A 57,671-nucleotide genomic window follows, 5' to 3' on the forward strand; every position below is an offset into this window, starting at 1 on the left:
GAGCACGACCAGGCGGGAGGGGAGGTCCGTGCCGCGGATCAGGTCGGTGCTGGTCCGGGTGTACGCGCTGTCGCGCAGGCCCGGGACGTCGGGGACACCCCCGCACGCGTACCCGCGCGCCCCCGCTCCCCCGGGAACACACGTCCGGTCACCCCAACGGCGTACCGTCCCCCGTCCAGGCACCCCCCGGCGCCCCGGGTGGCGCGGTGACGAATCCGCAGGCGGCCGCCGCCGTTGCACCCGGATAGGTGAAATCCGCCCTTCGGCAACCGAACGTCTGAACTTTAGTGCGGGGATGTCCGCATTTGTCGACGGAACGGTAACAGCGGTTAGCCCGCCCCCGGGCAGCGGGAATTGACCCGACATGAACCACAACACCCCCCTCAGCCCCCGCCCCCTCGACCACCCCTCCCGCAAGCGGCCCGCGGTACTGACCGCACGTCAGCTGCGCGAGCACGGCATCACCCCCGGCACGCTCTCGGAGCGCTGCGGCCCGGACGGCCCGTGGCAGGAGGTGCTGCCCAAGGTCTACGTACTGCACCCGGGACCGCCCACCAGCGAGGAACGGCTGCAGGCGGCGCTCCTGTACGCGGACGGCGACGCCATGGTGACCGGCCTGGCGGCCCTCGCCCTGCACCGCTTCTCCTCGGTGCCGCCGCTGCTCGGACTGGAGCGGATCGACCTGCTGGTGGCCCGTCAGCGCAAGGTGCGCGCCGCGGGGGACGTGGGTTTCGTGCGGACGCAGACCCCGCCGCGCCCGCACCTGGTGGGCGGTATCCCGTGCGCCCCGGTGCAGCGGGCGCTGGCCGACGCGGTGGCCGAGCTCGAGGACGCGGAGACGGTGCGTCTGGTGCTGACCGAGGCGGTGCGCGGCGGGCACTGCGAGGCCACCTCCGTCGTCCGGGAACTGAGCCGGGCGCGGCTGCTGTCGCGGCCGCACGTCGTCGAGGCCGTGGACGCGCTGCTGGCCGAGGGCAGGGCGATCGCCGAGAGCCGGCTGTACGACATGGTGCGCTGCTTCGGCCTGCCGGACCCGGTGTGGAACGTGGACCTGCGGCTGCCCGGCGGCCCGCACCTGGGAGGCGTGGACGCGTACTGGCCGGAGCACGCGGTCGCCGTCGAGATCGACGCGCGCGCCCCGCGCCAGGACGAGGACGCCCTGTGGTCGGAGTACGCCCGCAAGCGCGAGCACTTGGAGCGGCTCGGCATCACGGTGGTGCACATCACGCCGAAGAAGCTGCGCGAGGCGCTGGAGCAGCAGGCGGCCGTCGTCCGTACCGCGCTGATGGCCTCGGTGGACCGCAACCCGGCCTCGTACGTGGTGGTGCTCCCCCGCTGAGGCCGGCCGGGGACCGGACTCGGCGGGGAGTGGGGACGGGAGGCGGTGGGGACCTCCCGGGAACGGCCGTGGAGAGCGACGGTCTCACCGATGCGGGGCGGTGGGCGTCCGTTCCGGCCACGGAAGGCGGTCCGCCGGCGGGGGCCACGGGGGTGGGTACAAGCCGGCGGCCGGGACGAGGCGGGGGAACGCACGGCGACGGGCATCCTGCCGGCCCGTCAGGGCACGTTCGGCACGGGGGATACGGGGGGTACGGGGGCGAAATACGTCGCGACGACCGGCAGGGAGCGGGACATGGCCGGCTCCTCCGGTGGGCGCCGGGAGCGGGGCGGGCGCAGTGACCGATGCGACCGGTGTGACCGGTGGTGCAACACAAGCGGAACGGCCGACGCCGGTCCCCTGACATCGGCCGGCAGTCCGCGCACCGGTCATCCGGGGCCGGTCCTTCCGCAGTGAACTGCTCACCGGATGTTCACCCGTTCCCCCGCATGACGGGGCGGAACCAGGGCCGTACCGCGGGCGCGCGGACGGCGACTTGGGCGGGTTGGGACCTTGTGCGGCATTCGCAGTCGTCGCCACGTTGACGCATTCGCGTCATGGCAGACCTGCGCCATCTCCGGCACTCCCCAACAACCCGGCACATGGACCACTGTGTCCGTCAACTGGCGCCCAAATCTTGAACAAGGATGCCCATGTCTCTTGAACACATACGCGGGAAGAGACGCGTCCGCATCGCGCTCGCCGCGGGCCTCGTCGCCGCGTTGACCGCGACCGGAATATCTGCCTCCACCGCTTTCGCCGACCCGGCGCACGACCCCGCGGACGCGGCGGTCAAGACCGCCGGCGACAAGCTCGGATCCGCCGACGCGGAACTGCTCGCCAAGGCCAAGGCCGCAGGCGACAAGAACGTCACGATGATGATCGCCACCAAGACGGGCTCCACCGAGCAGATCTCGGACGAGATCGACGCCCTCAAGGGCGCCTCGGTGGACCGGACGTACGACAAGCTCGGCTACGTCCGCGCCACCGTCCCGACGGGCAAGGCCGACGCCGCCATCGCGGCGGCCCAGGAGCTCTCCTCGGTACAGGCCGTCGACCTGAAGCAGGAGATCAAGCTCGACGACCCGACCCCGTCGGGCGACGCCGCCACGGCCTCCGCGAAGAAGTCCGCGGCCGTCACCTACCCGGGTCCGGACGCCAACACCCCGGCGGTCAACCCGTACCAGCCCGCATGGGAGACCGGCGCGGCCGACTTCGTCCGCAAGAACCCCGAGGCCGACGGCCGCGGCGTCACCATCGGCATCCTCGACTCGGGCGTCGACCTCGGCCACCCGGCGCTGCAGAAGACCACCACCGGCGAGCGCAAGATCGTCGACTGGGTCACGGCGACCGACCCGATCCTGGACAACGATGCCACCTGGCGCCGGATGACCAACGGCCCGGCCGTCACCGTGGGCACCAGGACCTGGACCGCCCTCAACCCCTCGCAGCAGGTCACGGTCTTCCGCGAGTCGGCCACCGTCGGCGGCGACATGGCCGGCGACCTCAACCGGGACGGCGACACCACCGACCTGTGGGGCGTGCTCTACGACCCGGCGGCCGGCACCGTCCGGGTGGACCTCAACGACAACGGCAACTTCGGTGACGACACCCCGATGAAGCCGTACAAGGACGGCTTCCAGGTCGGGTACTTCGGCACCGACAACCCCGCCACGGCCATCTCCGAGCGGATCCCGTTCGTGGTGGAGATCCGCAAGGACGTCCCGACGGACCCGTACGGCGGCGACTGGATCGGCAAGAAGGCCGACTTCGTCAACATCGGCGTCATCCAGTCCGAGCACGGCACGCACGTCGCCGGCATCACCTCCGCCAACGGCCTGTTCGGCGGCAAGATGATCGGCGCGGCGCCGGGCGCGAAGCTCGTCTCCTCGCGCGCCTGCTCCTGGGACGGCGGCTGCACCAACATCGCGCTGACCGAGGGCATGATCGACCTGGTGGTCAACCGCGGTGTGGACATCGTCAACATGTCCATCGGCGGCCTGCCCGCGCTGAACGACGGCAACAACGTGCGCGCGCAGCTGTACACCCGCCTGATCGACGACTACGGCGTCCAGCTGGTCATCTCGGCCGGCAACAGCGGCCCCGGCCTCAACACCATCGGCGACCCCGGCCTGGCCGACAAGGTCATCAGCGTCGGCGCGACGATCTCCAAGGAGACCTGGGCGGCCAACTACGGCTCGCAGGTCACCAAGGACTACGACATGATGCCGTTCTCCTCGCGCGGCCCGCGTGAGGACGGCGGCATCGCGCCGGTCATCTCGGCCCCCGGTGCCTCCATCAACGCCATCCCGACCTGGGAGCCCGGCGCCCCCGTCGCCGAGGCCGGCTACAGCCTGCCGCCCGGCTACGGCATGCTCCAGGGCACCTCGATGGCCTCCCCGCAGGCCGCCGGCGCCTCCGCGCTGCTGCTGTCCGCGGCCAAGGACGCCGGCATCGACCTGACTCCGCTGAAGCTGCGCACCGCGCTGATCAGCACCGCGAAGAAGATCAAGGACGTCCAGGCCTTCGCCCAGGGCGCCGGCCTGCTGGACGTGGACCGCGCCTGGCACCTGATCAAGACCGGTGCCGACGCCAACACCTACACGGTCAAGGCCCCGGTCTCCACCGCCCTGTCGCAGTTCCTGGCGACCCCGGGCTACGGCACCGGCGTCTACGACCGCGAGACCGGCCTGAAGGCGAACCAGAGCAAGACGTACGACGTCACGCTCACCCGCACCTCCGGCCCGGACCGCGTGATCCGCCACGACCTGCACTGGCTGAACGACGACAGCACCTGGCGGTTCCCCGGTGACGACACCGTCGACCTGCCGCTGAACAAGCCGGTCACCGTGCAGATCACCGCCAAGCCGCACACCGCCGGCGCGCACAGCGCGATCCTCGAGGTCGACGACCCGTCGACGCGCGGTGTCGACCAGCAGATCCTCAACACGGTCGTGGTCGCCACGCCGCAGGCCAAGCCGGGCTACGCGTTCACCGCGTCCGACACGGTCCAGCGCAACAGCACCACGTCGTACTTCGTGACCGTGCCCGAGGGCGCCAAGTCGCTCGAGGTCAGGATGAGCGGTCTCGCGGCGGGCAGCCAGACCCGCTTCATCGCCATCAACCCGTGGGGCGTCCCGGTGGACGACACCTCCACGCCGTCCTGCTACCCGAACTACAACAACCCGGCCAACACCTGCCGCCCGGACCTGCGTTCCTACGCGAAGCCGCTGCCGGGCGTCTGGGAGTTCGAGGTCGAGGCACGGCGCACCTCGCCGCTGCTGGACAACCCGTACACCCTGACCGCGACCGCGCTCGGCGTCTCCTTCGACCCCGAGGTCCAGACCGTCGCCGAGGCCACCGTCGGCACCCCGGCCCCGGTCTCGTGGAAGGTCACCAACGGCTTCGCCGCCGTGCAGGGCAAGCTGAAGGGCGGCGCGCTCGGCTCGGCCGAGGCGACCCGTCCGTCCATCAGCGAGGGCCAGGTCATCGACACGCAGGTCGTCGTGCCCGCGGGCGCCACCCGTCTCGACGTGGCGATCGGCAGCACCTCGGACACCGGCGCCGACCTGGACCTCTACGTCTACCGCAACGGCGTCGAGGTCGGCCGCTCCGCGGACGGCGACTCCGAGGAGGCCGTCAGCATCGCCAACCCGGCGGCCGGCACCTACACCATCGAGGTGGACGGCTTCGCCGTCCCGTCCGGCACCACCGCGTACGACTACCGTGACGTCTTCTACTCGGCGTCGCTCGGCTCGGTCGTCGTCGACGAGGCGGCGAGCGTGCCGCTGGCCAACGGCGCCTCGGCGAACGTCACCGCGAACGTGCTGGTGGCCGCCCCCGCTCCGGCGGGACGCCAGTTCTTCGGCGAGGTCCAGCTGCTCAACGCCAACGGCACCGCCGCGGGCACCGGCAGCGTCATCATCGGCAAGGTGAACGCGGGCTAGTCCGCGACCTTGCGCACGATCCGGGGCGGGTGCTGGAACGAGCACCCGCCCCGGCCTTTTTCCCGGGCCGTACCGGCCTAGGCTGGGCAGGGTGAGCGCACCCCACGAGCTGACGATGCTGGAACAGGCCGCCGCGGTACGCCGCCGGGAGATCTCACCCGTCGAGCTGACGACGCATCACCTGGAGCGGATCGAGCGGATCGACCCCGCGCTCGGGGCGTACCTGACCGTCACCCCGGAACGGGCCCTTCAGGACGCGCGGCGCGCCGAGCGGCTGCTGCTCGCCGGCGGGGACCTGCCACCCCTGCTCGGGGTCCCGGTCCCGGTGAAGGACCTCACCCCGGTGGCAGGCATCCGCTTCACCTCGGGCTCCCCCGTCTTCGCCGACCGCGTCGCCGAACAGGACGCCCACGTGGTGACCCTGCTCCGGGACGCGGGCACCGTGATGACCGGCAAGACCAACACACCCGAGTTCGGACTGCCCGCCTACACCGAGGGCCGCGTCGGACCCCCCGCGCGCACCCCGTACGACCTCACCCGCGGCGCGGGCGGCAGCAGCGGCGGCGCCGCGGCCGCCGTCGCCGCGGGCCTCGCGGCGGCCGCGCACGCCGGCGACGGCGGCGGCTCCATCCGGATACCCGCGAGCTGCTGCGGTGTGGTCGGCCTCAAGCCGAGCCGCGGCCGCGTGAGCCCCGCGCCCGGCGGCGACATCAGCGGACTCGCCGTGGGCGGCCCGATCGCGCGCACGGTGCGCGACGCCGCCGCGCTCCTGGACGTGCTCTCCGCGCCGGCCCCCGGCGACCCCTTCCCGCTGCCGCGGCCCGAGCGGACGTTCCTGCGGTGGTGCGACCACGAACCGCGCCGGCTGCGCATCGCCCGCTGGGCCCGCCCGGACGTCGCCGGAGCCACCGTCGACCCGGAGGTGCTCGCCGCGTACGAGCGGACCTCGGCCCTGCTGGAAAGCCTCGGGCACGAGGTCGTCGACGTGCCCCAGCCGCTGGCCCCCGGCGACCGGGACGCGTTCACCCCCGTCTGGGCGGTCATGGCGGCCCTCACGCCCGTCCCGCCGCGGCGCGAGCACGAACTGCTGCCGCTCACCGCGTGGTTGCGCGCCCAGGCACTGGACGTCGGCGGCCTCGACTACGCGCGCGCCCTCGGCACGATGCAGGCCGCGGGCCGCAAACTGGCCCGCGCGGTCCAGCCCTACGACGCCGTCCTCACCCCGACCCTCGCCCAGCTCCCCGCACCCGTCGGCGCCCTGCGCGACGACGCCGACCCCGCGGCCGACTTCGCCGCGCAACTGGCCTTCACCCCGTTCACCGCGCCCTGGAACATCGCCGGGCTGCCGTCGGTGTCGCTGCCGCTGGGGTGGAGTGCGGGGGGACTGCCGATCGGCATGATGCTTGGCGCGCCTCACGGTGCGGAGGGGCCGCTTCTCGCCCTCGCGGGGCAGCTTGAGGCTGCGGCCCCCTGGCCCGTTTCTCCCCCGCCCACCCTCCCGTGAGCCCTGTGAAGTCAGGTCGCCCCGACGCCAGTTGTTGGGGGGCCGGGTGCGGGCCCTCCGGGGCTGCCATTCTGGACAGCACATTTAGGTGCCTCAGGCACCCGCCTTGAGCACCCCGGGTTGTGCACCCAAATATGCTCCACAGTCCAGAACGCCACCCCTACAGCCCCGCCCCCTCCGCTTCGTATCGCGCCTGATCCCCGGTGGGTGGGCGAAGAGGCGGTCCGGGGTTGCCGCACGTGCCCTCTGAACCCCCACCGGCCGTAAGTCGCCCCAACCGGCCCGGGAGGGGGTGTGGCGGGGTGCGCCCGGAAGCGACGAGCGGCGACTGCGGCGCCAATAGGTAGGGCTGACCCGCGAGCGCTGTGGGGGTCCCCCCGGCCGAAGGCTGGGGGAGTACCCCGGCGCGGCACCGACCCCAACGACGAACAGAGCGGGGCCCGCACTTACCGTGCCGGGCTGGGGGCACCCCCGGCCGAAGGTTGGGGGAGGGCGGGAGGGCGGGGAAAAAACCCAGGCGGCCAGCGCAGCGAACCCGCACGCATTGGGTATGGCTGAGGCTGTCGCCCTGTTTCGACCACCCCCGGGAGCGCACCCCGATGACCGATGCCGCCGAGCGGGACAGACTTGCCGTGCTGCACGGCGTAGCCCCCACGTACCGCCCCTCGGCCGACCGGGAGGTGCGGGTGCCGGACGACACCGTCGTCCAGGTGCTGGCCGCGCTCGGGGTGGACGCCTCGACGCCCGCGGCGGTGCGGGACGCGCTGGCGGAGCACGAGCAGCGGGCGGGGCAGCGGCTGCTGCCGCGGAACGTGGTGCTGCGGGCCGGCCGCCCGGCGGGGCTGACGCTGCCGGAGGGCACGGCCCTGCGGGTGGAGAGCGAGGACGGCGTCGAGAGCGCGTGGGACGGCCGGGCGCCGCTGCCGGTCGGCCGGCACGCGCTGCGGGCGCGGACGCCGGACGGGCGGACCGCCTCCGCACAGCTGGTCGTGGCGCCGGAGCGGCTGCCGGGGCCGCCCGAGCGGGTGTTCGGCTTCATGGCGCAGCTGTACTCCGTGCTGTCGTCGCGTTCGTGGGGCATGGGCGACCTCGGTGACCTGGCGGACCTCGCGGCGTGGACGGGGCGGGCGCTGCACGCGGGTTTCCTCCAGGTCAATCCGCTGCACGTGGCGGTGCCGGGGCGGCCGACCGATCCGTCGCCGTACCGGCCGTCCTCGCGCCGCTTCCCGGACCCGGTGTACCTGCGGGTGGAGGAGATCCCGGAGTACGCCCATCTCGACGCCGGGGACCGGGAGCGCGCGGCGGACCTGCTGCGCCGGGCGGCGGTGCTGCGCGACTCGGTGCTGCTCAAGGACGCCCTCATCGACCGGGACGCGGTGTGGGAGCTCAAGCGCGAGGCGCTGGCGCTGGTCCGCAAGGTGCCGCTGTCGCCGGGCCGCCGGGCCGCGTACGGGGACTTCCTGGCCGAGCAGGGGCAGGCGCTGGACGACCACGCGACGTGGTCGATGCTGGCCGAACTGCACGGTCCCGACTGGCGTTCCTGGCCGGCCGGGCTGCGGGACCCGCGGTCGGGGCAGGTCGCCCGGCAGCGCGGGCAGCGGCTGGACCAGGTCGACTTCCACTGCTGGCTGGCCTGGCTGACGGACAGTCAACTGGGCGCGGCGCAGCGGGCCGCGCGCGAGGCCGGGATGGCCGTGGGTGTCGTGCACGACCTCGCGGTGGGGGTGCACCCCTCCGGGTCCGACGCCTGGGCGCTGCAGGACGCCCTCGCCCGCGGCATGTCGGTGGGCGCCCCGCCGGACGCCTTCAACGCCCGCGGCCAGGACTGGGGGCTGCCGCCGTGGCGCCCGGACGCGCTCGCGGCCACCGGGTACGCGCCGTACCGCGATCTGCTGCGCGGCGTGCTGCGGCACGCGGGCGGGCTTCGCATCGACCATGTGATGGGGCTGTTCCGGCTGTGGTGGGTCCCGGAGGGCAGGCCCCCGACGGAGGGCGCGTACGTGCGCTACGACGCCGGGGCCATGCTCGGCATCCTCGCCCTGGAGGCGCACCGCGCGGGCGCGGTCGTCATAGGGGAGGACCTCGGCACGGTGGAGCCCGGCGTACGGGAGGAGCTCGCGGACCGGGGCATCCTCGGCACGTCGGTGCTCTGGTTCGAGCGGGACTGGGAGGGGGCGGCCGCCGCGGGCGGGCACGGGCACGCCCGGCCGCTGCCGCCGCGCGAATGGCGGGCGGACGTGCTGGCCACCGTGACCACGCACGACCTGCCGACCACGGCCGCGCGGCTGACCGGCGAGCACGTCGGGCTGCGGCACCGGCTGGGGCTGCTGACACGGTCGTTGGAGGAGGAGCAGGCCGCCGACGCGGTGGACGTGGCGGAGTGGCTGGCGCTGCTCGGCCGGCTCGGGCTGCTGCCGGAGGGCACGCGGGACGAGGAGTCCGTGGTCAAGGCCGTGCACCGCTTCCTGGCCGCGACGCCGGCGCGGATGGTCGGGGTGTGGCTGCCCGACGGCGTCGGCGACCGCCGCCCGCAGAATCTGCCCGGCACCTGGGACGAGTACCCCAACTGGCGGCTGCCGATCGCCGACGCGGAGGGCCGCCCCCTCACCCTGGAGCAGCTGGCCGCCTCGCCGCGGCTGCACGCCCTCGCCCACGAGGTGCGCACGGCGATGGGGGCGACGGATGTCCCGTAGCCCCCGCGAAGACCACCCCGGGCGCGCGGGCCACGGGAGCGTTCGCTACTTTGAGAGCGTGGACAAGCTCAACAAGAACGCCCTGCGCGCCGGTGCCGTCTCGGCCACCACGGCGCTGATGCTGCTCGTGTCGTCCCCCGCGTTCGCCAACAGCGTGGACGACGGCTCCGACCCGGGGCCGGGGCTGAGCGTGATCGAGACGCTGGGGCTGTTCCTCGGCATCCCGGTCGTGGCCTTCCTCGTCATCGCGGGCCTGGTGACCGTGACCGACAAGTCGCGCAAGCCGCAGGCCTGACGGGCTCCTCCCCCCGACCGCTCGGGCCGGGCCGCGGTTCCGCCGCGGCCCGTTCCGGCGTTCCCGCGTACCGGCCCGGGCGTGCGGGACTCCCCCGTACGGCGCAGCGTGCCCGCCGTGTGGGCGGGTGTGCGTCGGGGCCCGGGGAGCGACGTCCCCGGGCCCCGGTGCGGTCACGCCGCCGCGGCGTCCGCGGCCTGTGCCTTCAGGGCGCGTTCCACACCGGCACGGCACTCGGTGACCATGCGGCGCAGCGCGGGCGCCGGATCGGCGGCCGCGAGCCACGCGTCGGTGGCGTCCAGCGTGGCCTGCGAGACCTGGATCGCCGGGTACAGGCCGACGATGATCTGCTGGCCCATCTCGTGCGAGCGCGAGTCGAAGATGCCCGCGATCGCCGCGAAGTACCGCTGCGTGTACGGCTCCAGCAGCTCGCGCTGGTCCGGCACGGAGAAGCCGCCGATGACCGCTTCCTGAACGGCGTTGGTCAGCGTCTCGGCCTCGACGACCGCGGCCCATGCCTCGGCCTTGGCCTCGGCGGTCGGCCGGGCGGCGCGGGCGGTCGCCGCGTGGCGCTCGCCGGCGGCGGTGGCGTCCCGCTGGAGCTCCGCGGCGATGGCGGCCTCGTCGGCGCGGCCGGTGGCGACCAGCCGCTGGAGCAGGCTCCAGCGCAGCTCGGTGTCGACCGCCAGGCCCTCGACGACCTCGGAGCCGTCGAGCAGCGCGCCCAGCAGGTCCAGCTGGTCCTTGGTGCGCGCGGTGCCCGCGAAGGCGCGGGCCCAGGCGAGCTGGTGGTCGCTGCCCGGGGCGGCCGCGCGCAGGTGCTCCAGCGTGGCCTCCGTCCAGCGGGCGAGCCCGGTCTCACGCCACTCGGGGGCGGCGTACAGCTCCAGTGCCGTCGTCACCTGCCGGTGCAGCGACTGCACGACGCCGATGTCGGACTCCTTGCCCATGCCGGAGAGCACCAGCTCCAGGTAGTCCCGGGTGGCGAGTTCGCCGTCACGGGTCATGTCCCAGGCGGAGGCCCACACCAGGGCGCGCGGCAGCGACTCGGTGAAGTCGCCGAGGTGGTCGCGCACGGTGGCCAGCGAGACCTCGTCGAGCCGCACCTTGGCGTAGGACAGGTCGTCGTCGTTGAGCAGGACGACCGCCGGGCGCCCGGTGCCGACCAGCTCGGGCACCGCCGTCCGCTCGCCGTCGATGTCCAGCTCGACGCGCTGGACGCGCACCAGCTTGCCGTCGCGCAGGTCGTACGCGCCGACCGCGATGCGGTGCGGCCGCAGGATCGACTCGCCCTTGGCGCCGGCCGGCAGCGCGGGGGCCTCCTGACGCACGGCGAAGGAGGTGATGGTGCCGTCGGCCGCGGTCTCGATCTCCGGGCGGAGGATGTTGATGCCGGCCGTCTCCAGCCACTTCTTCGACCAGGTCTTCAGGTCGCGGCCGGAGGTCTCCTCCAGCGCGCTCAGCAGGTCGGTCAGGCGGGTGTTCTTCCAGGCGTGGCGCTTGAAGTACGCCTGGACGCCGCGGAAGAACTCGTCCGTGCCGACGTACGCCACCAGCTGCTTCAGGACGGAGGCGCCCTTGGCGTAGGTGATGCCGTCGAAGTTGACCTGGACGTCCTGGAGGTCGTTGATCTCCGCCATGATCGGGTGGGTGGACGGCAGCTGGTCCTGCCGGTACGCCCAGGTCTTCATGGAGTTGGCGAAGGTGGTCCAGGAGTGCGGCCACTTGCTGCCGGGCGCGTAGGCCTGGCAGGCGATGGAGGTGTAGGTGGCGAACGACTCGTTCAGCCACAGGTCGTTCCACCACTCCATGGTGACCAGGTCGCCGAACCACATGTGGGCGAGCTCGTGGAGGATGGTCTCGGCGCGCACCTCGTAGGCCGCGTCCGTCACCTTGGAACGGAAGACGTACTGGTCGCGGATGGTGACCGCGCCCGCGTTCTCCATGGCGCCGGCGTTGAACTCCGGCACGAAGAGCTGGTCGTACTTGCTGAAGGGGTACGGGAAGTCGAACTTCTCCTCGAACCAGTCGAAGCCCTGCCGGGTGACCGCGAAGATCGCGTCCGCGTCGAGGAACTCGGTCAGCGACGGACGGCAGTACAGGCCGAGCGGCACGGTGCGGCCGCCCTCGCCCTCCCAGGTGCTGTGCACGGCGTAGTAGGGGCCGGCGATCAGCGCGGTGATGTAGGTGGAGATCCGCGGGGTCGGCTCGAAGCGCCACACGTTGTCGACCGGCTCGGGGGTCGCGGAGTTGGAGATGACCGTCCAGCCCGCCGGGGCCTTCACCGTGAAGGCGAAGGTCGCCTTGAGGTCGGGCTGCTCGAAGTTGGCGAAGACGCGGCGGGCGTCGGGCACCTCGAACTGGGTGTAGAGGTAGGCCTGCTTGTCGACCGGGTCGACGAAGCGGTGCAGGCCCTCGCCGGTGTTGGTGTACGCCGCGTCCGCGACGACCCGCAGCTCGTTGGGACCGGCCTCCAGCGACGGCAGCGCGATGCGGCTGTCCGCGAAGACCTCGGCCGGGTCGAGCGCGGTGCCGTTGAGGACCACCTCGCGGACGGCCGGCGCGACCAGGTCGATGAAGGTCGAGGCACCCGCCTCGGCGGACTCGAAGCGCACCGTGGTCACCGACCGGAAGGTGCCGCCCTCCTGGGCGCCGCTCAGGTCGAGCTCGATGTCGTATGCGTCCACGGTCAGCAGGCGCGCTCGCTGGCGCGCCTCCTCACGTGTGAGGTTCGTGCCAGGCACGTTTCCGTCTCCTTCGTCGGTTTTTCGGCCATCCTCGCACGCGAGGGGGGCCGGGCGGCCAGGGGTTTTCCCTCGACCGGCGGACGGTTCCCCCTATGGGCGGCGGCTACCGGCGGTACGCGCCGTACGCCACCGCGACGGGAGGGGAAGGAGGGGTTCCCGAACGCGTTGACACGCCCTCCGTGCGGGTGATGGGCTGTCGCGCACATGACCCGGGGCAGAAGAACCGCCGCAGCGAGAACGGCCGCGATCGTCGCCGCCGTGGTCGGCGGCGTGCTGGGCGTGTCGCCCGGCGCCGTGGCCGCGCCGCCCGCCACCCCCTCCCCTCCCACCGCCCTGCCGGACGCGCCGGCCGCCACGGCCAGGACCGCCGCCCTCCCCGCGGTCCACCCCAGGCCCCAGGTGATGCGCGAACGCGGCGGCCTCACCACCGTGCCGGACACGGTGACCCTGCTCGCCGGGCCGGGCGCCGATCCCTACGCGCTGGACGTGCTCCGCGGGATCCTGCGCGACGCCGGGGTACGGGACCTGCGCGACAGCACGGACGTCCCGCGCGGCGGCCTGACGGTGTACGCCGACGGCGAGGGCGCGGAAACGGCGCTCCGCGCGCTGGGCGCCGCGCCCGTGGGCGACCTGCCCCCGGGGGGCTACCGGCTGGCCGTCGGCCATGTCCTCGGTCACGGCACCGTGGCGCTGGCCGGCACGGGCGAGGACGGGCTGTTCCACGCGGCGCAGACGCTGCGTCAGCTCATGACGCCGCAGGGCCTGCCCGGCGTCGTCGTGCGCGACTGGCCGGTGGCCGCGGCACGCGGCATGGCCGAGAGCTTCTACGGCGAACCGTGGACGGCCGAACAGCGCCTGTCGCAGGTCGACTTCCTGGGCCGCACCAAGCAGAACCGCTATCTCTACGCACCCGGCGACGACCCCTACCGCCAGGAGTTGTGGCGCGATCCCTACCCGGCCGCGCGCCGGGCGGACTTCCGCGCCCTGGCGGAGCGAGCCCAGGCCAACCACGTCACCCTGATCTGGGCCGTGGCCCCCGGCCAGGCGCTGTGCTTCTCCTCGCAGGAGGACCGCAAGGCGCTGCTGCGCAAGATCGACGCGATGTGGGCGCTGGGCGTGCGCGGCTTCCAGCTCCAGTTCCAGGACGTCAGCTACAGCGAGTGGCACTGCCGGGCGGACGCCGCGCTCTACGGGGACGGCCCGTGGGCCGCCGCCCGCGCCCAGGCGGAGGTCGCGGACGCCGTCGCGCGCCATCTGGAACGCCGCCGGGGCGAGGGCGGCATCCCGCTCTCGCTGCTGCCCACGGAGTACTACCAGGACGGTGCCACCGACTTCCGCGACGAGCTCGCGCGGACGCTGGACGGCACCGTGCAGGTGGCCTGGACCGGCGTCGGCGTCGTACCGGGGACGATCACGGGCGCGCAGGTCGCCGGCGCGCAGGACGCCCTCCGCCACCCGCTGCTGACGATGGACAACTACCCGGTCAACGACTGGGCGGACGACCGCATCTTCCTCGGCCCCTACACCGGGCGCGAGCCGGCCGTCGCGGCCGTCACGGCCGGAGTGCTGGCGACCGCCATGCGGCAGCCGGCGGCGTCCCGGATCGCCCTGTTCACGGCCGCGGACTACGCCTGGAACCCGCACGCCTACGACCGCGCCTCGTCCTGGAAGGCCGCCGTCGACGACCTCGCGGGCACCGACCCGGCCACCCGGGACGCGCTGCGCGCGCTGGCGGGCAACGAGGCCTCCTCCGCCCTGGACGACAACGAGTCGGCCTATCTGCGGCCGCTGCTCAAGGAGTTCCTGGACGCGTACGGGAACGGCAGCGCCCAGCGGCTGGCGAAGGCGGCGGGCCGGCTGCGCGCGGCCTTCACCACGATGAGCGGCGCCCCGCAGCGGCTCGACACCCTCGCCGACGGCTCCTTCGGCGGCGAAGTGCAGCCCTGGCTGGATCAGTTGGCGCGCTACGGCGCCGCCGGGGAGCACGCGGTGGACATACTGGTGTCGCTGCGCGCGGGCGACGGCACCGGCGCGTGGAAGGACCGGCTGGCACTGGAGTCGGCCCGGCGGCACATCGCGCGGAGCGCCGCGACCGTGGGCGACGGGGTGCTCGACCCGTTCCTGGCCAAGACCCTGGCCACGGCCGACGCCTGGACCGGGATGCGCGCCGAGGACGGCACCGCCACCGCGACCCTCGGCTCGGCGCGCGCCACGGAACCGTCCCTCATGACCGACGGCAAGGACTCCACCGCCTGGGCCAGCGACGCCCCGCCGCAGGAGGGCGACACCTTCGGGGTCGACCTGGGCGGCACCCACGAGATCCGCGAGGTGCGGATCGCCATGGGGTCCGCGCAGCCCGGACCGGAGCAGGACGACTACCTGGGCCGGGCGGTGCTGGAGTACTCGGCGGGCGACGCCGCCGGCTGGCGGCCCGTCACCGAGGTCGCCGGCGAGCGCACCGTGACCGCGACCCTGCCGGAGGGCACCCGGGCCCGCTATGTGCGGCTGCGGGCCACCGCCGCGCAGGAGAACGCCGTCACCGTACGGGAGTTCACCGTGACCACCCGGGACGGGCACGAGCCCGCCGTCCCCGCGGGCGACCCGGCGGCCGGCGCGGCCGCCGACGGCGACGCGACCACGGCCTACCGCGTACCGGCGGACGGGCTGACCCTGGAGTACGGCGCGGCCCGCCCTCTGGAGGCGCTGACCGTGCTCACCGGGCCCGAGGGCGGCACCGGCGGCACCGTCGAGGCGCGCCTGCCCGGTCAGGGCTGGCGCCGGCTGGGCGCGCTCGGCAGCGGCTGGACCGAACTCCCCGCGCACGGGCTGCGGGTGGACGCGGTGCGGGTCACCCCGGCGCCGGGAACGCCGCCGCCGGTCGTCCACGAGATCGTGCCCTGGTACGCGGACCGGCCGGCCGCCCGGATGACCCTGGACCGTACCGAGGCGGACGTCGAGGCCGGCGGCGCGCCGGCGACGGTCACCGCCGAACTGACCGACGCCTCCCCGGGGGCGGCCCGGGTGACCCTGACGGCCAAGGCCCCGCCGGGGATCCGGGCGACGGCCCCCGGTGGCATAGAACTGCCGCGCGGCGGGCGGGTCGTGGTGCCGGTGCGGCTGTCGCTGCCCGAGGACGGCGTGCCGGGCGTCTACGAGGTGCCGCTGGAGTTCCGCGCCGAGGGCCGCACGGTCCGGCAGACCGTCACCGTGCACGCCTACCCGCGCACCGGCGGCCCGGACGTCGCGCAGGGCGGCACCGCCACCTCCTCCGGCGACGAGACCCCTGACTTCCCCGCCTCCGCGCTCACCGACGGCGACCCCGCCACCCGCTGGTCCTCGCCCGCCCAAGACGACGCGTGGGTGCAGGTCGAGCTGGGCCGGGCCGCCTGGATCGGCCGGGTGACGCTGCGCTGGCAGGACGCGTACGCCTCCCGCTACACGATCCTGACCTCGGCCGACGGGCAGAACTGGCACACGGCGGCGGTCGTCGACGACGGCCGCGGCGGCACCGAGTCGGTGCGTCTGGACGCGCCCGGCGACACGCGTTTCCTCCGTGTGCAGGGCGTGGAGCGCGGCACGAAGTTCGGCTATTCGCTGTACTCGCTGCAGGCCTTCGCCGTCACCGGCTGAGCCCGTCTTCGCGGGCACGTCCCGGCCCACCTCTTGCCCCCTCGCTCCCGCGCCTGCCACTATTCACTCAGTACATGTATGGAGTGAATAGAGCGAGGGGAGGAGCCGTTGAGCACCGGCAACACGCTGCTGGGGCTGCTCGCCGCAGGGCCCGGCCACGGGTACGACCTGAAGCGGCGGCACGACGAACGCTTCCCGCAGGCCCGCCCGCTCGCCTACGGCCAGGTCTACTCGACCCTGCAGCGCCTCGTCCGCGACGGCCTCGCCGAGATCGACGCCACCGAGAGCGAGGGCGGCCCCGAGCGCACCACCTACCGGCTCACCGAGCGGGGCACCGGCGCGCTGCTCGGCTGGCTCGCCGAACCCGTGCCACCCGCCCCGGTCACCGCGGCCAACGAGATCTTCGCCAAGGTCACGGCGATCATCGCCTCCGGCCACGGCGACCCCGCGGACTTCCTGCGCACCCAGCGCGCCGCCCACCTCGCCCGGATGCGCGAACTCACCGCGGTGAAGACCGCACCCGGCGCCCCCCTGTCGGCCGTGCTCTCCGCCGACTACGCCCTCACCCATCTCGACGCCGACCTGCGCTGGATGGACAACGCCGCGCAGCGCCTCGGCGGCCTGGCCGAGGAGGTCGCCTCCGCATGACCCCACCCCTGATCGAGGCCCGCGGCCTGGTCAAGCGCTACGGCGCCACGGACGCCCTCCGCGGGGCGTCACTGCGCCTGCACCCCGGCGAGATCCTGGCCGTCAGCGGCCCGAGCGGCAGCGGCAAGTCCACGCTGCTGCACTGCCTGTCGGGCATCGTCCGGCCGGACGGGGGCGAGGTGCGGTACGGCGACGAGCGTCTCGACCAGGCGGGCGAGACCCGCCGCACGACGCTGCGCCGCACCGACTTCGGCATCGTCTTCCAGTTCCGGCAGCTCGTCGGCGAGCTGACCGCGCTCGACAACGTCGCGCTGCCGCTGCTGCTGGCGGGCACCTCCCGCGCCGCCGCCCACGACCGTGCCCGCGAGTGGCTGGAGCGCTTCGGCGCCGGCGACAGGGCCGGCCTGCGCCCTGGAGAGCTGTCCGGCGGCCAGGCCCAGCGCGTCGCCCTGGCCCGCGCCATGGTCACCGGCCCCAGGGCCGTCTTCGCCGACGAGCCGACCGGCGCCCTGGACTCCCTCGCCGGGGAGCAGGTCATGACCGCCCTCGTGGGGGCCGCCCGCGAGACGGGCACTGCCGTGCTGCTCGTCACCCACGACGCCCAGGTCGCCGCGTACGCCGACCGCGAGGCCACCGTGCGCGACGGCGCCGTGGAGGGCGAACCCGCGCAGGTGCGGCGGTGACCGCGCTGCGGGCCGACGCCCGGCTGGCCTGGTCGCTGCTGCGCGGCGCCCCGCGCGGCGAGTGGTGGCGGCTCGGACTGACCGCGGCGGGCACGGCGCTCGGCACGGTCTTCGCACTGGCGGCCGTGGTCGTCGCCGTGATCGGCACCCGTTTCGGCGGCGGAGCGCATTGGTACACCCGCCGGCTGTTCAACGACCCCACCGCACGGAACGCGCTGGCCGCCGGGCTGGTGCTGCTGCTCGTCCCGCTGCTGGCGTTCCTCGGGCAGTGCACCCGGATCGGCGCCCTGCGCCTGGAGCGGCGGCTCGCCGCGCTCCGGCTGGCCGGGGCGACCGCACGCCAGGTGCGCCGGATCCAGGCGCTGGAGACCGGTGCGGCCTGCGGGGCCGGCGCCCTCGCCGGGCTGGCGGCCTTCCTGGTGTTGCGGGCGGTGCTCGCCGCCGTGCGGCCCGTCGCCGTCGCCTGGCCCGTCGATGTGCCCGTCCCGTGGTTCGCGGGCGTCGCCGTGGTGCTCGGCATGCCGCTGCTGGCGACACTGGAGGCCCGGTTCACACTGCGCCGCGCGGCGGCCGATCCGCTCGGGTCCGCCCCGGGGAGCCGGCGTCCGTACCCGCGGCAGGGGCGGGGGCGGCTGGTGCTGTGGGCGCTGGCGCCCGCGGCGCTCGTCGTGGGCACCGGCCTGCACCTGGCGAACCTGTTCGTGCTCGACAGCCGGGCGGTGACGCCCGCGGTCACCGCCTCGGTCGCCGTGGCCGCCGTCGTGCTCTGCCTGGTCGGCGCGGTCCACGGCAGCGCCGGACTCGCCCTGCTGGCCGGGCGCCTCGCGGCCCGCTCCGGGCGTCCGGAACTGCTGATCGCGGGGGAACGCCTCCAGGCTGATCCCTGGGCGGGCGCACGGGCGCGCGGGGCGGTACTGGCGGCCGTGCTCGCGGGAGTCGGTTTCATGGGCGTACGGCGCCTGCTGATCGAGGACCTGACCGCGCCGCGCCGGTTCCCGCACAGCGCGATGGGCCTGGAGTACTACACCGACGGGCTCCGCCTGGCCGGCGCCGGTATCGCGATCGCCTTCGCGGTGGCCGTGGGCGCCCTGGCGGTCGGGGCGGCCGAATCGGTGCTCACCCGGCGCCGCACGCTGGCGGCGCTGGCCGCCTGCGGGGTACCCCGGGGCGTCCTGAACCGGGCGGCACTGCTGGAGACCGCGCTGCCGCTGGTGCCGGCCGCCGTGCTGGCCGCGGGATGCGGGCTGACGGCCGTCGGAGGCTGGTGGAAGGCGCTGGGACTCGACCGTTCGTACGCGTTCCCGCTGCTGGAACCCCTGCTCGTCGCCGTCGCGCTGCCAGCTGCCGCGCTGCTCGCCGCCGCCGGCTCGCTCCCCCTGCTGCGGCGCGCCGCGCACCCCGCGCAACTGCGCCACGAGTAGCGCCGGGGCCGCAGGACGGGGTTTCGCACCGCCACGGGCGGCCCGGAACGCCCGTCCTGCGGCCCCGCGCCGGGCAACACAAAGGCCCGGTCTCAGGCGGATATGCCGTCGATCCGGGCCAAGGCGTCGTCCGCGCCGAATGGCTGCAGGTATGGCAGCCAGCGCGGGTCCCTATGCCCCGTCCCGATGATCCGCCAGGCGAGGCCGGACGGCGGGGCGGGCTGATGGCGCATGCGCCAGCCGAGCTCGGCGACATGCCGGTCGGCCTTGAGATGGTTGCACCGGCGGCAGGCAGCGACCACGTTCTCCCACGTGTGCTGGCCTCCGCGGCTGCGCGGGATCACGTGGTCGACGCTGGTTGCGACGCCTCCGCAGTACGCGCACCGGCCGCCGTCCCGGGCGAAGAGCGCCCGCCGGGTCAGGGGCACGGGGCCGCGAAAGGGGACTCGGACGAACTTGGTGAGCTTGACAACACTGGGTGCGGGGACAGAACAGGTCGCGCTGTGCAGATAAGCGCCGGATTCCTCGAGGCACACGGCCTTCTTGTTCAGCACGAGGATCAGTGCGCGGCGGAGCGGTACGACGCCGAGCGGCTCGTACGACGCATTGAGGACCAGGACATGCGGCACGGGTGCCTCCTTTTACGCCGGCGGCGCGTGGCTCGCGCCGGGACGATCTGCCCACAGTCTCTCCGGAAGCCTGGCCGCGGCGCCACCATGACCGGGTAACGGACCGAGGGTGTTTTCGACCACACCCCTTTACATGCCCTGAATCGGCGCACGTCGCTCTCGAACGAGGCAACGAGACACATCGTTTACCCCGTTAGTGTGGGAAGCCTGCCCAACCGGAGGTTCCCGCCTGTGTCCACACCGCTCGCCACCGCCTCGACCATCGACGACGCCCAGAAATCCGCCAACGGCGCGGCCGACTACATCGGCGAGAACTGGGCGGACTGGCTGGGCGCCGGGCTGCGGATCGTCCTGATCCTGGTCATCGCGCTGGTACTGCGCGTGATCGTGCGCCGGATGCTCACCAAGCTGATCGAGCGCATGAACCGCGGCGCGGAGACCGCCGCGTCCGGCGCCCTGAGCGGGCTGCTGGTCAACGCCGAGCGGCGGCGGCAGCGCAGCGAGGCGATCGGCTCGGTGCTGCGCAGCGTGGCCTCGTTCGTGATCATGGGAACGGCCGCGCTGACCGTGCTGTCCGTGCTCCAGATCAATCTGGCGCCGCTGCTGGCCAGTGCCGGTGTGGCGGGTGTGGCCATCGGTTTCGGCGCGCGCAATCTGGTGACGGACTTCCTCTCCGGGGTCTTCATGATCCTGGAGGACCAGTACGGCGTCGGCGACGTCATCGACGCGGGCGTGGCCGGCGGCACGGTGATCGAGGTCGGTCTGCGGGTGACGAAGCTGCGCGGCGACAACGGCGAGATCTGGTACATCCGCAACGGCGAGGTCAAGCGCATCGGCAACCTCAGCCAGGGCTGGGCGACGGCGACCGTGGACGTGCGGATCGGCTACCACGAGGACCTGGACCGGGCGCGGGCGCTGATCCTGCGGGCGGCCGAGGAGATGGCCAAGACCCAGCCGTGGGACGAGGTGCTCTGGGAGCCGGTCGAGGTGCTGGGACTGGAGTCGGTCACCGCGTACTCCATGGTCCTTCAGGCGCAGGCCAGGACGATGCCGGGCAAGGCGCTGTCGGCGGCGCGCGAACTGCGCTGGCGCATCAAGCGGACCTTCGACGAGGCCGGGATCGCGATCGTCGGCGGGCTCCCGGCGGCGGCGGACGACGAGGAGGCGGTGGACCCGGCCGCCGGTATCGCCGCGCCCTCGGCCCTGGCCAACCCCTCGTCGCCGCAGGCGCTCGCGGCGCAGCCGCTGCCGACCACCAAGTGAGCTGACCGGGGCCGGCGCACGCGCCGGGACCGCGAGGGGCGCCGGGCATCCGCCCGGCGCCCCCTTTTCATGCCTTGGCGCCCCTGATAACACTTTGACGCCGTCTTTGATCCACCCTTGACGCTCCCGCCGCCCGGCGCCTACCTTGCCATTCACCAACAGGAAAGTTTCCTAACTACCAATCCGCCCCACCCCTCACACGAGCCCCGACAGGCCGCCGACACGAGGAAGGACGAGCCCGTGGTCGGTACTCCCGGAACCCCCGGCACCCCCGGCACCCCTGGCACACCGGGTACGCCGCGCGTCCTGCGCGCCATGAACGACCGCGCCGCGCTCGACCTGCTCCTCGAACACGGGACCCTGTCCCGCACCCGCATCGGCAAGCTCACCGGCCTGTCGAAGCCGACCGCCTCGCAACTGCTGGCCCGGCTGGAGTCCGCCGGGCTCGTGGTCGCCACCGGCACCACCGCCGGCCGGCCGGGCCCCAACGCCCAGCTGTACTCGGTCAATCCCGCCGCCGCGCATGTCGCCGGACTCGACGTGACCGCCGAGCACATCCGTGCCGCGATCGCCGACATCACCGGCACCGTCACCGGCGAGTTCGAACTGCCGACCCCGGGGCGCAGCCGGCGCTCCCACGGCGCCGTCGAACAAGTCGCGCAGGCCGTCGACGGCGCGGTGAAGGCCGCCGGACTGCACCTGACCGACCTGCACCGGATCGTGGTCGGCACCCCGGGCGCCTTCGACCCGAGCACCGGGCGGCTGCGCTACGCCAGCCACCTCCCGGGCTGGCACTCCCCCACCCTGCTGGAGGAAATGGCCGCGGCCCTGCCCGTACCCCTGGAGTACGACAACGACGTGAACCTCGCCGCCGTCGCCGAGCAGCGGCTCGGCGCGGCCCACGGGCACGACGACTTCGTCCTGCTGTGGAACGAGGAGGGCATCGGCGCCGCCATCGTCATCGGGGGCCGGCTGCACCGCGGCCGCACCGGTGGCGCGGGCGAGGTCGGCTTCATGCCGGTGCCCGGCACGCCCCTGGTCCGGCACGTGGCCAAGGCCAACGCCGGCGGCTTCCAGGAACTGGCCGGCTGCAACGCCGTGTTGCGGATCGCCCGCGAACTGGGGCTGGCCGTGCCCCGGGGCACCCAGGCCGGAGCCGCCTCGGCGCTGCTGGCCTCGGCGGCCGCGGACACGGTCACCGGGAACGACGGCGGCCCGCAGGCGGACCTGCTGCGGCACTTCGCCACCGGGCTCGCCATCGGTCTCGCCTCGCTGGTGACCGTGCTCGACCCCGAACTGATCGTCCTGGCCGGCGGAGTGATCGCCGCCGGCGGGGAACCCCTGCGCGCACGCGTCCAGGCGGAACTGGCCGAACTGGCCGTGCCCCGGCCCCGGCTGGTGCTCGGCGGGGTCCCTGAGCGCCCCGTTCTGATCGGGGCACTGCAAAGCGCCCTCGCCACCACCCGCGACGAGGTGTTCGACACCTCCCGCTGAACCCCGCTCAATCCGCTCAATCCGCTCAACCGAACCACCCACCCACCATCCGCTCACGCAGCGGGGGACACCCGTCGCCGGCACCACCGGACGGGCTCCTCCGCAGGCATCGCACACCCTCGAACCGCCCCCGAAGTCCCCGGAGGAAGCGAAGTGTCCGGTTCCACCAAGACGGCCGCCGCCGCCATCGCCGCCGCCGCCGCGATATCCCTGCTGACGAGCGCGTGTACGGGCTCCAGCAACAACACGGCGAGCGACGACCCCAACAAGGACGTCACCATCACCTTCTGGCACGGCTGGTCCGCGCCCAGCGAGGTGAAGGCCATCAGCGCCAACGTCGCGGCCTTCGAGAAGGCGCACCCCAACATCCACGTCAAGGTGCAGGGCAACATCACCGACGACAAGATCAACCAGGCGCTGCGGGCCGGCGGCCCCAACGCCCCCGACGTCGTCTCGTCCTTCACCACCGACAACGTCGGCAAGTTCTGCTCGTCCAACGCCTTCGCCGATCTGGACCCCTTCCTGAAGAAGTCCGGCATCGACACCGCGGCGACCTTCCCCAAGCCGATGCTGGAGTACACCCAGTTCGAGGGGAAGCGCTGCACGCTGCCGCTGCTCGGCGACGCCTACGGCCTCTACTACAACAAGGACGCCTTCAAGGCCGCCGGGATCTCCGCCCCGCCCAAGACGCTGTCGGAGTTCAAGGCCGACGCGGTCAAGCTCACCAAGGCCAAGGGCGACTCCTACTCCCAGCTCGGCTTCATGCCCAACTTCCACGGCTACGAGTCGACCACCACGCACCTGGCCGCGCAGTGGGGCGCGAAGTACTTCGACGCCGACGGCAAGTCCACCGTCGCCAAGGACCCCGGCTTCGCCGCCATGTTCACCTGGCAGCAGGACATGGTGAAGGCGCTCGGCGGCTTCAAGAAGCTGGAGAAGTACCGGTCGACCTTCGGTGACGAGTGGGGCGCCAAGAACCCCTTCCACACCGGCCAGGTGGCCATGGCCATCGACGGCGAGTGGCGGGCCGGCATGGCCAAGGAGGCCGGGGCCAAGTTCGACATCGGGGTCGCCCCCTTCCCCGTGCCGGACGACCAGGCCGACACCTACGGCAAGGGCTACCTCTCGGGCACGATCATCGGCGTCGCCAACACCAGCGCCAAGAAGAACGCCGCCTGGGAACTGGTGAAGTTCATGGCCACCGACACCGACGCGGTCGTCAACTTCTCCAACGCCATCCACAACGTGCCCTCCACGCTCGCCGCGCTGAAGTCCCCGAAGCTGGACGCCGATCCCCTCTTCCGCACCTTCGTGGACATCGCGCAGAACCCCAACAGCACCACCACCCCCGCCAGCGTCAACGGCGGCACCTACCAGCTGACGCTGCAGGACTTCGGCTACGCCTACGAGTCCGGCAAGCAGTCCGACCTGACCGCCGGCCTCAAGGGTGTCGACACGCAGGTCGACAAGGACATCGCGCAGGCCCAGTGATGAGCGCGAGCGTCCACCCCCTGCTGAGGGCGAAGCGCCGCCGCGAGGCGCTTCGCACCCTCGCCTTCCTCTCCCCGTGGCTGATCGGCTTCAGCGTCTTCTTCGCCTACCCGCTGATCTCGACCGTCTACTTCTCCTTCATGAAGTACGACGGCTTCGCCCCGCCGACCTGGAACGGCGTCAAGAACTGGTCGTACGTCTTCAACGACTACCCCTTCTTCTGGCCCGCGCTGCGCAACACCCTGTGGCTGGTCGTGGTCATGGTCAGCCTGCGGGTCGTCTTCGGCCTGGGCATCGGCCTGCTGATCACCAAGATCAAGACGGGTGCCGGGCTCTTCCGCACCGCCTTCTACCTGCCCTACCTGGCCCCGCCGGTCGCCGCGACGATGGCCTTCGCCTTCCTGCTCAACCCCGGCACCGGACCGGTGAACCACCTGCTGGGCAGCGTCGGGCTGCCGCAACCCGGCTGGTTCAACGACCCGGCCTGGTCCAAACCCGCTCTGACGCTGCTGGCGCTGTGGGGCATCGGCGACCTCATGGTGATCTTCATGGCCGCGCTGCTCGACGTCCCCAAGGAGCAGTACGAGGCCGCCGAGCTCGACGGCGCCGGAGCCTGGACCCGGTTCCGCTACGTCACCCTGCCGAACATCTCGCCCATCGTGATGTTCGCCGTGGTGACCGGGGTCATCCAGACCATGCAGTACTACACACAGCCCCTGGTCGCCGGAAAGGTCGCCAGCGGCATCATCGGCGGCTCCGGCCAGCAGTTCGAGCCGGGCTACCCGGAGAAGTCCACGCTGACGCTGCCGCAACTGGTCTACAACCTCGGCTTCCAGCGCTTCGACACCGGCGCGGCCTGCGTGATCGCCCTGGTGCTGTTCGCCCTCGCCATGGCCTTCACGGCACTCCTGATGCGCCGCCGCAGCGGCTTCCTGTCGGCGGAGGACTGATACCGATGACCCACGCGACACTCGCCCCGCCCGCCGCCGGCCCGGTGACCGGCCCGTCCGCCTCGTCCCGGCGGGCCGCGACCCGCCGGGCGGCACTGCACTGGATCGCCGTCCACGCCCTCGGCATCGCCGCCGCCCTCTTCTTCGTCCTCCCGTTCGTCTTCGTCTTCCTGACCGCGGTGATGAGCGACAACCAGGCCCTGACCCGGGACCTGTGGCCCAGGACCTGGGAATGGGGCAACTTCGGCACCGTCTGGGACACCCCCGGCTTCCTCACCTGGTGGCGCAACACCCTGCTGTACGCCGGCCTCGGCACCGTGCTGACCGTCGTCTCCAGCACGCCGGTCGCCTACGCGCTGGCCAAGTTCCGCTTCCGCGGGCGGAATCTGTCGATGATGCTCGTGATCTCCACGATGATGCTGCCCCCGCAGGTCGTCATCGTCCCCATGTACCTGTTCTGGGCCAAGCAGCTGCACCTGTCGGGCACCCTGTGGCCGCTGATCATCCCGATGGCCTTCGGCGACGCGTTCACCATCTTCCTGCTGCGGCAGTTCCTGCTCACCATCCCCAAGGAGTACACGGACGCGGCGAGGGTCGACGGCTGCGGCGAGCTGCGCACGATGCTGCGCGTCGTCCTGCCCATGGCGAAGCCCGCCATCGCCGCCGTGGCGCTGTTCCAGTTCTTCTACTGCTGGAACGACTACTTCGGACCACAGATCTACGCGAGCGAGAACCCCGCCGCCTGGACGCTGAGTTACGGCCTGGAATCCTTCAAGGGCGCCCATCACACCAACTGGAACCTGACGATGGCCGCCACGGTGCTGGTCATGGCACCGGTGATCGTCGTCTTCTTCTTCGCTCAAAAGGCCTTCATCGAGGGCGTGACATTGACAGGAGTCAAGGGATGAAGCTGGCTGTCGTGGGCGGCGGGTCCACGTACACCCCCGAACTCATCGACGGGTTCGCGCGGTTGCGGGAGACCCTGCCCATCGAGGAGCTGGTCCTTGTCGACCCGGCCGAGGACCGGCTGCGGCTGGTCGGCGGCCTCGCCCGGCGGATCTTCGCCAAGCAGGGCCACTCCGGCACCGTCACCACCACCTCCGATCTGGACGCCGGCGTGGCGGGCGCCGACGCCGTGCTGCTGCAACTGCGGGTGGGCGGGCAGGCCGCCCGCGCGCAGGACGAGACCTGGCCGCTGGAGTGCGGCTGCGTCGGCCAGGAGACCACCGGCGCCGGCGGGCTGGCCAAGGCGCTGCGCACCGTCCCGGTGGTGCTGGACATCGCCGAGCGGGTCCGCAGGGCCGCGCCCGATGCCTGGATCATCGACTTCACCAACCCCGTCGGCATCGTCACCCGGGCCCTGCTGCAGGCCGGGCACAAGGCCGTCGGCCTGTGCAACGTGGCGATCGGCTTCCAGCGGAAGTTCGCCTCCTTCCTGGGGGTGTCCCCCGACCAGGTCCACCTGGACCACGTGGGCCTGAACCACCTCACCTGGGAGCGGGGGGTGCGGATCGGCGGCCCCGCCGGCGAGGACGTGCTGCCCAAGCTGCTCGCCGCGCACGGCGACTCCATCGCCGACGACCTGCACCTGCCCAGGACCCTGCTGGACCGGCTCGGCGTCGTGCCCTCCTACTACCTGCGCTACTTCTACGCGCACGACGAGGTCGTGCGGGAACTTCGGTCGAAGCCGTCACGAGCCGCCGAGGTGGCCGCGATCGAGGCCGAACTGCTGGAGATGTACGGGGACGAGAGCCTCGACGAGAAGCCGGAGCTGCTGTCCCGCCGCGGCGGTGCCTTCTACTCCGAGGCAGCCGTGGCCCTGGCCTCCTCGCTGCTGCGGGACACCGGCGACGTCCAGGTCGTCAACACCCTCAACAACGGCACGCTGCCCTTCCTCCCCGACGACGCCGTCATCGAGGTGCCGGCCACCGTCGACGCACGCGGCACGCACCCGCTGCCCGTCGAGCCGCTGGACCCGCTCTACAGCGGCCTGATCGCGAACGTCACCGCCTACGAGGACCTGGCGCTGAAGGCCGCCGTGCACGGCGGCCGGGACCGCGTCTTCACGGCGCTGCTCTCGCATCCCCTGATCGGCCAGTACGAGTACGCCGACGCCCTGACCGACCGTCTGATCGCGCACAACCGGGAGCACCTCGCGTGGATCTGAACCATCCCCTCGACGGCGGGATCCTCGCGATCGACGCGGGCAACAGCAAGACCGATGTCGCCCTCGTCGCCGCCGACGGGTCGGTGCTCGGCACCGCCCGCGGCGGCGGCTTCCAACCGCAGATCGTCGGTGTGGAGCCGGCGGTCGAGGTGGTGGCCCGTATCGTCGAGCGGGCGGCCGAAGCGGCCGGTGCCGCCCTGCGCCCGGGCGAGGCGCTGGTGGGGCACGTCTCGGCCTGCCTGGCCAACGCCGATCTGCCCGTGGAGGAGCAGCAGCTCGAACTCGCCGTGCACGCGCGGGGGTGGGGTGTCACCACCCGGGTCGCCAACGACACCTTCGCGCTGCTGCGGGCCGGTGTGGAGGTACCGCGCGGTGTCGCCGTCGTCTGCGGTGCCGGCATCAACTGCGCGGGCATGCTGCCCGACGGCCGAACGGCGCGCTTTCCCGCCATCGGCCACCTCTCCGGTGACTGGGGCGGCGGATCGGGCCTGGCCGAGGAGGCGTTGTGGTGGGCGGCGCGCGCCGAGGACGGGCGCGGCGGCCCCACCGCGCTGGCGGCCGCGCTGCCCGCGCACTTTGGGCTGACGTCGATGTACGCGCTGATCGAAGCGCTGCACTTGGGACACATTGATTTCTCCCGGAAGCACGAATTGACCCCTGTACTCTTCAAAACCGCAGAATCGGGCGATTCGGTTGCACGGAACATCGTGGAACGTCAGGCGGAGGAGATCGTGGTCATGGCCGCGGTCGCGCTGGACCGACTCGATCTGCTGGACGAGGAGGTCGACGTCGTGCTCGGCGGCGGTGTGCTGGCCGCCCGTCACCCGCTGCTGATGGACTCCGTGGTCGCGCTGCTGGCGGCCCGCGCCCCGCGGGCCGTTCCGCGGGTCGTCACGGCTCCGCCCGTGCTCGGCGCGGCCCTGCTCGGGCTGGACCGCTCGGGGGCCGGGCCCGAGGCCCGGGCCCGGGTCCGGGCGCACTACGAGCCGGTGGCGCCGGTGCCGTAGCCCGCGCGCGGCAGGGAACCGAACACGCACCCGCGTGCGTGGTGAGCTGCGAGAGGGCACGCGCGAACGGGCCGGACGGGGGGCGTCTACCGGGGCGGGGCGGGCGGAACCGGCGGCAAGATCCACCCAATTCGGGGGTGGATGTCGGCGCCGGCGGCCATACTGCTGGTCATGGGCTCGGCGCGCGTGCGCGGGGATCAAGTCGGGGGGAGGCTGGCGGATGCGGACGCCGACGAACACGGAGCCGCCGACCGTGCGGGGGCCCGGCGACGCGGCGGGGGACGGCTCCGGCGTGCCCGGGGACGCCCGGTCGTGGGCCTGGGTCGACCAGTTGCGCGTGTGGCGCAGAGCCGCGACCACCGAGCCGGGCCGGCTGCGGGTGATCGGTGCCCTCCTCGTGGTGCTGGTCGTGGCGTTCGGCGCGGTGACGGCCTGGCAGATCTCCGAGCGGGCGACCGCCGCCGACGACGTGATCCACCACAGCGAGCCGCTGAGTGCGCGCGCGGCGGACATCTACCGGTCGCTCGCGGATGCCGGTGCCACCGCCTCCGGCGGCTTCCTCGCCGGCGGCGTGGAGCCCGCGGCCGTCAGCGACCGCTACGACAAGGACATCGACGTCGCCTCCCGGAGCATCACGCAGGCGGCGGCGAGTTCGGAGGGCTCGCCCGGTTCGCGCGACCGGCTGGAGCGGCTGAACCAGCGGCTGTCCGAGTACACCGGCCTGATCGAGCGGGCCCGGTCCAACAACCGGCAGGGCTTCCCGGTCGGCGGGGCGTACCTGCGGCGTGCCAACGACCTGATGAACGAGCGGATCCTGCCCGACGCCAAGGATCTGTGGACGATCGAGACGGCCCGGCTCGGCCGGGACTACGACGACGCCCAGGCGCTGCCGTGGGGCGCCTGGGCGCTCGGTGGCGTCGCGCTGGTGGCCCTGGTGTGGGCGCAGCGGCGCTCGTTCCAGCGCACCCACCGGGTGTTCAACATCGGCCTGCTGGCGGGGACCGCCGCCACCGTCGCCGTGCTGCTGTGGCTGGTCGCCGGGCACGGGACGGCGCGCGCCCGGCTCGACGACTCGTACGCGCACGGGGCCCGGTCGCTGCAGGTCCTCAACGAGGCCCGCATCGAGTCCCTGCAGGCCCGCAGCAACGAGAACCTGACGCTGGTGGCCCGGGGCAGCGGTGACGCGTACAACACCGCGTACCTGCGGCAGATCCAGGACATGGCCGGCACCAAGGCGGACGGGAAGTCCGGTCTGCTGGCCCGGGCGCTGCGGCTGGCGGACGACGCGGAGAGCCGCGAGAGCATCACCGTCGCGATGAAGGACGCCAAGGCCTGGTGGAGCCTGAACCTCCAGGCCCGCGCGAAGGACGACGCGGGCAGCTACCTGGACGCGGTGGCCCAGACGATCGGCGGGAGTTACGAGAACGGCGAGCAGGCCGAGGAGTACACGGGCGTCTGTTTCGACGGGGTCGACAGCAGCCTGGCCAAGGCCGTCGCCCATGAGCAGGAGGAGTTCGAGCAGGCAGCCGCGGACGGCCGCGGCGCGCTGAACGGACTGGGCGTCGGCGCCGCGCTCCTGGCGGTGTTCGGCGCGGCGGGTGCGGTGCTCGGCATCGGGCGCCGGTTGTCGGAGTACCGATGAGCGGCGGAGGGAGGCCGCGGATGACACGCGGGCGGCAAGGCATGCGGGGCTGGGGAGGCGTGGCCGCGATGGCCGGGCTGTGCGTGCTGGCGGTCGCCGGCACGGCGCTGCCGCTTCACCTGAGGACGGCCGACCGGGCGGAGGCGGAGCGCGCGGCGGCCGGCACGCACTCGGCGGTGCCGGCCGACGCGAAGCGGTCCGCGCGGCAGGCCGCGGACGACGACTGCGGGGGCCATCCGGAGGCGAGTCTGCGGCCGTCCGGGGAGAGCGGTCCCGCCGTCGCACGGATCAAGGAGCGCGGCAAGCTCGTCGTCGGCGTCGACCAGAACGGCTACCGCTGGAGTTACCGCGACCCGGTCAGCCGCAAGATCATCGGCTTTGACATCGACCTGGCCAAGGCGATCGCCGCCGACATCCTCGGCGACGAGGACGCGATCGTGTACAAGACGGTGCCGACCGCCAAGCGCTTCGAGGCCGTCAACCACGGTGACGTCGACGTGCTGGTGCGCACGGTGAGCATCACCTGCGAGCGGATCAAGGAGAAGCACATCGCCTTCTCCACGGCCTACTTCGAGGCGGGGCAGCAACTGCTCGTGCCCCGGCAGGGTTCCACCGTCAAGGGCTTCGACAACTCCATCACCGGCAAGCGGATCTGCACCGCGCAGGGCACCACCGGCGAGGCGAAGCTGGAGGAGGAGAAGGACCGGCTGCGGCCGCGGATCGTTCTCGTCCCCAACCAGCTGGACTGCCTGGTGAAGATCCAACTGGGCGAGGTGGACGCCGTGTTCACCGACAATGCGCTCGCCGCGGGGCAGGCCGCCCAGGACCCGGCGGTGCGCCTGGTCGGGAAGCCCGTCACGACGGAGTACTACGGCGTGGCCATGAACGAGAACGACACCGACCTGGTGCGGCGCGTCAACAAAGTGCTGGCGGACTACCGCGGTGGCGGTCCGGACAGCCGGTGGATGCAGGCGTACCGTACCTGGCTGGAGGCGGATCTCCCCGGCATCGAGGGGCCGCCGGAACCGCTGTACCGGGACTGAGGCAGACCGGCGCCCGCCAGGGTGCCGCACGACCGACGGGGAACTGGCCGACATCTGAAGCAGACACGGGGACCGGCGGAGAAGGAAGTAGGTGCGATGGCGCTCGCGGGACCATCCGGACCGGCGATGAGTCGCGAGGACGTCGACCGTGCCCTGGCGCGGCTCGGTGACGAGCGGGAGGCGATCGAGGCGTCCCTGCTGGCGCTCCAGGACCACTCCGGCCGCAGGCTGCTGGAGGGGGCGGCGCTCACCGGCGCCACCAAGGAGCGCTGGGCCGCGGCCGACCAGGCCGTCTCCTTGCTGTGGGCGCACTTCGACGCGTACACCGACGCGCTGACCAGTGCGCGGGCGCTGCGTTCACGCCGCCGCTGGCCCACCCAGAGCGAGCTGCGGGAGCTGACGGAGCTGCTGCGCGGCTCCGGTGTCACGGTGTCGGGCGGCGCGGTCCCGGAGGCCGCCCGCGGGCTGACGGGCCCCGCCCGGCTGAGTGAACAGCTCAGCCTGGAACAGCTGCTGGCGCGGATGAACGACTGGTACGCGCAGGTGCTGGACGTGGTCTCGGCGGCCGACGCGGTGTGGTCGGCGCTGCCGGCCCGCATCGACCTGCTCACCGTGGAGGCCCAGCGGGTGCGTTCGCTCGCCGAGTCGGTCGGGGTGCGCCCCGGCACCCACCCCTCCGGTGACGATCTGGAGGAACTGCTCGCCTCGCTCGCCGCGTTGCGCGCGCAGGTCCTCTCCGACCCGCTGCTGTTCTGGACCGCGGGACGGCCCGACACCGGGCGCTACGACCGGGCGGGCCGCGCGCTGGAGGACATACGCCGCGAGGTCGAGGCCGTCCTGCACGTGCGGGACGACGCCGACCACCGGATGATGCGGCTGCGGGACGTGCTCTCGCGCGCCGACCGGACGCTCACCGAGGCGCGCAGCGCCCGCGTCGAGGTGCTCGCGAAGATCGCCGCGTCGGAGGTGCCGGCGGTGAGCGGTGCGCCGGTCGCGCTGCACGACCAGCTGACCGCCGCCGTGGAGTTCCGCAGGACCGGGCAGTGGCACCGGCTGTCCCCGCTGCTGGACGGCCTGGAGCAGCGCGCCGACGACGCGTTGCTGCGCGCCCGCGAGTCGCTGACCGCGGTCACCGCCCCGCTGGCGGTGCGCGCGGAGCTGCGCGGGCGGCTGGACGCCTACCGGGCGAAGGTGGCACGTCACGGTTTGGCGGAGGATCCGCTTCTGATGGAGCGGTACGACCACGCACGGCGTCTTCTGTGGAGTGCGCCGTGCGATCTGCGCGCCGCGGAGGGCGCGGTGCTGCGCTATCAGCGCACGGTGTCCGACATGCTGGTACCGGGGCAGGCGGGGCCTGCCGATCAGAGGGGGGATGGGCGATGAAGTGCCGGCGTCCGGGCTGTGACGGGACAATCGAGGACGTCGGGGGCGGTGTGCTGTTCTGCGACACCTGCGGCCTGGCGCCGGTGACGGCGGGGGGCGCCGCGGGCACCACGGGAACGGCCGCCGGGTCCGGGTCCGCCTCGGGAGCGGGAACGGGAACGGGTTCGGGATCCGGGCCGGACGGCTCGTCGGGGTCGGCATCCGCCTCGGGTTCCTCCGGCCCCTCGGGTTCCTCCCGTTCCTCGGGTTCCTCCCGTTCCTCCCGCACGTCGGGCACCTCGCGTTCCTCCCGGCGCTCGGTGTCCGGGCGGCTGTCCCGCTCCCTCAGCGGCAGCACTGCCGGCGGCACGCCGGTGTCGGTGCGCAGTTCGCGTTCCGGCTCCAGCGGCCCGACGCGCAGCAAGCTCGGCGCGGGACTCGTGGCCGTGCCGCCGATCCCGCGGCCCGACCCGGCCGCGTCGGTGCTGCAGGACCCGCAGGTCCCCGAGCGGAAGCGGTTCTGCAGCAAGGGCGAGTGCGGTGCGCCGGTCGGGCGCAGCCGCGGCGACCGCCCGGGGCGCACGGACGGTTTCTGCACCAAGTGCGGCCACCCGTACTCGTTCACGCCCAAGTTGCGGGCGGGCGACGTGGTGCACGGCCAGTACGAGGTGGTGGGCTGCCTCGCCCACGGCGGACTCGGCTGGATCTACCTTGCGGTGGACCGGGCGGTCAGCGACCGCTGGGTGGTGCTCAAGGGCCTGCTGGACACCGGCGACGAGGACGCGCTGGCGGCGGCGGTCTCCGAACGGCGCTTCCTGGCCGAGATCGAGCACCCCAACATCGTGCGGATCTACAACTTCGTCGAGCACCTCGACCCGCGCACCGGCAGCCTCGACGGCTACATCGTGATGGAGTACGTCGGCGGCAAGTCGCTCAAGGAGATCGCCAACGAGCGCCGCTCGGCGGACGGCAGGCGCGAGCCGCTCCCCGTCGACCAGGCGATCGCCTACGCCATCGAGGCGCTGGACGCGCTCGGCCACCTGCACAGCCGCAATCTGCTGTACTGCGACTTCAAGGTCGACAACGCCATCCAGACCGAGGACCGGCTGGAACTCATCGACATGGGCGCCGTCCGCCGCATGGACGACAGCGAGAGCGCGATCTACGGCACCGTCGGCTACCAGGCCCCCGAGGTGCCGGAGGTCGGGCCCTCCGTCGCCTCCGACCTCTACACCGTCGCGCGCACCCTGGCCGTGCTCACCTTCGACTTCCAGGGCTACACGAACGTCTTCGTGGACAGCCTCCCCGACCCCGGCAACATCGAGGTCTTCTCGCGCTACGAGTCCTTCTACCGGCTGCTGGTACGGGCCACCGACCCCGACCCGGGGCGCCGCTTCGCCTCGGCGGAGGAGATGGGCGACCAGCTGCTGGGCGTGCTGCGCGAGGTCGTCGCCATGGGCACCGGCACGCCGCGTCCCGCGCTGTCGACGCTGTTCGGGCCGGAACTGCGCGTGGTCGACAGCGAGTTGCTGACACCCGTCCACGGCGACGCGTCCTCGCTCGGCAGCGGCCGGACGAAGGGCAGGTCCGGCGCCGTCGCCACCGGGGCCGCCCCCGCCGTCGCCGCGCCTCCCCCGATGCCCGCCCTGCCGCCGGCGAACGGCACCTACAGCCCGACGGTGGCGGGCGCCCCGTACACCCTCCCGGCGCAGCGGACCGGGTCGGCCCCGGCCGCGGGAACCGGCCCTGCGGACCCTGCCGGTCCCGCGGTCACCCGGCTCGACGTACGGGCCGCCGCCCTGGCGCTGCCGGTGCCGCACGTCGACTCGGCCGACCCCAACGCCGGTTTCCTCGCGGGCATGGCGGCCGCCGCGCCCGCGGAACTGGTGGCGGCCCTCCAGTCGGCTCCCACGGAGTCCACGGAGCTGAGGCTGCGCCTGGTGCGCGCCTGGCTCGACACGGCGGACGCGCGCTCCGCCACCGACGCGCTGGCCGCCCTCCAGGGCGAACACGGCGACGACTGGCGGGTGGTGTGGCACCGCGGCCTGACCGCGCTCGCCACCGGCGACCACGAGACCGCCGCCCTCGCCTTCGACGCGGTCTACGACGCCTTCCCCGGCGAGCCCGCGCCGAAGCTGGCGCTCGGCATCTGCGCCGAGGTGCTGGGGCAGCTGGACAACGCCGCCGAGTACTACCGCCTGGTGTGGGCCACCGACCACAGCTACGTCAGCGCCGCCTTCGGCCTCGCCCGGGTCCAACTGGCGGCGGGCGACCGCGCCGGAGCGGTCGCGGCGCTGGAGTCGGTGCCCGAGGCGTCCATCCACTACACGGCGGCACGCGTCGCGGCGGTACGGGCGCGCCTGCGCGACCGGCCACCGCACGAGGCGCTGCTCGGCGACCTGCGGGCCGCCGCGCAGCAGGTCGAGGACCTGCAACGGCTGGGCCTGGACACCCGGCAGCGCGAGCAGCTGTCCACGGAGGTGCTGGGCACCGCCCTGGACTGGGTGCTCGCCGGGCAGCAGGGCGGCGCCGGGACCGGCTCGCCGGCGCTGCTGGGCCGGGACCTCGACGAACGCGGCCTGCGCTTCGGCCTGGAGCAGTCCTACCGGGTGCTGGCCCGCCTCGCCGACCAGGGCCGGACAAGGATCGAACTGGTGGAGCGGGCCAACCGCTTCCGCCCCCGGACGTGGGTGTAACGCGATGCCCCAGACGACCGTTTGCCCGGAGTGCGCCGAGCCTCTGGAACCCGCCGACAAGTTCTGCGACGCCTGCGGCGCCGATCTGGCCGCCCCCCGGCGGCCGGACGGCTACCCGCTCGCGCCGCCCGCGGAGCCCGAGGCGTACGAACTCGCCCCGCCCGCCGGGGAGGCGGACACCCTCGCCTTCGGCCTCGGCACCTCGGGGCTCTCCCAGGCCCGCATCGCCGACCCCCGGGTCGAGCAGCAGGGCGCCGCTCCGGCCCGGCCGCACTGTGTGGCGTGCGAGGTCGGCCCCATCGACGCCGACGGCTACTGCGAGCACTGCGGCCACGCCCAGCCGCGCCCGCGCGACCACCAGGAGGTGGAGCTCGGCGGGGTGGCTGCGGTCACCGACCGGGGGCTGCGGCACCACCGCAACGAGGACGCCTTCGCGCTGTCGACGACCACGCTGCCGGACGGCACCGCGTCGGTCGTCGCCGTGGTGTGCGACGGTGTCTCGTCCGCGTACCGTCCCGACGACGCCTCGGAGACCGCGGCGGAGGCGGCGGTGAAGGCGCTCGTGCCCTCGCTGTCGCGCGGCGTGCGGCCCGAGGAGGCGATGCGCGAGGCCCTGCTGGTGGCCGCGCAGGCCGTCGCCGACCTGGCCGCCGAGACCCCCGAGGAGGAGAGCCGGCGGCACCAGAACGCGCCCGCCTGCACGTGTGTGAGCGCGGTCACCGCCGGCAAGACCTTCACCGTCGGCTGGATCGGCGACAGCCGCGCGTACTGGATCCCCGACGACCGCTCGGTCCCCGGCGCCCGGCTGACCGAGGACGACTCCTGGGCCGAGCGCATGGTCTCGCTCGGCCTGATGACGCAGGCCGAGGCGTACGCGGACGAACGGGCCCACGCCATCACCGGGTGGCTCGGCGCGGACGCTGTCGAACTGGACCCGCACACCGCCTCCTTCGAGCCGGACGGACCGGGTGTCGTGGTGGTGTGCACCGACGGACTCTGGAACTACGCGGAATCGGCCGCGGAGCTCGCCTCGGTGATGCCCGGGGACGCCCGCGTCCGGCCGCTGCACTGCGCCCGCACTCTCGTCGGCGTCGCCATCGACGGCGGAGGACACGACAACATCACCGTGGCCGTGCTGCCCTTCCCGGTGGCCTGACCTCCCTCCCCCCACTCCTCAACTCGTTGATCCTTCTTCTTGGTTGACAAGCGCAAGGAGCGCACCCGATGGCCAACTTCTCCAAGTCGAACGTGCCGCAGTTCTCCGTCGACATCTACCAGAACGAGTTCCTGCCGGAGGGCGGCCGCGAGGTCAACGCGATCGTCACCGTGACCTCGACGGGCGGCGGCACCTCGGGCGGGTTGCCGCTGGCCGGCCTGGGCCCCGCCGACCTTCCCGGGAGCCGTCCCGGGGCGGCCGTGGTGATCATGGTGGACTGCTCGGGCTCCATGGACTACCCGCCCACCAAGATGCGCAGTGCCCGCGACGCGACGGCGGCGGCGATCGACACCATCCGCGACGGGGTCGCCTTCGCGGTGGTGGCCGGCACCCACCAGGCCAAGGAGGTCTACCCGGCCGACGGGGGCCTGGCCGTCGCCGACCCCGCCACCCGCCACCAGGCCAAGCAGGCGCTGCGCCGGCTCAGCGCCGGCGGCGGCACCGCGATCGGCACCTGGCTGCGGCTGGCCGACCGGCTGCTGTCCACCGGCGATGTGTCGATACGCCACGGCATCCTGCTGACCGACGGCCGCAACGAGCACGAGAAGCCGGAGGACCTGCGCGCCGCCCTCGACGCCTGCGCGGGCCGCTTCACCTGCGACGCGCGCGGCGTCGGCACCGACTGGGAGGTCAAGGAGCTGACCGGCATCGCCTCGGCGCTGCTCGGCTCCGTCGACATCGTCGCCGACCCCTCCGGCCTGGAGGCGGACTTCCGGCAGATGATGGAGACCGCCATGGGCAAGGAGGTCGCGGACGTGGCCCTGCGCGTGTGGACCCCGCAGGGCGCGGAGATCCAGTACGTGAAGCAGGTGGCACCCACCGTCGAGGACCTCACCGCCCGGCGCACCGAGGCCGGTCCCCGGGCCGGCGACTACCCGACCGGTTCCTGGGGCGACGAGTCCCGCGACTACCACGTCAACGTGGTCGTGCCGACGGCCGGAGTGGGCCAGGAAATGCTGGCGGCCCGCATCTCGCTCGTCCAGCCGCAGCCCGACGGCACACCGCAGGTGCTCGGGCAGGGCCTGGTGCGGGCGGTGTGGACCGACGACATGGTCGCCTCCACGCGGATCAACCCGCAGGTCGCCCACTACACCGGCCAGGCGGAGCTGGCCCAGGTCATCCAGCAGGGCCTGGAGGCCCGCAAGCAGGGCGACTTCGACTCCGCGACCGCCAAACTGGGCCGCGCGGTGCAACTGGCCAGCGCCTCGGGCAACGAGGACACCGCGAAGCTGCTGGCCAAGGTCGTGGACGTGGTCGACGCGGCAACGGGTACTGTGCGGCTGAAGGCCAGGGTCGCGGACGCCGACGAGATGACCCTGGAGACACGTTCGACCAAGACTGTCCGTGTCAAGAAGTAACGTGGTGGGGTAAATCGGGGCGGAGGGGGAGAGAAAACGACATGTCGACTTGCCCGAACGGTCATGAGTCCGCGACGGACGACTGGTGCGAGGTGTGCGGAATGCGCATGATCTCACCGGCGGCCTCCTCCGTCCCACCCGGCGCACCCGCTGCGCCGTCCTCGTACCCGCCCCCGCCGCCACCGCCGTACTCGGGCGGTTACGACCCCGGGTACTCCCCCGGCTCCGGCTACGGTGCGGGGAGCGGTTACGGCGGCGGCCGGGCCTACGACCCGGACGCCACGGCGGCCGTCGAGCCGTGCCCGCACTGCGGCACGCCGCGCGAGGGCTACGCGCAGTTCTGCGAGGAGTGCCGCTACAACTTCGTCACGCACGCCGGCACGACCTTCGTCCCGCAGGCGCCCACCGGCGGCACGGCGTCCCCGCCGTACCCGGCCGGGGGGCCCGGCATGCCGCCGTACCAGCGGTACGAGTCGTCCCTGACGCGCCCGTCGCAGGTGAACCGGCCCGCCGAGCCGCTGGAGCCGGAGTCGGTCACGGCAGGGTCCGGCGACTTCCTGCTCACCCCGCCCTCCGCGTACGAGCCCGAGGGCGCGCCCGCGGGCCCTGGCACCTGGACCGCCGTGATCGGCGCCGACCGGGAGTACTTCACGGCGATGATGGCCCGCAGCGGCCCCGAGGCCGAGGGTCTGTACTTCCCCTCCTACTCCCCCGAGCTGCGCCTGCCGCTCACGGGCCCGCAGATCACCATCGGCCGCCGCCGGCACAGCACCGGCGAGTCACCCGACATCGACCTGGCGCGGGCGCCGGAGGACCCGGGCGTCTCCCACAAGCACGCCGTGCTCGTGCGGCAGCCGGACGGCAGCTGGTCGGTGGTCGACCAGAACTCCACCAACGGCACCACGGTCAACAACGGCGAGGACTCCATCGCCCCCTTCGTGCCCGTCCCGCTGGGGGACGGGGACCGCGTCCACGTGGGGGCGTGGACGACGATCAGGATCGTGCGCGACTGACTCCCGGCTCCGCCGGCCCGTCTGAGACCATGGGACACGTGAACGAGATTCCCCGGGGCACACTCGACCAGCAGTCGTTCTACGAGGCGGTGGGCGGCGAGCCGACCTTCCGGCGGCTCGTCCACCGCTTCTACCAGGGCGTCGCGCAGGACCCGGTCCTGCGGCCGATGTACCCCGAGGAGGATCTGGGCCCCGCCGAGGAGCGGATGACCCTCTTCCTCATGCAGTACTGGGGCGGCCCGCGCACGTACAGCGAGAACCGCGGCCACCCCCGGCTGCGGATGCGGCACGCGCCCTTCCGGGTCGACCAGGAGGCGCACGACGCCTGGCTGCGCGTGATGCGCGAAGCGGTGGACGAGATCGGCCTGGAGCCGGACCACGAGCGTCAGCTGTGGGACTACCTGGTCTACGCGGCCGCGTCGATGGTGAACACGCCCGGCTGACGGAACCGGACCGCCGCCAGGCGGTCAGACCGGGCTGACCGACAGCCCCAGGCCGCTGCCGCGGCGCACCGCGACCGAGCCGTACGACGTGCGCAGCCGCAGCCACGCCCCCGCCGCCAGCAGGTCCATGGCCGGCTCCCCGCTCCCGCCCGCCGTGCGTGGGGCCGGGACGGTGGCGCGTACCGGGCGCAGGAAGCCGAGGGCGTGGGCGGCGTGCACCGCCCGCAGCGGCAGGCCGGTCGCCCCGAGCCGGCGGGACCAGATGTCGTCCGCCAGCGCGTCGAGCTGCGCGCGGGTGCGGTGCTCGGGCGTCAGCGCCTCGCTGCGGGTGCGGAACTCCGTCACCGCCGCGACGGCCACCGCCCGTACGTCGTCCGGCGAGGGCAGTCCCTCCAGCCGCCGCCAGCCGCCGCGCGGCGGCAGCACCCCGGCCCAGGCCGGGCCGGTGACGGCGGCCGGGACGGCGAGCGTGCCCGCCTCTCCGTCGAGCCCGTCGAGCAACTGCCCGGCCGAGACGGTGGCGTCCACCTCGTGCGTGTCGGCGAGTTCCGCCGTGCGCACGGCCACGACCCCGCCCCCGAAGGGCGGCTGGCCGAAGACCGCGAGCACCGAGCCGGACGCCTGCAGCCGGACGACCGCGGCCTTGTCCCAGCGCAGCAGCCGGGCCAGGAAGACGGCGAAACCCTCCGCCTCCCTGGCCTCGGCGAGCCGCAGCGACGCCGTCATGCGGCCGCGGCCTCCTCCTTGCCGGCGCCCGCGCCGGCACTGGACGCGGCGTCGTCGAAGTACTCCTCCAGGAACGCGCGCTCCTCGGCGGTGATCCGCCGCGGCCGCCCCTCCTCGAGGTTGTACGGGACGACGATCGTGGAGGCCCGCACGTACACGGTCTCCCCGTCCTTGATCTCGTACGCGACCGTCATCGAGGCCGCCCCCACCTTGGTCACCCAGGTCTCGACGGTCACCGGCTCGTGCCGGTGGACGAGCGGGCGCAGGTAGTCGATCTCGTGGCGGGCGATGACCGACCCGCCCGTGAACGACGCGCTGCCCTCCCCGGGCGCCAGCCGGAACATGAAGTCCACACGCGCCTCCTCCAGGTAGCGGAGGAAGACGACGTTGTTGACATGCCCGAAGGCGTCCATGTCCGACCAGCGCATCGGGCAGGGGTAGATGTGACGTGCCATCAGGCGATCAGCCCCGGGTGAGCTTCTTGTACGTGGCACGGTGCGGACGGGCCGCGTCCGGGCCGAGCCGCTCGACCTTGTTCTTCTCGTAGGACTCGTAGTTGCCCTCGAACCAGAACCACTTGGACTCGCCCTCGTAGGCGAGGATGTGGGTGGCCACCCGGTCCAGGAACCAGCGGTCGTGGGAAACGACCACGGCGCAGCCGGGGAAGTCCAGCAGCGCGTTCTCCAGCGAGGACAGGGTCTCGACGTCGAGGTCGTTCGTCGGCTCGTCGAGGAGCAGCAGGTTGCCGCCCTGCTTGAGGGTGAGCGCCAGGTTGAGGCGGTTGCGCTCACCACCGGAGAGCACGCCGGCCGGCTTCTGCTGGTCCGGGCCCTTGAAGCCGAAGGCGCTGACGTACGCGCGGGACGGCATCTCGACCTGGCCGACGTTGATGTAGTCCAGCTCGTCCGACACGACCGCCCAGAGGGTCTTCTTGGGGTCGATGTTGGCGCGGCTCTGGTCCACGTAGGAGATCTTGACCGTCTCGCCGACCTTGATCGAGCCGGAGTCCGGGTCCTCCAGGCCCTGGATCATCTTGAACAGCGTGGTCTTGCCGGCGCCGTTGGGGCCGATCACGCCGACGATGCCGTTGCGCGGCAGGGTGAAGGAGAGGTCGTCGATCAGGACCTTCTCACCGAACGCCTTGGAGAGGTTGCTGACCTCGACCACGATGCTGCCCAGGCGGGGGCCCGGCGGGATCTGGATCTCCTCGAAGTCGAGCTTGCGCATCTTCTCGGCTTCGGCGGCCATCTCCTCGTAACGGGCGAGACGCGCCTTGGACTTGGCCTGCCGGCCCTTGGCGTTGGAGCGGACCCACTCCAGCTCTTCCTTGAGCCGCTTGGCGCGCTTGGCGTCCTTCGCGCCCTCGACCTTGAGACGGGACTGCTTGGTCTCCAGGTACGTGGAGTAGTTGCCCTGGTAGGGGTAGGCGCGGCCGCGGTCGAGCTCGAGGATCCACTCGGCGACGTTGTCCAGGAAGTACCGGTCGTGGGTGATCGCCACGACGGTGCCCGCGTACTTGGCCAGGTGCTGCTCCAGCCACTGGACGGACTCGGCGTCCAGGTGGTTGGTGGGCTCGTCGAGCAGCAGCAGGTCGGGGGCCTCGAGCAGCAGCTTGCAGAGCGCGACGCGGCGCTTCTCACCACCGGAGAGGTTGGTCACCGCCCAGTCGCCGGGCGGGCAGCCGAGAGCGTCCATCGCCTGCTCCAGCTGGGCGTCCAGGTCCCAGGCGTTGGCGTGGTCCAGCTCCTCCTGCAGCTTGCCCATCTCGTCGAGCAGCGCGTCGGAGTAGTCGGTCGCCATCAGCTCGGCGATCTCGTTGAAGCGGTCCAGCTTGCCCTTGATCGGGCCCACGCCGTCCTGGACGTTCTCCAGCACGGTCTTGGACTCGTCCAGCGGGGGCTCCTGCAGCAGGATGCCGACGCTGTAACCGGGCGAGAGGAACGCGTCACCGTTGGACGGCTGCTCCAGACCCGCCATGATCTTGAGCACCGTGGACTTACCGGCGCCGTTCGGCCCCACGACACCGATCTTCGCTCCGGGGAGGAAGCTCAAGGTGACGTCGTCGAGGATCACCTTGTCGCCGTGCGCCTTGCGCGTCTTGCGCATGGTGTAGATGAACTCAGCCAAGAGAAACCGTCCGGCAATCGATGTGTGGGCAGATACACCCCATCTTGCCGTACCGCCACCCCTCGGCGGAAACGAGTACTGCGGGGGCCTCGCGACCTGCGGACTCTCGGGCGGCGGAGGGCGGCGGCTCGCCGTGCACACCTCGCCTCGCGGCGCCGTGGTGCCGTCATTGACAGCGTTGGCTAATCGTATTAGCTTTTAGCTAACACAGTTAGCCATTCGGGAGGGAAGTCATGACCGAGTACCTGGCCGTCGACGGTGGGACGATCGCCTACGAGGTGGCGGGATCGGGCCCGCTGATCGTTCTGGCGCACGGCATGGGCGACAGCCGCGCCGCCTACCGTGACGCGATACCGCCGCTCGTGGCGGCCGGATACCGGGTCGCCGCGGTCGACCTGCGCGGCTGCGGCGAGTCCAGCGTCGACTGGCCGGCCTGGAGCCGTACCGCCATCGCCGGTGACCTGCTCGCCGTGATCCGGCACCTGGGCGGACCGGCCGTGCTCGTCGGCCACTCGATCTCCGGCGGGGCCGCCACCATCGCCGCGGCGCAGAAACCCTCGCTCGTCACCGCTGTCGTCGAGTTGGCGCCGTTCACCCGCAAGCAGTCCGTCCGCCTCGGCGACCTGCGGGTGAAGCGCTTCCGGCAGGGCATGCTGCGCCTGCTCGGCACGGGCCTGTTCGGCAGCGTGCCGCTGTGGCGGTCGTATCTCGACGTGGCCTACCCCGGCGCGAAGCCGGCCCACTGGGAAGAGCGGCTCGACCGTATCGACTCCCTACTGCGCGAGCCGGGCCGGATGAAGGCTCTTCAGGGCATGGGCCGCAGCGCCCCGACCGATGCCGGCGCGCAACTCGGCAACGTCCAGAGCCCGGTCCTGGTCGTGATGGCCTCGCTCGACCCCGACTGGGCCGCGTCCGCCGAGGGTGCGGCGATCGTCGACGGTCTGCCGTCCGGCCTCGGCCGGCTGGAGATGATCGAGGGCGCCGGGCACTACCCCCACGACCAGTTCCCCGACCAGGTCGTCGCCCTTGTGCTCGCCTTCCTCGAGTCGGCCGCCCGTGCCTAGGGCCGGCCTGGACCAGGCGACCGTGGTCGCGGCCGGTGCTGCGCTCGCCGACGAGGTGGGCATCGCCAACCTGACGATGGGGCTGCTGGCCGAGCGGCTGGGCGTGCGCACCCCGTCCCTCTACAAGCACGTGGGCGGTCAGGAGGACCTCAACCGGCGTATCGCGGCATTGGCGTTGAGCGAGGCCGCGGACGCCATCGGCAGCGCCGTCCAGGGGTATGCGGGCCGCGACGCCCTTGCGGCCGCGGCGCGTTCCTTCCGCACCTTCGTCCTTCGGCATCCCGGCCGGTACGGCGCGACGATCGGCATGGAGGCGTCCGGCCCGGACGATCCGCTGACCCCCGCGAGTCAGCGCTCACTCGGACCGTTCCGAGCGGTCCTGCGCGGCTACGACGTGGAGGACGCGGACGTGGACCACGCCCTGCGTATGCTCCGCAGCCTCTTTCACGGCTTCGCGACGTTGCAGGCGGCCAACAGCTTCCAGTGGAGCGCCGACATCGACGAGAGCTTCGAGTGGTTGATCACGTTCACCGACCGGGGGTTGCGCGCCATGCGGGAGGACGGCGAGACCGGGAACGGCTAACGCGTCGGCAGCCCGAACGCGGCGCGGGCCTTGGCCTCGGGGTCGGTCAGGTAGGCGGTGGAGTCGCCGAGGAGGCGTTCGGCCTCCGCGGCGCCGCCGGCGGAGAACTGCGTCGCCGCCCAGGAGGAGGAGTCCCCGTCGGGCTCCCACGAGACGTCGCTGACCCGGGCGGGAGCCGTGGCCGGGGACACCGTCAGTGCCCCCGCCATGATCCCGCCGTCCAGCATCGTCACGCCCGCGCCGTGCCGCGCGAAGTGCCCGCACCAGGCGGCCAGTCCCACCCGCAGACCGTCTCCCGCCGGCCGGATCTCGATGACGTGCTCCGTGCAGAAGCCGCGCGGCGCGGGGTTCTCGTCGGCGTCGTCGTCACTGCCGAGCGGTCCCAGGGGGTCCGTCAGCAGATAGCGGTCCACCGCCGGGAGCACGGCCCGTTCGAGCGCCGGGTCGACGCGGGGTGCTTCCGGTGTCGCCAGTCCCCTGTGGAGGAGCGTCCCGGCCACGACCGCGACCGCGATGATGCCCGCCACGACCCACCGCCGCCGTCTGTGTCCCTTGCCCATGGTGTGCGTCCCCCGCCCTTCGCGTCGATGTACCGAAGGCTACGGACGCCGCCCCCGAGGGGAGGGTTCCGGGGACGCCGGGCAAAAGCCCAGGGGGCGGAGGTCGGTGACCTCCGCCCCCTGGGGGTGGGACTACGGCCGGAGCCGGTCAGTCAGTTCACTCGGCAGGAGCGGCCGGCTTCTTCTTCCGGAGGAAGAAGACCGCGGCGCCGCCGATGACGACCAGCGCGATCGCGATGCCCGCGATGATCGGGGTGGCGCTGCTGGAGCCGGTCTCGGCGAGGTCGCCGCCGGTGGTGGAACCGGTGTCAGCGGTGCCCTCGCTGGAGCCGCCGACCGAGGCCGGGCTGGGCGAGGAGGACGGGGTGGTGGTGCCGCCGGTACCGGCGGTGTCGCAGTCGAGGACGCCTTCGAAGGTCTTCTCGAAGCCGTTCGGGCCCGTGATGGTGATCTTGTAGGCCTGGTCCTCGCCCACCGGCACGGTCACGGTCTCGGACTTGCCGGCCTCGATCGTGTACTCCTTGCCGGACAGCGTGAAGGTGAACGGCTGGTCGCCCTCGTTGGTGGCGGTGACGTCGACGCCGTTCTTGTCGCAGTCGACCTCGGCGGAGACCGCCGGGATCGGGCCCTTGGCGGCCCAGGTGCCGGTCGCCGAGGCGGTGACGGTGCTGTCGCTGGAGCCCGCCAGGATCTGCACCTGCGTGGTGGTGTCGATGCCGGTGAAGGCACGGCCGACCGGGAGCTTGGTGTTGGCGGAGGCCATCAGGGACGTGGTGCCGTCCGGGGTGCCGGCCGCGACGTCGAAGTACAGCGCGTCGCCGTCCTTGGCGGTGCTGACCTCCTTGCCGTCCTTGTCGGTGATCTTCACACCGGCGGGCGTGCTCGGCGCCGGGCTCACCGTGACGGTGGCGGCGTTGGTGTGCACGGTGATCGGGCCGAGCAGGTCACCGGCCTTGCCGGAGACGGCCGGCGGGTCGAGCGTCAGCGAGGCCGCCGGCTCGTCGAGGGTCTGCGCGTTCTTGCCCAGGTAGTCGGCCAGCTGCTCCGCGACGGGGTTCACCGCGTCGACGTCGGCGTTGTCCGAGAAGCGCCAGATGGCGACCTGGGTGCCGGCGGCGGCGAGCTGCGGCGTGAGGTCACCGCTGAGGCCGGCCGCGGACTTGAGCGCCGCCAGGTCGTTCACCTGCGGGTACGAGTGCTGCAGGATCCAGTTGATCTTGCCGGCGTTCGTGTTGTTGTGCAGGCTCGACTGGTCCCAGGAGACTTCCTTGTAACCGGCCTTGCCCTGGGTGGGGTTGTGGATGTCGATGCAGTACGTCTGGATGGTGCCGCCACCGTCGACGGTCATCTCGAAGAGGCCTGCGGAGACCTTCTCGTCCTTGCCGTTGTCGTGGATGACGGCCTTGTCGAAGGTCTTCAGATTGCCGAGCGTGGCCTTGGCGCCCGCGGTGGGGGTCGCGTCGTCCGCAACAGCGGACCCGGCGCCGGCCATGGAACCGACCGCGATGAGGCCGGAGGCCACTATCGCGACGGCAAGACGGGCAGTTCCCCGCCTCCGTACAGTGAACATGAATTTCCCCTCCGGGCGAGGCCGGTCGTGGGGCACGTGCCTCGCCAACAGCTGTGGATCCCCCGTGGAACGCCGGGGTACCCGAAGAATCCTAGGAAGCACGCGTATCAAAGCCATCAGGATTCACTGCGGCCCGGGAATTCGAATCGCAATCGTTACCGGCGCGTACGTGTGAGCCCGAGATTGTCGATAAATACTCGCAAGTCGACAGGGCGCGAAATGCCCGCTGTCCGGTTTATCCGGACAGGGCCCCGACCGGATCGGCCGGCGCCGACTCCGCGCCCCCTACCGCCGGCTGCGGAGCCGTCAATTCCGGTCGAGGCAGGACCACACGGCGGAATGCCGACGTCCCCCGCGTCAGGTCGTGGCCCGCGGCGACGGCGTCGATGTCGGCCGAGATCCAGCGCTGCCCGTCGCGCTCCTCCTCACGCACCCTCAGCCGCCCCTGGACCACGAGCGGTTCACCCACCCCGACCGAGGCCACGACGTGCTCGCCCAGCGCCCGCCAGGCCCACACCGTGTAGAAGCTCGTATGGCCGTCCGTCCAGCCGCCGCGCTCACGGTCCCAGCGGCGCGCCGTGGCGGCCAGCCGGAACCGGGCTACCGGCACGCCGGTCGGCGTCTTCTTGAATTCCGGCCGGGTCGCGACATTTCCGACGACGGTGACCAGCGTCTCGCTCACAACCGATTCCCCCTTGTGTCCGTGCCGCCGGCGGCGGCCCTTTCGCCGCCGCTCTCGCGACAAAGCCATCGTGCACCGACGGCGGCGATCGTGGAGAAACCGGATTCAACCTGTGGATTACCGGCGGGTTGTGGACAACTCCGTCACCCGGAAGTGGCGACCGGCCAGCACGCCGTACTGCTCGCGCACCTCCCGGTAGCGCAGCAGCTCCGCCGCGACCGGCTCCAGCACGCGGGCCCTGCCGCAGTCGGCCGCCGCGTCCGCCAGCCGGCGCTCGGCCGCCTGCCCGTGGCGCCGGGCCGGACCGCGCGCCGCGAAGCGGCCGGCCCGGGCCAGTGCGGGCCCGCCGCCCGCCCCGGCACCCAGCAGTACCAGCGAGAGCCACCACGGCGCCCCCACGGCGCCCGCAGCCGCCGCGGTGCCGCACAAGGTGCCCGCCATCACCAGCAGCGCCAGCAGCCACTGCGCCGTGCCGACCGCCGACCACCAGCCCGGCCGCCCCGGCTCGCCCGGCTCGACGCGCTCCGCCGCGGCGTCCAGCGCCTCGGGAAGGGTGTCGCCCCCGCGCCGGGCCGCCTCGCGCACGGCCTGCGCCCATGGGGCGGGCAGTCCGACCGCGGCGTCGGCCGCCACCAGGCGCACGGCCTCCTCCACGACCGCCCGGGACGCGGCGAGCGCGGGCAGGCGCCCGTCCGCCACCACCTCGTGCGGCCCCTCGCCGGCCGGGGCCCGTACGCCCCGCACCAGACCCGAAAGCCGCCGCCACGGTGTCCCGCACGCCTCGTCGGCGGCCCGCAGCCACTCCCGTTCCGCCGTGCGCCCGGCAGCCGCGGCGCCGACCGCCTGCGCGAGCCGGATCGCGAAGTCCTCGCGTGCCGCGTCCGTCAGGCCCGTCGCGCCCTCGGCGACGTACAGCGGGCGCAGCCGTTCCGCGAGCCCGTCCACGTCCGCCGACAGCCGCCGGCCCGCCGCGGCGCGCTCCGCGACGATCTGCCCGATCGCCGATCGCAGTTCGGCCACGCCGTCACCGCTCAGCGCGGAGGTGGCCAGCACCATGGCGCCGTCCTCGCCGTGCTCGCCGACCGCGAGCCCGTCCTCGTCCAGGAGGCGCCGCAGGTCGTCGAGGACGAGTTCCGCGGAGTCGCCCGGCAGCCGGTCGGTCTGGTTCAGGACCACGAGGGTAACGTCGGCGTGCCCGGCGAGCGGCCGCAGATAGCGTTCGTGCACGGACGCGTCCGCGTACTTCTCCGGGTCCAGCACCCACACGACGACATCGACCAGGGTGAGCAGCCGGTCCACCTGGTCGCGGTGGGTCAGCGCCGCCGAGTCGTGGTCGGGGAGGTCGAGGAGCACGAGCCCGCCGAGGCCGGCCGCCCCGTCGCGTTCCGTGCCCCCCTCCCCCACCGGGTCCTCGCCGTCGAGCACACTGTGCCGGGCGTGCCGGTGCCGAGGGGGGATGCCCAGCCGGTCCAGGAGCCCCGCCGCGCCCTGCGGGTCCCAGGCGCAGGCCACCGGCTCGGAGGTGGTCGGCCGGCGTACGCCGACCCGCGCGAGGTCCAGCCCGGTCAGCGCGTTGAACAGCGACGACTTCCCGCTGCCCGTCGCCCCGGCGAGTGCCACCACGGTGTGGTCCGCCGACAGCCTGCGCCGGTCGCCGACCCGTTCCAGGAGTTCCCCGGCGCCGTCCAGCGCCTCCGGGCTCACGCGCGTACGCGACAGCCCCAGCAGTTCCGACAGCGCGTCCACCCGCTCCGCGAGCACCCGCTCACCTCTCCCACAGTCCGTACGACTTCTGCATCACGGAGAGCTCCGCGATCAGCGATGCCTGCTGGCCCGCAGTGACGTCCAGGGCGTCCACCGGCCGCATGCGGCGTTCGCGTTCGGCGTCCAGCAGCTCCCCGACGATCCGGTCCAGCGCCTCGCGCGCCCGGTCCCCGGCCCGCAGCGCGGCCAGGGCGCCGCCCAGCGTGGCCAGCCGTTCGCCGGCCGGGGTGCCCGCGCGGCCGCCGAGGAGGGCGACCCCGAGCAGCGCGGCCGCGTCCTCGGGGTCCACGTCCTCGGGCGCGGAACTCACGGCCTCGTACGCGATCCTGGTCAGGTTCCAGCTCCAGTCGGCGACGGCTTCCTCGATGCGGTCGTCGAGCCCGTCGTCGGCGGGCATGCGGGCCGCGGCGTCCAGGGGGGCGCTGCCCGCCCGGTCGCGCCGCCAGTCGTCCAGGATGCGTTCGTCGGCGGCGGTGATCCGCGTACGGAGCAGGACCGCCAGTCCCTCCGCGAGCGCGGCCTGCAGGGCACCGGAACCGCAGTCCGGATAGCCGCGCCAGCACGCCAGCGCCTCGCCGGAGAGCGCCGCGCCCGAGGTCACGGCCTCGTCGAAGGCTTCCTGCGCCCCGTCGTAGGCGTCGTCCACGCAGCGGGCCAGGCGTGTCGCCGCCGCGTGCTGGGCGGCGGACGCGCCCGCGAGCTCCGGCAGCCGGCTGTCGAGCGAGCCGAGGACGCCGGACGCCGTGCGCCGGGCCGCCTGGTGCCGCGCGGCCGGGTCCTCCGCGCAGTGCGCGAGCCAGCTGCCGAGCGCGGCCACGGCGGTGTGCGGCAACAGCCCGCCGCCGCCCGCCGACTCGGGCAGCTCGGGGATCGTGAACCGCGGTACGTCCCCGAGGCCGGCCCGGTCCAGCAGCGCGGCATAGTGGTCGGAGACGTCGTCGAGGATCTGGTGCGGCACCCGGTCCAGCACGGTGGCCAGGGTGACGTCGTACTCCTTGGCGGTGCGCAGCAGATGCCACGGCACCGCGTCGGCGTAGCGGGCCGCGGTCGTCACCAGGATCCAGATGTCGGCGGCGCACAGCAGTTCGGCGGCGAGTTCGCGGTTGCGCACGACGAGGGAGTCGATGTCCGGCGCGTCGAGCAGCGCCAGTCCGCGGGGCAAGGTGTCGTCGGTCTCCAGCCGCAGCCACAGCGGGCCGTCGGGCGCGCCGTGGTCGTCGTCCGCCTCGCGGCCCCCGTCGTCCGCGTCGCTCGATGCCCGCGGCCGCGGCGCCCACGCCCGCGCCAGTCCCGGCAGCACCCGCGGATCGGCGAACCACGCCCGGTCCTCGGGATGGCACACCAGCACCGGTGTGCGCGTCGTCGGTCGCAGTACTCCCGAATCGCTCACCCGCCGCCCGATCAGCGAGTTGACCAGCGTCGACTTCCCCGCGCCCGTCGACCCGCCGACCACCGCAAGCAACGGCGCCTCCGGCGCCCGCAGCCTGGGCACCAGATAGTCGTCGAGCTGCGCCAGCAGCTCCCGCCGGGTACGGCGGGCCCGCTCCGCCCCGGGAATCGGGAGGGGAAAGCGCGCGGCGTCGACGCGGTCGCGCATCGCAGAGAGCACGTCCAGCAGATCGGGCCTCGTGTCCAAGATCGCCACAGACGCAGAATGCCCCATTTTGGTGGGTTTTTGAAGCGTATTTCGCGTACTTCACGCCTTTCGGCCCGCAAGAGCGTCCCAACGGGACACATGGGCACGGAGGGGCAGCGGCATAACGAGTGCACAACGGCCGAAGACTGGTGCGTCAAAAGTGGTGCGACATTCGCACCTGCCTGCGATTATCAGACCGCTTCACCGAACCTACACAACGTGTCATGAAGGCGAAGCAACCGGCCGCACATCAGCCGCGCCCTATCCTTGTCCCCGGCAAGGTCACGGATACCGTCGACACCATGGGGCGGGTTGGTCGCGGCCATCGTCCGGCCCCCGTAGCTCAGTGGATAGAGCAGGCGCCTTCTAAGCGCTTGGCCGCAGGTTCGAGTCCTGCCGGGGGCACGCCTTGCGCCCCTCCCTCAGGGAGGGGCTTTTTGCTGGTCGGAGCCCTGCGAGGGCGAGCGCCGCAGCGCCGGACCTCCCTCTTGTGATCACGAGCGTGGTCCGACGCTGTCCGGCTGACACCGGGGTTTTGCGGCGGGCTCTGCCGACTGCGTGGCGACGTTCGTCCGGGTCGGGGAGGTCTCTTCTGGCCTCGATAGGCAGCCGGCAGGACGGGGACGCTGTTGCGCGACCCCTCGGCCACCTGCGCCGGCGGAATCCCCGCGTTAAGCCACGTCGTCAGACAGGTGTGCCGCAGGTCGTACGCGCGCTTCCCTGGCGGCGAGGCGAACTCCGCCGGCGCCGGCACCTGCTGCCGGGCAGACCACCGGGCCCGGCGGTATTTGACCGGCGCGAACTTACGCGTCAGGTGTCGGCCGGGCACAAGCCTGCGCAGTCAGGTGCTGGTCAGCGGGAGGCAAGGCGCTGAGGACCGCTGACGAAGCGCGGTGCTCCTCGCAGGCGGCCCACCAACTCTCGCCGCCCTTGTCCCTCACCCGCACGCTCCAGCACGCCTTCCTTGGACACGGAGAACCCCAAGCACATCGCCGCTCGCGAGACTTTGTGCCGGCGGCGTGCCACTGCGGGTCCCACTCGATCGGGCTGTCGACAAGTTCCACTCCACCAGTGAAGCGTGTCGCTCTGGCCGTCGCCGTCGAATGCCTGTCAAAGCTGGAACCAGAATCGGCTCTGTTCGGGAATCGACTCAGGTCAGCGTCCACCCCGTCCCTCAAGTGCCAAGCGCCTTCACCATGGCCGCCCCTGGGTCCCGGGCGCCCAGTCGGGCTGGGGCCGTGCGAGGGGCCCGGAGCGCCGAGTTCGCTGGTTACCCGCGGATATGAATGTCCGCCCGTGTCTTTCCGCCGTTGGTCGTCTGCTTGCCGTCGGCCGACTTGGCGGCGGCGGTGCCGCGCGCCAGCTGGAACGCGGCGATCGGGTCGTCCGAGCTGGTCCACGGTTCCGCTCCGCACCACGGGCCGATGAGGCGGAACTGCTCGAGCGCGGCGTCGTAGTCGCCGATGTTCCCCAGGTAGTGCGCGAGCAGGTGCCTGAGGCGTGGCAGTCGCTCGTCGTCCTCGGGCACCTGGCTCAGCGCGCGGACGACGTCCGGCAGCAGGGCCTTGACCTTGGCGGTGGTCACGGGGGCCATGACACCGTGGCGTTCGGTGAGTTCGGACAGGGCGTACAGGTAGATGCCCGCCAGAGGGCTGCCTTCCGGGGCGTTCCGTACGGCGCGCTCCGCGAAGTCCATCATCTGCTTGTCGGACCCGCACCATTTGGCGCACCAGTACTGCAGGGCCTGCCAGTGGCCCGAGTAGTGGTGCGGGGCGCGCTCCACCAGTCCGTCCCACAGGGGCTGGAACTTCATGCCGCGGTACTTGAGGGCGCGGGCAGTGGTGATCATGACGACCCAGGGGCCCGGGTCCCGGGGAGCGAGTTCGGCGGCCTTCTGTGCCGCCTCCATGGCCGCGGGCAGCATCTGCTGGAAGCGCCTCATGCGCTCGGACGGGACCTGGTTCGCATACCCGGCTCCCCGCACCTCCCATGCCTGGTGCACGAGCAACTCCGCGCGGAGCGTGGCGGCGTCACTGTTGCGCGGCTCGCTCCGGACCCATTCGTCCAGCCATGCACCGTCCTGCTGCGCGATCTCCTGCAGCAGTTCCATCCGGTTCCAGCGCTGGTCCCATTCCTCTCCCGCGCCCGCCACGTACGAGGCTGCCGCACGCCAGTCGCCCGCCCACACCGTGTCCGCGAGGGCCTGCATCTCCCTGAGCCGCGAGGCGGGCAGAGGCGGCCCGGGGCGTCGGGCGTCGAGTTGGGCGAGAGGGGCAAGCCCGTACGCGGCGGGGTCGAACTGTGTGCGGACCCATCGCGCGGCGCGGGCCTTGTGTATGGCGGCAAAGGGGCTTTTCACACCGGAGATCATCCAGCGCATGGTCGCCCGCGGCAACCTCCGGCCGTGACAACGAGCCGGCATCGGAGCACTCGTTCACCACCGACGAGTCGTACGGCCGCGTTCCGGTCCCATCGACCCCAGAACGCGGTCGAGCGTCCGGCGTCCCATGCGGCTCATCGTCGGATTGCTCTCGACGTAGTACCAGACCACGCCCACCGCCTGTTGGAACGCCCATGCCTTGCCGCGCTCCCACTCCAGATCGTCACAGCCCAGTGCGCGCCGGAGGACTTCCCGCGGGCCCCGCCGCAACAGGTGCCAGGCACCGACCAGATCCAGCGCCGGGTCGGCCGGGCCGAAGCCGCCGGTGTCGAGTACACCGCTGAGCCGGTCTCCCGCGACCAGGACATTGCCGGGAATCACGTCACCATGGCTCATCACGTCGGCTGCCGTCCGGGGCAACTCCCTGAAGTGGCCCCACGCCTGACGCAGCCGGTCCACGTCGAGCAGCCCCTTGCTCTCCTCGAAGCACTTCGCCATCCAGTCGTCGTGGTCGGCGAGAACGCCGCCACGACCGTTCCCGCTGAAGCGCCGCCCCCGTGTCCCGGCGCCCCGCAGGGTGGCGATGAAGGCCGCAAGGTCCTCGGCGAAAGCGTCCGACGCACTCGGGTCGGCATCGGATGCGGTCGTTCCCGGCAGCCATGTCTGGACCGACCACGGCATGGGGTAACCCGCTCCGGGCATTCCCAAGGCGACGGGTTCCGGGGCGGGGAACCGGGACACCTGTGCCAGCTCCGCGCTCGCGCGGGCTTCCTGCTCCAGAACCGCCAGCGCCTCGGCAGGATCGGCCGGACGCAGCGGGAAGCGCGCCGAGAGGTCGTTCCCGATACGAAAGACGGCGTTGACCGTCCCGGTCGACGCCACACGTCGGATCGCCGTGCCGCTCCACTGCGGGAACTGCTCCCGGATCAGGGCCGCAACGACCTCGGCGGTCACGTCCACCTGGTCATCGTGCATGGTCACGCCCGTGGGCCCTCCACTGGTCGCGTCCGGAACGCCGGAGGCAGACCGGATCGGCTGGGACGACAGCCAGTATTCAGACGCCAGGGGCCGGATCAACCGATATTCGCCGCCCCAGGTGACAGCCCGGCCTCGGGCCGGATCACCTGTGCAGCTGCTCGGCCAGTCCGACGATGATGCCGGCGGGGCCGCGGAGGTAGCAGAGCAGAAAGCTGTCCTCGAAGCGGGCGATCCCGCCGACGAGTTCGGCGCCGTGCGGGCGCAGGCGGGCGACGGTGTCCTCGAGGTCGTCGACGGCGAACATGACGCGGTGCGTGCCCAGGATGTTGTGCGGACGGTTGCGCGGCTCGTCGCCGATCGCGGCGGGGCTGCGGTACTTCGCCAGTTCGAGCCGGCTGCGGCCGTCCGGGGTCCGGACCATCGCGATGTCGCAGTGGACGCCGTCGAGTCCGGTGCACTGGTCGGCGAAGGGGCCCTCGACCTCCGCCGTGCCCTCCAGCTCCATACCGAGTTCCACGAAGAACGCGACGGCGGCGTCCATGTCCTCGACGACGATGCCGACGTTGTCCATCCGCTGAATCGCCATTGCGGGTCTCTCCTTCGTCCTGGTGCGGCCGGTGGTCGCCGCTGACGTCCCTGGGACGGAGCCGGTGGCCCGTTCTCGACATCCAGGCCAGGGTAGGCACGCCCGGCCCGGCGCACGGCAGGACCGGGGCCCGCAGCGGCGATGTTGCGTACCGCCGGGGCGGGAGGAGCATGGGAAGGGGGGTGTTCCGGGGACGGGAGTGGCAGCGCGGGCGCTGGGTGGGGGTGGCACGCCGCGTCCTCGCGGTGAGCACGAGCGGCAGGGACCCGGCACATGACCGCACCAGACTCCGACTCCCACGACCACGACCACGACCACGACCACGACCACGACTACGACGCGGTCGTCGTCGGTGGCGGCCACAACGGGCTCGTGGCGGCCCTGTACCTGGCGCGGGCGGGGTGGTCGGTGGCCGTGCTGGAGCGGAACGCCGTGGTGGGAGGGGCCATCGCGAGCGGTGAGGTCACGCTCCCCGGGTTCGTCCACGATCTGTACTCCACCAACCAGAACCTCTTCCTCGGGTCCCGCGCGTACGCCGACTTCGCCCCCGCGCTGTCCCGCCACGGACTGCGGTTCCGCACCACCGACCGCCCCTTCGCCAACGCCTTCCCGGACGGGTCGAGCGTGCAGGTCCACGGCGACTACGAGCGCACCCTCGCACGGCTGGCGGAGCACAGCGCCGGGGACGCCGAGGGTTTCGCGGGCCTGTACCGGCTGTACCGGCGGTTCGCGCCGTACCTGTTCGGCCTGTACGGCAGCGCCGTGCCGTCGGGCGCGGCCGCACGGCAACTGGCGGGCCTGCTGCGCCACCACGGCCTGCGGGGCGCGCGGGAGCTCGCGCACACGCTGGTGATGAGCACCCGGGAGCTGGGCGGGACCTGGTTCGCCACCCGGGAGGCGCGGGCCATGGCGGCCTGCTGGGGCATGCACCTGGACTTCGGCCCGGACGTGGCGGGCGGCGCGATGTTCCCGCTGCTGGAGATGTTCGCGGACATGGAGAACGGCATCGCCGTCGTCGAGGGCGGCGCGGAGCGGCTGCCGCTGGCGCTCGCCTCGGTGCTGGCGGAGTACGGCGGCGAGATCCGCACCGGGGCGGAGGTGGACCGCGTCCTGTGCCGCGACGGCCGGGCGGCCGGTGTGCGCTGCGCCGACGGCACCACGCTGACGGCGCGCCGTGCCGTGATCGCGGACGTCGCGCCGGCGGCGCTGTACGAGCGGCTGCTCGATGCCGGGGAGGTGCCCGCGCACGTGCGGCGCAGGGCGCGCGACTACCGGTACGGGCCCGGCACGATGATGCTGCACCTCGCGCTCGACGGGCCGCTGCCCTGGGCGGCGGGGGACGAACTGTCCGGCTTCGGCTATGTGCACGTGGCCCCGTACGTCGACGATCTGGCGCGCACCTACACCGAGGCCCAGGCGGGGCTGCTGCCCGCCGAACCGCTGCTGGTCGTGGGACAGACCTCCGCGGTCGACCCGACGCGGGCCCCGGCGGGCCGGCACGTCGTGTGGATCCAGATCCGTGCGGTCCCCTCGGTCATCCGCGGGGACGCGGCCGGGGCCATTCGGCACACCCGCTGGCCCGAGGCGGTCGGGCCGATGACCGAACGGGTGCTGGCCAAGCTGGAGGACTACGCGCCCGGCACCCGGTCGCGGATCGCCGGTGCCACCGCCTACGGCCCGCAGGACCTGGAGGCGGCCGATCCCAACCTGGTCGGCGGCGACAGTGTCGCCGGCAGCCACCACCTGTGCCAGAACCTGGTCTTCCGGCCGATGCCCGGGCACAGCGGCTACCGCACGGCGGTACCCGGCCTGTACCTGACGGGAGCCGCGACCTGGCCCGGCGCGGGCAACAACGCCACGTCCGGGCGGCTCGCCGCCCGCCAGGTGCTCCAGGACGTCCGGCTGCGCCGCGGGACGTGGGCGGCCCGTGCCCGACGTCACACGGCCACGGACGGTACCGGCGACCGGGGGCCGGACCGCCGGGGATGAGGAACGCCTCGGCCGCGCCAGGCACAACACGGCCTTGAACGGCCTGCGTTGCCGTGCCCGCCTGGCGCCGCTCCGCACGCCCGCCCCCTACGCCGACCCCGCTTCACGGAGGGGCTTCTTGAGGCCTGTGTCACAGATCGGGGCCGCGTCCGGTCGAAAGCGTAAATAGCCCGAAAAGCGACATACCAAGCACCGCCGTGGGCACCCCGCCTGCCCGAGGGAGAAGTCCGATGACCAGCACCACGCTCACGCTCAGTGAACACGCGGACACGTCCGCGATATCCGACTCGGCCATCGCACTGCTCGACGAGCGCGGGACGGTGGTCGCCTGGACGCGGGCCGCCGAGCGCCTCGTCGGATATTCGGCCTGCGATGCGGTGGGCCGCTCCGCCGCAGCCGTCCTCCCCTCCCTAGGGGAAGCCCCGACGGTGTCGGCGTTCGTCGAGAAGTGCCGGGCCGACAACGGCTGGTCGGGCACGACGGAGGTGCGCGACCGGCACGGACGCACGGTCGACGTCGGCCTGCGCTTCTCGACGGTGCGCGGGCAGGACGGGACAACGCGCTGGCTCGCGTCCGTGGGCGACGTCGGCGCGATGTCCGGGAAGGCCGGCAACAAGGCGATGCGGGGCGCACTGCTGACCCGTGCGCCGATCGGCATCGTCGTGCGCGACCGGCAGCTGCGGTGCACCTGGGCGAACGACGTGATGGAGGACCACGACGGCATCCCCGTGGACCACCGGCTCGGGCAGCGGTTCACCGATGTGCTGCCCGGCGCCAAGGCCGAAGCGCTGGAGGGCGTGATGCGGCAGGTGCTGCGGAGCGGCACGACGAAGGTCCACGAGTACCGGACGTGGCTGCCGACGAATCTGGGCCCGGAGCAACCGTTCGCTGCCTCGTTCCACTGCCTGCAGGGCGCCGACGGACAGCCGCTGGGGGTGTGCGTCATCAGCGTCGACGTCACCGAGAGCCGCCGGGTGCGCGAGCGTCTCGCCGTCCTCGGCGAGGCCGGGGCCCGCCTCGGCAGCACCCTGGACGTGATGCAGACCAGCCAGGAGCTGGCCGACCTCGCCGTGCCCCTGCTCGCCGACTACGTCGCCGTGGACCTGGAGCAGGCGGTGCCGTTCGGCGAAGGCCCCCCGGTCCGCATCGGTCCGGGCGAGCGGCAGCCCGTCTTCCGGCGGGCCGGCCTGGCCTCGATCCACCGGGGGGTCCCCGAGTCCATCTGGGTGCGCGGGGAGCCGGTGCCCGTCCCGCCCGACTCGCCCTTCAGCGAGGTCCTGTGCACCGGCAGGACCCATCTGGAGCCGATCCTGGACACCGCCCCGGGGCTGTGGATCGACAAGATCCCGGCACTGGCCCGGAAGGTCCACGAGCACGGCGTGCACTCGCTGATGATCGTGCCGATCCGTGCGCGGCGCACCGTGCTGGGCATGGTCGTCTTCGTCCGCACCCAGGACCCGGTGCCCTTCCAGGAGGCCGACCGGCTGCTGGCCGAGGAACTCGTCAACCGCGCCGCGGTGTCGCTGGACAACGCCCGCCAGTACGCGCGCGAGCACACCGCGGCCCTCGCGCTCCAGCGCAACCTGCTCCCGAGCCGCCTGCGGGGCGGCACGGCGGTCGAGGCCGCCTCCCGCTATCTGCCCGCCGACGTGGACCACGGGGTCGGTGGCGACTGGTTCGACGTGATCCCGCTGTCCGGCGCCCGGGTGGGGCTGGTCGTCGGGGACGTGGTCGGGCACGGTCTCCACGCCGCCGCGGCGATGGGCCGGCTCCGTACCGCCGTGCAGACACTCGCCGACATGGACCTGCCGCCCGACGAGCTGATGGCCCACCTCGACGACACGGTCCAAAGGCTGGCCGACGAGGACGACGACGAGACGCCGGCGGCGGTGGGCGCCACCTGCCTGTACGCCGTGTACGACCCGGCCACCCGCCGGTGCACCATGGCACGGGCCGGGCACCCCCCGCCCGCCGTCATCGACCCCCGGGGCCGGGTCAGCTTCCCCGAGCTGCCCAGCGGGACCCCGCTGGGCATCGGGCTGGGAGTCCCCTTCGAGTCGGTGGAGCTGGAACTGCCCGAGGGAAGTCTGCTCGCCCTGTACACCGACGGCCTGATCGAGACCCGCGGCCACGACATCGACGAGGGCATGCACCGCCTGGGCACCTCCCTCGCCCAGCCGGGGCGGTCCCTGGAGGACCTCTGCGACCTCGCGACGGAGCCCTACCCGGACCAGGCGCCGTGCGACGACGTCACCCTGCTGCTGGTCCGCACCCGGTCGCTCAACCCGGCCCAGGTCGCGTCCTGG

The 57,671-nt window shown here is 72.9% G+C and carries 41 protein-coding genes, 1 tRNA gene and 1 pseudogene (1 of these 43 running past the window's edge); 29 read left to right on the top strand and 14 right to left on the bottom strand.

The window, feature by feature from the left end; translation table 11 throughout:
• The first annotated feature begins 364 nt into the window (after positions 1-364).
• The 5 genes from ABZ883_RS14005 (at position 365) to ABZ883_RS14025 (ending at position 9,817) form a co-directional block, all read left to right on the top strand.
• Positions 365-1,339 carry a hypothetical protein gene (locus ABZ883_RS14005; protein ID WP_360905862.1) on the top strand — a complete coding sequence of 325 codons (975 nt, stop codon included), beginning with the start codon at positions 365-367 and terminating at the stop codon, positions 1,337-1,339.
• 692 nt (positions 1,340-2,031) lie between these two features.
• Positions 2,032-5,325 (top strand): S8 family serine peptidase, encoded by a 3,294-nt coding sequence (locus ABZ883_RS14010; RefSeq protein WP_360905863.1) that lies wholly within the window; start codon positions 2,032-2,034, stop codon positions 5,323-5,325.
• Positions 5,326-5,416: 91 nt separating this feature from the next.
• Positions 5,417-6,829 (top strand): amidase, encoded by a 1,413-nt coding sequence (locus ABZ883_RS14015; protein ID WP_360905864.1) that lies wholly within the window; start codon positions 5,417-5,419, stop codon positions 6,827-6,829.
• A gap of 599 nt (positions 6,830-7,428) precedes the next feature.
• A complete protein-coding gene (gene malQ / locus ABZ883_RS14020; protein ID WP_360905865.1) occupies positions 7,429-9,522 on the top strand; it encodes a 4-alpha-glucanotransferase in 2,094 nt (697 codons plus the stop codon).
• Positions 9,523-9,580: 58 nt separating this feature from the next.
• The gene (locus ABZ883_RS14025; RefSeq protein WP_360905866.1) at positions 9,581-9,817 is read left to right on the top strand and encodes a hypothetical protein; all 237 of its coding nucleotides are present in this window, start codon (positions 9,581-9,583) and stop codon (positions 9,815-9,817) included.
• 173 nt (positions 9,818-9,990) lie between these two features.
• On the opposite strand, the gene pepN is transcribed toward ABZ883_RS14025, so the two are convergent.
• Entirely contained in the window at positions 9,991-12,561 is a 2,571-nt protein-coding gene (gene pepN, locus ABZ883_RS14030; RefSeq protein WP_360905867.1) for an aminopeptidase N, read from the bottom strand.
• A gap of 207 nt (positions 12,562-12,768) precedes the next feature.
• Here pepN and ABZ883_RS14035 point away from each other — a divergent pair, with 207 nt between their 5' ends.
• The 4 genes from ABZ883_RS14035 to ABZ883_RS14050 all read left to right on the top strand — a co-directional run bounded on the left by ABZ883_RS14035 (position 12,769) and on the right by ABZ883_RS14050 (position 18,946).
• Positions 12,769-16,194, top strand: a complete 3,426-nt coding sequence (locus ABZ883_RS14035; RefSeq protein WP_360905868.1) for a beta-N-acetylglucosaminidase domain-containing protein — start codon at positions 12,769-12,771, stop codon at positions 16,192-16,194.
• Positions 16,195-16,302: 108 nt separating this feature from the next.
• Positions 16,303-16,842: a PadR family transcriptional regulator gene (locus ABZ883_RS14040; protein WP_360905869.1), complete on the top strand. Its 540-nt coding sequence runs from the start codon at positions 16,303-16,305 to the stop codon at positions 16,840-16,842.
• On the top strand, positions 16,839-17,525 hold the full coding sequence (locus tag ABZ883_RS14045) for an ABC transporter ATP-binding protein (protein ID WP_360905870.1): 687 nt from the start codon (positions 16,839-16,841) through the stop codon (positions 17,523-17,525). Before ABZ883_RS14040 ends, ABZ883_RS14045 begins: the two co-directional genes overlap by 4 nt.
• Positions 17,522-18,946 (top strand): FtsX-like permease family protein, encoded by a 1,425-nt coding sequence (locus tag ABZ883_RS14050; RefSeq protein ID WP_360905871.1) that lies wholly within the window; start codon positions 17,522-17,524, stop codon positions 18,944-18,946. Before ABZ883_RS14045 ends, ABZ883_RS14050 begins: the two co-directional genes overlap by 4 nt.
• Positions 18,947-19,038: 92 nt before the next feature.
• Here ABZ883_RS14050 and ABZ883_RS14055 read toward each other — a convergent pair whose 3' ends face one another.
• Entirely contained in the window at positions 19,039-19,575 is a 537-nt protein-coding gene (locus ABZ883_RS14055; protein WP_319661379.1) for an HNH endonuclease, read from the bottom strand.
• A gap of 231 nt (positions 19,576-19,806) precedes the next feature.
• On the opposite strand from ABZ883_RS14055, the gene ABZ883_RS14060 reads away from it, so the two are divergent.
• The 15 genes from ABZ883_RS14060 to ABZ883_RS14130 all read left to right on the top strand — a co-directional run bounded on the left by ABZ883_RS14060 (position 19,807) and on the right by ABZ883_RS14130 (position 38,720).
• On the top strand, positions 19,807-20,838 hold the full coding sequence (locus ABZ883_RS14060; protein WP_360905872.1) for a mechanosensitive ion channel family protein: 1,032 nt from the start codon (positions 19,807-19,809) through the stop codon (positions 20,836-20,838).
• A gap of 315 nt (positions 20,839-21,153) precedes the next feature.
• Positions 21,154-22,332 (top strand): ROK family transcriptional regulator, encoded by a 1,179-nt coding sequence (locus ABZ883_RS14065; protein ID WP_360906151.1) that lies wholly within the window; start codon positions 21,154-21,156, stop codon positions 22,330-22,332.
• A gap of 153 nt (positions 22,333-22,485) precedes the next feature.
• Positions 22,486-23,823 (top strand): ABC transporter substrate-binding protein, encoded by a 1,338-nt coding sequence (locus ABZ883_RS14070; RefSeq protein ID WP_360905873.1) that lies wholly within the window; start codon positions 22,486-22,488, stop codon positions 23,821-23,823.
• A complete protein-coding gene (locus tag ABZ883_RS14075) occupies positions 23,823-24,773 on the top strand; it encodes a sugar ABC transporter permease (protein WP_360905874.1) in 951 nt (316 codons plus the stop codon). The genes ABZ883_RS14070 and ABZ883_RS14075 overlap by 1 nt, the downstream gene beginning before the upstream one ends.
• Before the next feature lie 5 nt (positions 24,774-24,778).
• Entirely contained in the window at positions 24,779-25,681 is a 903-nt protein-coding gene (locus ABZ883_RS14080) for a carbohydrate ABC transporter permease (protein WP_360905875.1), read from the top strand.
• Positions 25,678-26,940 (top strand): 6-phospho-beta-glucosidase, encoded by a 1,263-nt coding sequence (locus tag ABZ883_RS14085; RefSeq protein ID WP_360905876.1) that lies wholly within the window; start codon positions 25,678-25,680, stop codon positions 26,938-26,940. The genes ABZ883_RS14080 and ABZ883_RS14085 overlap by 4 nt, the downstream gene beginning before the upstream one ends.
• Positions 26,931-27,947 (top strand): BadF/BadG/BcrA/BcrD ATPase family protein, encoded by a 1,017-nt coding sequence (locus ABZ883_RS14090; protein WP_360905877.1) that lies wholly within the window; start codon positions 26,931-26,933, stop codon positions 27,945-27,947. Before ABZ883_RS14085 ends, ABZ883_RS14090 begins: the two co-directional genes overlap by 10 nt.
• A 220-nt stretch (positions 27,948-28,167) precedes the next feature.
• Complete coding sequence (locus ABZ883_RS14095; protein WP_360905878.1) at positions 28,168-29,589, top strand: hypothetical protein; 1,422 nt, start codon at positions 28,168-28,170, stop codon at positions 29,587-29,589.
• 20 nt (positions 29,590-29,609) lie between these two features.
• Entirely contained in the window at positions 29,610-30,632 is a 1,023-nt protein-coding gene (locus ABZ883_RS14100) for a glutamate ABC transporter substrate-binding protein (protein ID WP_360905879.1), read from the top strand.
• A gap of 126 nt (positions 30,633-30,758) precedes the next feature.
• Positions 30,759-32,015, top strand: a complete 1,257-nt coding sequence (locus ABZ883_RS14105; protein ID WP_360905880.1) for a hypothetical protein — start codon at positions 30,759-30,761, stop codon at positions 32,013-32,015.
• Positions 32,012-34,690 (top strand): tetratricopeptide repeat protein, encoded by a 2,679-nt coding sequence (locus tag ABZ883_RS14110; protein ID WP_360905881.1) that lies wholly within the window; start codon positions 32,012-32,014, stop codon positions 34,688-34,690. The genes ABZ883_RS14105 and ABZ883_RS14110 overlap by 4 nt, the downstream gene beginning before the upstream one ends.
• A 4-nt stretch (positions 34,691-34,694) precedes the next feature.
• Positions 34,695-35,846 (top strand): protein phosphatase 2C domain-containing protein, encoded by a 1,152-nt coding sequence (locus ABZ883_RS14115; RefSeq protein ID WP_360905882.1) that lies wholly within the window; start codon positions 34,695-34,697, stop codon positions 35,844-35,846.
• A 68-nt stretch (positions 35,847-35,914) separates the two neighbouring features.
• The gene (locus ABZ883_RS14120) at positions 35,915-37,264 is read left to right on the top strand and encodes a VWA domain-containing protein (protein ID WP_360905883.1); all 1,350 of its coding nucleotides are present in this window, start codon (positions 35,915-35,917) and stop codon (positions 37,262-37,264) included.
• 41 nt (positions 37,265-37,305) lie between these two features.
• Positions 37,306-38,277 (top strand): FHA domain-containing protein, encoded by a 972-nt coding sequence (locus ABZ883_RS14125; protein WP_360905884.1) that lies wholly within the window; start codon positions 37,306-37,308, stop codon positions 38,275-38,277.
• 29 nt (positions 38,278-38,306) lie between these two features.
• Entirely contained in the window at positions 38,307-38,720 is a 414-nt protein-coding gene (locus tag ABZ883_RS14130) for a globin (protein ID WP_360905885.1), read from the top strand.
• 24 nt (positions 38,721-38,744) lie between these two features.
• On the opposite strand, the gene ABZ883_RS14135 is transcribed toward ABZ883_RS14130, so the two are convergent.
• From ABZ883_RS14135 to ettA, 3 genes are read right to left on the bottom strand one after another with little or no spacing between them, the layout of a single operon-like run.
• Positions 38,745-39,446, bottom strand: coding sequence for a hypothetical protein (locus ABZ883_RS14135; RefSeq protein WP_360905886.1), 702 nt, complete (start codon positions 39,444-39,446; stop codon positions 38,745-38,747).
• Positions 39,443-39,901, bottom strand: coding sequence for a thioesterase family protein (locus ABZ883_RS14140; RefSeq protein WP_360905887.1), 459 nt, complete (start codon positions 39,899-39,901; stop codon positions 39,443-39,445). The genes ABZ883_RS14135 and ABZ883_RS14140 overlap by 4 nt, the downstream gene beginning before the upstream one ends.
• A 7-nt stretch (positions 39,902-39,908) precedes the next feature.
• Complete coding sequence (gene ettA, locus ABZ883_RS14145; RefSeq protein WP_360905888.1) at positions 39,909-41,573, bottom strand: energy-dependent translational throttle protein EttA; 1,665 nt, start codon at positions 41,571-41,573, stop codon at positions 39,909-39,911.
• A 233-nt stretch (positions 41,574-41,806) separates the two neighbouring features.
• Between ettA and ABZ883_RS14150 the strand changes: the two genes are divergently transcribed.
• A complete protein-coding gene (locus tag ABZ883_RS14150) occupies positions 41,807-42,637 on the top strand; it encodes an alpha/beta hydrolase (protein WP_360905889.1) in 831 nt (276 codons plus the stop codon).
• Between the two features lie 22 nt (positions 42,638-42,659).
• Positions 42,660-43,220 (top strand): WHG domain-containing protein, encoded by a 561-nt coding sequence (locus tag ABZ883_RS14155; RefSeq protein ID WP_360906152.1) that lies wholly within the window; start codon positions 42,660-42,662, stop codon positions 43,218-43,220.
• Here ABZ883_RS14155 and ABZ883_RS14160 read toward each other — a convergent pair.
• The 5 genes from ABZ883_RS14160 to ABZ883_RS14180 all read right to left on the bottom strand — a co-directional run bounded on the left by ABZ883_RS14160 (position 43,217) and on the right by ABZ883_RS14180 (position 49,459).
• Positions 43,217-43,780 (bottom strand): hypothetical protein, encoded by a 564-nt coding sequence (locus tag ABZ883_RS14160; RefSeq protein WP_360905890.1) that lies wholly within the window; start codon positions 43,778-43,780, stop codon positions 43,217-43,219. The genes ABZ883_RS14155 and ABZ883_RS14160 overlap by 4 nt on opposite strands.
• 157 nt (positions 43,781-43,937) lie before the next feature.
• On the bottom strand, positions 43,938-45,350 hold the full coding sequence (locus ABZ883_RS14165) for an LAETG motif-containing sortase-dependent surface protein (RefSeq protein WP_360905891.1): 1,413 nt from the start codon (positions 45,348-45,350) through the stop codon (positions 43,938-43,940).
• Positions 45,351-45,585: 235 nt separating this feature from the next.
• Entirely contained in the window at positions 45,586-46,032 is a 447-nt protein-coding gene (locus tag ABZ883_RS14170; RefSeq protein ID WP_360905892.1) for a single-stranded DNA-binding protein, read from the bottom strand.
• A gap of 117 nt (positions 46,033-46,149) precedes the next feature.
• Complete coding sequence (locus tag ABZ883_RS14175; RefSeq protein ID WP_360905893.1) at positions 46,150-47,793, bottom strand: GTPase; 1,644 nt, start codon at positions 47,791-47,793, stop codon at positions 46,150-46,152.
• 4 nt (positions 47,794-47,797) lie between these two features.
• Entirely contained in the window at positions 47,798-49,459 is a 1,662-nt protein-coding gene (locus tag ABZ883_RS14180; RefSeq protein ID WP_360905894.1) for a dynamin family protein, read from the bottom strand.
• A 305-nt stretch (positions 49,460-49,764) separates the two neighbouring features.
• On the opposite strand from ABZ883_RS14180, the gene ABZ883_RS14185 reads away from it, so the two are divergent.
• Positions 49,765-49,837, top strand: a tRNA-Arg gene (locus ABZ883_RS14185).
• Between the two features lie 196 nt (positions 49,838-50,033).
• Here ABZ883_RS14185 and ABZ883_RS14190 read toward each other — a convergent pair.
• The 4 genes and pseudogenes from ABZ883_RS14190 to ABZ883_RS14205 all read right to left on the bottom strand — a co-directional run.
• Positions 50,034-50,177 (bottom strand): annotated as a pseudogene (locus ABZ883_RS14190) (site-specific integrase); the annotation flags it as partial.
• A gap of 525 nt (positions 50,178-50,702) precedes the next feature.
• A complete protein-coding gene (locus ABZ883_RS14195) occupies positions 50,703-51,791 on the bottom strand; it encodes a hypothetical protein (protein WP_360905895.1) in 1,089 nt (362 codons plus the stop codon).
• A 75-nt stretch (positions 51,792-51,866) separates the two neighbouring features.
• Positions 51,867-52,787 carry an aminoglycoside phosphotransferase family protein gene (locus tag ABZ883_RS14200; protein ID WP_360906153.1) on the bottom strand — a complete coding sequence of 307 codons (921 nt, stop codon included), beginning with the start codon at positions 52,785-52,787 and terminating at the stop codon, positions 51,867-51,869.
• Between the two features lie 145 nt (positions 52,788-52,932).
• On the bottom strand, positions 52,933-53,376 hold the full coding sequence (locus ABZ883_RS14205) for a VOC family protein (protein ID WP_360905896.1): 444 nt from the start codon (positions 53,374-53,376) through the stop codon (positions 52,933-52,935).
• Positions 53,377-53,649: 273 nt separating this feature from the next.
• Here ABZ883_RS14205 and ABZ883_RS14210 point away from each other — a divergent pair, with 273 nt between their 5' ends.
• Together ABZ883_RS14210 and ABZ883_RS14215 are read left to right on the top strand one after the other, a co-directional pair.
• A complete protein-coding gene (locus ABZ883_RS14210) occupies positions 53,650-55,365 on the top strand; it encodes an NAD(P)/FAD-dependent oxidoreductase (protein ID WP_360905897.1) in 1,716 nt (571 codons plus the stop codon).
• A gap of 230 nt (positions 55,366-55,595) precedes the next feature.
• Positions 55,596-57,671: the 5' portion of a SpoIIE family protein phosphatase gene (locus tag ABZ883_RS14215; RefSeq protein ID WP_360905898.1), read on the top strand. The gene runs 360 nt beyond the window's last position; the window shows 2,076 of its 2,436 coding nt (coding positions 1-2,076); its start codon is at positions 55,596-55,598; the stop codon falls past the right edge of the window.

Source organism: Streptomyces sp. NPDC046977 (genome assembly GCF_040644455.1).
Classification (GTDB): domain Bacteria; phylum Actinomycetota; class Actinomycetes; order Streptomycetales; family Streptomycetaceae; genus Actinacidiphila.

Bases quoted from the DNA above. Each gene is read 5' to 3' on its own strand.
- malQ (WP_360905865.1), top strand. From the start codon at position 7,429: ATGACCGATGCCGCCGAGCGGGACAGACTTGCCGTGCTGCACGGCGTA.
- ABZ883_RS14110 (WP_360905881.1), top strand. From the start codon at position 32,012: ATGAAGTGCCGGCGTCCGGGCTGTGACGGGACAATCGAGGACGTCGGG.
- ABZ883_RS14150 (WP_360905889.1), top strand. From the start codon at position 41,807: ATGACCGAGTACCTGGCCGTCGACGGTGGGACGATCGCCTACGAGGTG.
- ABZ883_RS14200 (WP_360906153.1), bottom strand. From the start codon at position 52,787: ATGCACGATGACCAGGTGGACGTGACCGCCGAGGTCGTTGCGGCCCTG.
- ABZ883_RS14205 (WP_360905896.1), bottom strand. From the start codon at position 53,376: ATGGCGATTCAGCGGATGGACAACGTCGGCATCGTCGTCGAGGACATG.
- ABZ883_RS14180 (WP_360905894.1), bottom strand. From the start codon at position 49,459: ATGGGGCATTCTGCGTCTGTGGCGATCTTGGACACGAGGCCCGATCTG.
- ABZ883_RS14045 (WP_360905870.1), top strand. From the start codon at position 16,839: ATGACCCCACCCCTGATCGAGGCCCGCGGCCTGGTCAAGCGCTACGGC.
- ABZ883_RS14125 (WP_360905884.1), top strand. From the start codon at position 37,306: ATGTCGACTTGCCCGAACGGTCATGAGTCCGCGACGGACGACTGGTGC.
- ABZ883_RS14115 (WP_360905882.1), top strand. From the start codon at position 34,695: ATGCCCCAGACGACCGTTTGCCCGGAGTGCGCCGAGCCTCTGGAACCC.
- ABZ883_RS14165 (WP_360905891.1), bottom strand. From the start codon at position 45,350: ATGTTCACTGTACGGAGGCGGGGAACTGCCCGTCTTGCCGTCGCGATA.
- ABZ883_RS14135 (WP_360905886.1), bottom strand. From the start codon at position 39,446: ATGACGGCGTCGCTGCGGCTCGCCGAGGCCAGGGAGGCGGAGGGTTTC.
- ABZ883_RS14075 (WP_360905874.1), top strand. From the start codon at position 23,823: ATGAGCGCGAGCGTCCACCCCCTGCTGAGGGCGAAGCGCCGCCGCGAG.
- ABZ883_RS14005 (WP_360905862.1), top strand. From the start codon at position 365: ATGAACCACAACACCCCCCTCAGCCCCCGCCCCCTCGACCACCCCTCC.
- ABZ883_RS14100 (WP_360905879.1), top strand. From the start codon at position 29,610: ATGACACGCGGGCGGCAAGGCATGCGGGGCTGGGGAGGCGTGGCCGCG.
- ABZ883_RS14140 (WP_360905887.1), bottom strand. From the start codon at position 39,901: ATGGCACGTCACATCTACCCCTGCCCGATGCGCTGGTCGGACATGGAC.
- ABZ883_RS14120 (WP_360905883.1), top strand. From the start codon at position 35,915: ATGGCCAACTTCTCCAAGTCGAACGTGCCGCAGTTCTCCGTCGACATC.
- ABZ883_RS14130 (WP_360905885.1), top strand. From the start codon at position 38,307: ATGGGACACGTGAACGAGATTCCCCGGGGCACACTCGACCAGCAGTCG.
- ABZ883_RS14080 (WP_360905875.1), top strand. From the start codon at position 24,779: ATGACCCACGCGACACTCGCCCCGCCCGCCGCCGGCCCGGTGACCGGC.
- ABZ883_RS14160 (WP_360905890.1), bottom strand. From the start codon at position 43,780: ATGGGCAAGGGACACAGACGGCGGCGGTGGGTCGTGGCGGGCATCATC.
- ABZ883_RS14010 (WP_360905863.1), top strand. From the start codon at position 2,032: ATGTCTCTTGAACACATACGCGGGAAGAGACGCGTCCGCATCGCGCTC.
- ABZ883_RS14105 (WP_360905880.1), top strand. From the start codon at position 30,759: ATGAGTCGCGAGGACGTCGACCGTGCCCTGGCGCGGCTCGGTGACGAG.
- ABZ883_RS14095 (WP_360905878.1), top strand. From the start codon at position 28,168: ATGCGGACGCCGACGAACACGGAGCCGCCGACCGTGCGGGGGCCCGGC.
- ABZ883_RS14035 (WP_360905868.1), top strand. From the start codon at position 12,769: ATGACCCGGGGCAGAAGAACCGCCGCAGCGAGAACGGCCGCGATCGTC.
- ABZ883_RS14065 (WP_360906151.1), top strand. From the start codon at position 21,154: ATGAACGACCGCGCCGCGCTCGACCTGCTCCTCGAACACGGGACCCTG.
- ABZ883_RS14210 (WP_360905897.1), top strand. From the start codon at position 53,650: ATGACCGCACCAGACTCCGACTCCCACGACCACGACCACGACCACGAC.
- ABZ883_RS14085 (WP_360905876.1), top strand. From the start codon at position 25,678: ATGAAGCTGGCTGTCGTGGGCGGCGGGTCCACGTACACCCCCGAACTC.